This window comes from Curtobacterium sp. NPDC098951, from assembly GCF_044759965.1.
GTDB lineage: Bacteria > Actinomycetota > Actinomycetes > Actinomycetales > Microbacteriaceae > Curtobacterium.
On the sequence record NZ_JBIWAG010000003.1, the window covers coordinates 331876 to 388494 of the forward strand.

Genomic DNA, 56619 nt, shown 5'->3' on the forward strand with positions numbered 1-56619 from the left:
GACCCCGAGGTCCTCGTCGCGGTGAGCGAGGCCGTCCACCTCGGCGAGGTCCTGCGCTTCGGCTACGGTCCCGACGAGACGCCGCACCGGGTCGAGCCGCACGCCGTGGTCGCCCGGAACGGTCGCTGGTACCTCCTCGACTGGGACCTCGACCGCGAGGACTGGCGCACCCACCGCATCGACCGCATCACCCCGCGGATGCGGACGCGCCTGCCGTTCGTGCCGCGACCGGTCCCGCGCGGTGACCCGGCGGCGTTCGTGGCCGCACGGTTCAAGGGGTCGGACCGTGACGACGTCTGGCCCTGCACCGGTACCGCGGTGCTCGAGGTGGCGGCGGAGACGATCGCGCCGTACCTGCCCGACGACGCCGTGCTCGAACCGCTCGGCCCCGACCGGTGCCGTCTGACGCGGGGGTCGTGGTCGTGGGCGGGCCTCGCGGCGGCCTTCGCCGCCGCGACCGTGGACTTCACGGTCGAGGGTCCCGACGAGCTCCGCTCGGCGACCGCGGTGCTCGCCGAGCGGCTGCGCGGGGCCGCCGCGCGTTAGTGACGCGCATGCGTGTGTCAGGAGCGCGTTAGGGAACCGTCAGGACGGGCCCGGAGGCGCGGTGCCGGATCCACCATCGGTTCGGCACCACACGTGGTGCCGGTCCGCACCGTCCGGTGCCGGGCCCGTGCAACCTACGGAGTCCCAAGTGTTCGACGTGTTCGTCGTCGCCGGTGTCCTCGCCGTGTTCGGCGTGGTCGCCCTCATCGCCAAGGGGGTCGAGCGGCTGTGATCGGCATCACCATCGCCGCCGCCGTCCTCGGCGTCGCCGCTGTCGTCTACCTGGTCTGGGCGCTCGTCCGGCCGGAGAAGTTCTGATGGGCTCCGCGGCCGACACCTGGGCCGCCATCGCCCAGGTCGCCACCCTCGTCCTGCTCCTCGTCGTCTGCTACCGCCCGGTCGGTGACTGGATGGCCCGCGTCTACGAGGGCAGGAAGCACGCCCGGATCGAGCGCGGCGTCTACCGTGTCATCGGCGTCGACCCCGACGCCGAGCAGTCCTGGGCCGTCTACCTCCGCGGTGTCCTGCTGTTCAGCGTCGTCGGGCTCCTCGTCGTCTACCTGCTGCAGCGCATCCAGGTCGTCCTGCCGGGCGACCTCGGGCTGCCGAACGTCGGGCCGTCGCTCGCGTTCAACACGGCGGCGTCCTTCGTCACGAACACGAACTGGCAGTCGTACTCGCCCGAGGCCACCATGGGCTTCACCGTGCAGATGGCCGGGCTCGCGGTGCAGAACTTCCTGTCCGCGGCCGTCGGGCTCGCCGTCGCCGTCGCGCTGGTCCGTGGGTTCGCCCGTCGCCGGACCGGGACGATCGGCAACGTCTGGGTCGACATCGTCCGCGGCACCGGCCGGCTGCTCCTGCCGGGTGCGTTCGTCTTCGCGATCGTCCTCGTCGCCGGCGGCGTCATCCAGTCCTGGGGCACCGGCGTCGACGTCACGACGCTCACCGGCGGCACCCAGCACATCCCGGACGGCTTCGTCGCCTCGCAGGAGGCGATCAAGGAGCTCGGGACGAACGGTGGCGGCTACTTCAACGCGAACTCGGCCCACCCGTTCGAGAACCCGCAGGCGTGGACGAGCCTCGTCGAGGTCTTCCTCATGCTCGTCATCCCGTTCTCGCTGCCGCGCACCTTCGGCCGGATCGTCGGCGACGACCGCCAGGGCTACGCGATCCTCGCCGTCATGGGCGCCATCTTCCTCGTGTCGCTCTCGGTCATGTCGGCGTTCGAACTCGCCGGAGCCGGCACCGCCACGCACGCCGCCGGTGCGGCCATGGAGGGCAAGGAGGTCCGCTTCGGGATCCTCGGCACCACCCTGTTCGGCACGACCTCGACGGCCACCTCGACCGGCGCCGTGAACGGCATGTTCGACAGCTTCACGCCGATCGGCGGGATGATGGCGATGCTGAACATGATGCTCGGCGAGATCAGCCCCGGCGGTGTCGGCTCCGGGCTGTACGGCATGCTCGTGCTCGCCGTCATCACGGTGTTCATCGGCGGGCTCCTCGTCGGCCGCACCCCGGAGTACCTCGGCAAGAAGATCCGTGCCCGCGAGATGACCTTCGCCGCGCTGTACATCCTCGTCACCCCGACGCTCGTCCTCCTCGCGACCGGGCTGTCCCTCGTGATCCCGGGCGTCAAGGAGCAGGTCACCGGCACGAGCATCTTCAACCCGGGCAACCACGGCCTGTCCGAGCTGCTCTACGCCTACACGTCCGGCGCGAACAACAACGGCTCGGCGTTCGGCGGCATCACCGCGAACACGACGTGGATGAACTCGTCGCTCGGCGTCGTGATGCTCCTCGGCCGATTCGTGCCGATGGTGTTCGTCCTGGCGCTCGCCGGGTCCCTCGCCCAGCAGGACAAGGTGCCCGCGACCGCCGGCACGCTGCCGACCCACCGGCCGCTGTTCATCGGCCTCCTCGGGGGCGTGGCCGTGATCGTCACCGCCCTCACCTACTTCCCGGTGCTCGCACTGGGACCCCTCGCAGAAGCGCTCGCACGATGAACGCACCGTCGACGTCCAAGGACACCCCCATGACCACCGCGACCTCCGCGCCCGAGGCGACCAGCGCCTCCAGGCCGACCACCTCGTCCGCGTTCGGACCCCGCCAGCTGGCGGCGGGCCTCCCGGGCGCCCTCCGCAAGCTCGACCCGCGTCTCATGTGGCGCAACCCCGTCATGTTCATCGTCGAGGTCGGCGCCGCACTGACGACCGTCTCGCTGTTCGTCGAGCCGTCGGCCTTCACCATCGCGATCGCCGTGTGGCTGTGGCTGACGGTCGTCTTCGCGAACCTCGCCGAGTCCGTGGCCGAAGGCCGCGGCAAGGCGCAGGCCGACACCCTCCGCAAGACCCGTTCGACCACGAGCGCGCGCCGGGTCCTCCGCTACGACCAGGCCGACCCGGCCGCCACCGGCAACGAGACCGAGGAGGTCGCGTCGGTCGACCTCGCCAAGGGCGACGTCGTGGTGGTGGTCGCCGGTGAGGTGATCCCGGGTGACGGCGACGTCATCGACGGCATCGCGTCCGTCGACGAGTCCGCGGTGACGGGCGAGTCCGCGCCGGTGATCCGCGAGTCCGGCGGCGACCGCAGCGCCGTCACCGGTGGCACCCGGGTGCTCTCCGACCGGATCGTCGTGCGGATCACATCGACTCCCGGCGAGACCTTCATCGACCGGATGATCCGCCTCGTCGAGGGCGCCGCCCGCCAGAAGACGCCGAACGAGATCGCGCTGAACATCCTGCTCGCCTCGCTGTCGATCGTGTTCGTGATCGTCTGCCTCACGATGCAGCCGATCGCCGGACTCGTCGGCGCGACCGTGAGCATCCCGGTGCTCATCGCCCTGCTCGTGTGCCTCATCCCGACCACCATCGGCGCACTGCTGTCCGCGATCGGCATCGCCGGCATGGACCGCCTCGTGCAGCACAACGTGCTCGCGATGTCCGGTCGCGCGGTCGAGGCCGCCGGCGACATCACGACCCTGCTGCTCGACAAGACCGGCACGATCACGTACGGCAACCGTCGCGCGTCCCGCGTCGTGCCGGTGCCCGGTGTCAGCGAGCCCGAGCTGATGGAGGCCGCAGCGCTCTCCAGCGCCGCGGACAGCACCCCCGAGGGTCGCTCGATCGTCGACCTGGCCGCCGAGGCCGGGATCGGCGCCGGGCTCCCGGTCGACGCCGTCGAGGTGCCGTTCACCGCGCAGACCCGGATGTCCGGTCTCGACCTGACCGACGGCACCGAGGTGCGCAAGGGCGCCGCGGCCGCGGTGCTCGCCTGGGCCGCCGCGTCCTCGTCGGCACCCGAGGCGCACATCGTGTCCGCGATCGACGCGACCGTCGCCGAGGTCTCCGACCAGGGCGGCACCCCGCTCGTCGTCGCCCGTCGCTCGGCGGACGGGGCGGTCACCCTGCTCGGCGTCGTCCACCTCAAGGACGTCGTGAAGGACGGCATGTCCGCCCGCTTCGCGCAGCTCCGCGAGATGGGCATCCGCACGGTGATGATCACCGGCGACAACCCCCGCACCGCGAAGGCCATCGCGGCCGAGGCCGGCGTCGACGACTTCCTCGCCGAGGCCACCCCGGAGGACAAGCTCGCCCTGATCCGCAAGGAGCAGGAGGGCGGCAACCTCGTCGCGATGACGGGCGACGGCACGAACGACGCCCCGGCCCTCGCGCAGGCGGACGTCGGCGTGGCGATGAACACCGGGACGACCGCGGCGAAGGAGGCCGGCAACATGGTCGACCTCGACTCGGACCCGACCAAGCTCATCGACGTCGTCCGGATCGGCAAGCAGCTGCTCATCACCCGCGGCGCGCTCACCACGTTCTCCATCGCCAACGACGTCGCGAAGTACTTCGCGATCATCCCCGCGATGTTCCAGGTGACGTTCCCGGGGCTGGCCGCGCTGAACGTGATGGGGCTGCACAGCCCCGCGTCGGCGATCCTGTCCGCGGTCGTCTTCAACGCGCTCGTCATCGTGGCGCTCATCCCGCTGTCCCTGCGTGGCGTCAAGTACCGCGCAGCGTCGGCGTCGTCGATCCTCGGCCGCAACCTGCTCCTCTACGGGCTCGGCGGCGTGATCGTCCCCTTCATCGGCATCAAGTTGATCGACCTCGTCGTCGGTCTCATCCCGGGGTTCTGACAATGGCTTCCTCCTCTCGCTCGTTCTTCCGCTCGACCGGCGTCGCGATCCGGCTCACCCTGCTCTCGACCGTCGTCCTCGGCGTCGCCTACCCGCTCGCGGTGTGGGGCGTCGGCCAGGCGGCGTTCCACGACCAGGCGAACGGCTCGATGGTCACCTCGTCCGACGGGAAGGTCGTCGGCTCGTCCCTGATCGGCCAGGCGTCCTCGGGCTCCGCCACGGACGCCGCCCGGTGGTTCCAGTCCCGCCCGAGCGCCGCTGGTGAGAAGGGCTACGACGCGAACGCCTCCAGCGGCTCGAACCTCGGCCCGAACAACCCCGACCTGCTCACGGCGATCGAGGAGCGCAAGGCCGCGATCGCGAAGGCCGACGGGGTCCCCGAGTCGTCGATCCCGGCGGACGCCGTCACCGCGTCCGGGTCGGGCCTCGACCCCGACATCAGCCCCGAGTACGCGCTCCTGCAGGTGTCCCGCGTGGCGTCGGCCCGCGGCATGTCGGAGGCGGCCGTGCGGACGCTCGTGCACGAGCACACCGAGGCCCGGCAGCTCGGGTTCCTCGGCGAACCGGTGGTGAACGTCCTCGAGCTGAACCTGGCGCTCGCGAAGGCGTCCTGACACCACACACCCACCGGGACCACGGACGCGAGAGGATGAACACGTGAAGCGCGGGAAGCTGCGGGTCCTGCTCGGTGCGGCGCCCGGTGTCGGGAAGACGTTCACGATGCTCGAAGAGGGGCACCGGCTGCACGCCGAGGGCCGGGACGTCGTCGTCGCCGTCGTCGAGACGCACGGCCGCGCCGCCACCGCCACCCTCGTCGACGGGCTCGAGGTCGTCCCTCGTCGCATCGTGGAGCACCGCGGCGTCCAGCTCGACGACCTCGACCTCGACGCGGTGCTGGCCCGGCGGCCGGACATCGCCCTCGTCGACGAACTCGCCCACACGAACGCCCCCGGCAGCGCGAACGAGAAGCGCTGGCAGGACGTCGAGGCCATGCGGGACGCCGGCATCGACGTGATCTCGACCGTGAACGTGCAGCACATGCAGTCCCTCGGCGACGTCGTGCGCGAGATCACGGGCACCGTGCAACGCGAGACCGTCCCGGACGCCGTGGTGCGCGCGGCCGACCAGATCGAGGTGGTCGACCTCGCCCCCGCGGCGCTCCGCGAACGGCTGTCGGACGGTCTGGTCTACCCGGCCGCCCGGATCGACGCCGCCCTGTCGAACTACTTCCGGCTCGGCAACCTGACCGCGCTGCGCGAGATCGCCCTGCTCTGGCTCGCCGACGAGGTCGACGACGCGCTCAAGGCCTACCGCGCCGAGCACGGCATCGACCACCGATGGGAGACCCGCGAGCGCGTGCTCGTCGCGCTGACCGGCGGTCCGGAGGGCGAGACCCTGCTGCGCCGCGGTGCCCGGATCGCCGCACGGAGCGCCGGCGGCGAGCTCGCGGCCGTGCACGTGACGACGAACGACGGCCTGCGCGAGCGGCACCCGGGGGCGCTCGGCAAGCAGCGCGCCCTGCTCGAGCAGCTCGGCGGGACCTACCACCAGGTGGTCGGCGAAGACGTGCCCACGACCCTGGTGCGGTTCGCGAAGTCGATCGACGCCACGCAGATCGTCATCGGCGTGAGCCGCCGCAGCCGGGTCGCGGCGGCGATCACCGGACCGGGCATCGGCAACACCGTGATCCGCGAGTCCGGCGACATCGACGTCCACGTCGTCACCCACGAGCGTGCCGGGGGCGGCTTCGCCCTGCCGCGGCTCGGCGGCAGCCTGTCCCGCGGCCGGATCGTCGCCGCGTTCGCGCTGTCCCTCGTGGCCGGTCCGCTCCTGACCTGGTTGCTCTCGCTCGGCAAGGACCCGGACGCGATCACCGTCGACGTGCTCGCCTACCAGCTGCTCGTGCTCGTGGTCGCGCTCGTCGGCGGCATGTGGCCGGCCGTGTTCGCCGCAGTGCTGTCCGGGCTGAGCCTCGACTTCTTCTTCGTGCAACCCCTCTACATGGTCACCGTCCAGCAGCCGTGGCACCTGGTGGCCCTCGTCATGTACGTCGTCAGCGCGGTGCTCGTGAGCTTCGTGGTCGACCGCTCGGCGCGGCGGTCCCGGGCCGCCCGGCGTGCGGCAGCCGAGTCGGGCCTGCTGATGGGGATCGCGGGCAGCGTGCTCCGCGGCGACGACGCCCTGCAGGCGCTGCTCGACCGGACCCGCGAGGCCTTCGGCTTCGCCGGCGTCCGGATCCGGCAGGGCGACGAGGTCCCGGCGACCTCGGGGACCTTCGGCGAGACGCCGGACGCCGCCACGACCCTGGCGTCCGGTGCCGTCCTCGAGTTCGCGGGCGCCCCGGACGACCCGACCCAGCGGCGACTGCTGCGGGTCGTCGAGCAGCAGCTCGACGCCGCGGTCGAGCACCGCGACCTCACCCGGGCCGCGGTCGACGCCGAGCGCATCGCCGCGGTGGACCGGGTCCGCAGCGCGATCCTCGCCGCCGTCGGACACGACGTGCGACGGCCGATCGCGGCCGCCTCGGCGGCCGTGCAGACGCTCCGTGCGTCGGACATCGAGTTGTCGACGGACGACCGGGAGGCGCTGCTCGCCACCGCCGACGAGAGCCTCCGTCAGCTGGCGGTGCTGTTGGCCGACCTGCTGGACGTCAGCCGCGTGCAGGCCGGGGTGCTCGCCGTGGCCCCGGTGCCGCTCGCCCTCGAGACGGTGGTCGCCCCGGCACTCGACGAACTCGAGCTCGGTCCGGACGACGTCGACCTCGACCTCCCCGCCGACCTCCCGCCGGTCCTCGCCGACGCCGTGCTCCTGCAGCGCGTGGTGGTGAACCTCCTCGCGAACGCCGTGCGCTACGCGCCCGAGGACACCCGGGTCCGCATCGCCGCGAGCGCGTTCGGCGGCGGGGTCGAACTGCGCGTCGCCGACCACGGCCCGGGGATCCCGTCGGACCGCGTCGACGAGGTGTTCCAGCCGTTCCAGCGCCTCGGCGACACCGACAACGACACCGGCCTCGGGCTCGGTCTGGCGCTCGCCCGCGGCTTCACCGAGGGCATGGGCGGCACGATCGAGGTCGACGACACCCCCGGCGGCGGGCTCACCGTCGTGGTGCGGTTGCCGATCGCCGGACACCTGGGAGTGGAGATCCGATGAAGGGCCGTGCGCGATGAAGGTCTTGATCGCCGACGACGACGCGCAGCTCGTCCGCGCGCTCGCCGTGACGCTCGCCGCACGCGGGTACGACGTCGTCACCGCCCGCGACGGCCGGGTCGCGATCGACGCGGTCATCACCGAGCGGCCGGACCTGGTGCTGCTCGACCTCGGCATGCCCCGGCTCGACGGCATCGGCGTGCTCGAGGGCATCCGGGCCTGGTCGCAGGTGCCGGTGCTCGTGCTCTCGGGCCGGACCGACTCGTCCGACAAGGTCGACGCGCTCGACGCCGGTGCCGACGACTACGTGACGAAGCCCTTCCAGATGGACGAGCTGCTCGCCCGGCTCCGGGCGCTCGGCCGCCGGCAGGTCGCGGCGGCGACGGCCGCGGGGGCGACCCCGTCGGTGTCGATCGGCGACCTCGTGGTGGACCTCGTCGCGAAGCAGGTCACCCCGCCGTCCGGCCCGGCGATCCGGCTGACCCCGACCGAGTGGCGGCTGCTCGAGGTCCTCGTGACGAACCCCGATCGGCTGATGACCCGCGAGATGCTGCTCACCGAGGTGTGGGGTCCGTCGCACGGCAGCGACTCCGGCTACCTGCGCCTGTACATGGCGCAGCTGCGACGCAAGCTCGAACCCGACCCGGCGCACCCGCGGTACCTGGTGACCGAGTCGGGCATGGGCTACCGGTTCAGTCCGCGTGCGTGACGAGCCGCGTCAGCCAGGTGGCGGGCCGTTGTCGTGGACGTGACGGGTCCCTGTCGTGGTGGTCGGGCCCGTGCGCTTCCTAGGCTCGGAGCATGAACGAGATGCGGATCGCTGCACTGCGGCGTGAACGGGGCTGGACGCAGGAACGGCTCGCCGAGGCGAGCGGGATCGCGGTCCGGACCGTCCAACGGCTCGAGGGCGGCAAGGACGCCAGCCTCGAGACCCTGAGTGCCCTCGCCCGTGCGCTGGAGGTTCCCGTCCGGGACCTGTTCGCCGCGGGGGAGACGTCCGGCCTGGACCCGGCGGTGCGTGGCCTCGACGAGCGGACGGCGGCCGACCGGGCCGCCCGCGACCGGGCGGTCGCCGGGCTCTGGTCGCTGTACTCCGCGATCGGTGTGGGGTTCGGTATCGCGACCACGCTGCTCGTCGTGCTCCGGGTGTGGTCCCCGCTCGTCTTCATCGCCGTCGGCGGGTACTGGGCCGTCGGGCGCCTGGGCGTGAGCTTCCTGCTCGACTCGGTCGTCGGGCCCCGACTCGACCGCCGGTACCCGCTCGCGAGGAGCACGACCGCGCCGGCACGCTGACGGCGTTCCTCAGGCCCGGGAACTGACCGCGGCGAGCTCCGCCCGGGTCCGGGCCCCGAGCTTCCGGAGCAGGTTCGCCACGTGGTACTTCACGGTGTTCGTGCTGATCCCGAGGCCGTCGGCGATCTCCCGGTTGCCGACCCCGGTGGCGACGAGTCGCAGCACGTCCTGTTCGCGGGGCGTCAGGTCGGACGCGTCCGAGGGCACCGGTGCGCCCGGCGGCGGATCGAGGGGGATCCGGATGTCGAGCACCGACCCCCAGCCCGCCGTGGACGCGACCCGCAGCTCCCCGTCGAGGGCCACCACCCGCTCGGCGATCGGCCGGACGCTGTCGTCGTGCGCGTCGAGTGTGCCGGCGCCGTCGTCCCGGAGCTGCATCAGGAGGTTCCGCCCGTCGCAGTCCCACTGGATCCGGACGCGTCGTGCGGCACCCTCGTCCACGAGGGCGAGCACCGCCGTCCGCACGATCGCCCGGGCACTGTGGGCGACGTCGCCGGGAAGCGCCCGCCCGGTCGCCGGCGGCTCGACGAACTGCAGGTCGAGGTCCCCGAACCGGACGAGCGGCCGGAGGTCCGCGCGGAGCCGGGAGAACGCCCCGGTGACCGGTTCGAGCAGCGCGCCGCGCTGCCGGTCCGTCACCGTCCGGAGGTCCACGAGCGCCGCCGACGCGATCTCGACCGCCTCGGCGCGGGCGGCAGCGTCGCCGACGCGCGGCGACCGGAGCACCGCGAGCACCGACTCCAGGGTGAGGGCGTGGCGGTCCGCCTGCTCCGCGACGGTCCGCGCGTGGTCGGCGGCGGCGAGGCGTCCCGCGGAGTCACGCCGCGCCTCCTGGACGGCCGACGGAGCCGCCGTCCCGTCATCGCGCACGTTGTCGGTCACGGGACCAACCGTACGACTCCCACCCGAGCGGGTGGGGCCACCCGATCGGGCAGGGACCCCGCCGTGTCGGGTAGCGGCGGCCGACCGGCGTCCCGACCACGATCGATGCCATGCCCGCCGCCACCGTCACCGACGCCCTCGCCCTGATCGTCCGCGAGTCCGCCGACCTCGCCGAGACGCTGCGGGGCGACACCGACGCCGCCCTCGACCTGCTCAGCGGCGCCGAGCGCGTGTTCGTCCACGGGGCCGGCCGCTCCGGTCTCGCCCTCCGGATGACGGCCATGCGGCTCATGCACCTCGGCCTCGACGTCCACGTCGTCGGCGAGGTGACGACCCCGGCCGTCCGGGCGGGCGACGTCCTGCTCGTCGCGAGCGGATCGGGGACCACGACCGGCATCGTCCAGGCCGCGCGCACCGCGGTCGACGTCGGTGCCGCGGTCCTCGCGATCTCGACGACCGACGACGCACCGCTCGGCGCGCTCGCCGCCGTCACCCTCGTCGTCCCCGCCGCGACGAAGACCGACCGGTCCGGCAGCGCCTCCGAGCAGTACGCGGGCAGCCGCTTCGAACAGGCCGTCGTCCTCGTCGGCGACGCGCTCTTCCACGCCCTCTGGACCCGGAGCGGACGCTCCGCCGACGACCTGTGGCCCAGCCACGCCAACCTCGAGTGAAAGGCACACCCATGCAGATCCAGTTCGCCATCGACACCCTCACCACCGAGGCCGCGCTCGACCTCGCCGCGAAGGCCGCCCCGAGCGTCGACGTCCTCGAGCTCGGCACCCCGCTCATCAAGGCCGAGGGGCTCTCGGTGATCACCGCGATGAAGCAGGCGCACCCGGACAAGACCGTGTTCGCCGACCTCAAGACGATGGACGCCGGCGAGCTCGAGGCGGACATCGCCTTCGCCGCGGGTGCCGACCTCGTCACCGTGCTCGGTGTCGCCGGGGACTCCACCATCCGCGGGGCCGTCGCCGCCGCCGAGAAGCACGGCAAGGGCATCGTCGTCGACCTCATCGGGGTGGACGACAAGGCCGCCCGTGCCCGTGAGGTCGTGGCCCTCGGCGCGCAGTTCGTCGAGGTGCACGCCGGACTCGACGAGCAGGCCGAGGAGGGCTTCACCTTCTCCACCCTGCTCGAGGCCGGCGAGGCCTCCGGCGTCCCCTTCTCGATCGCCGGCGGCGTGAACGCCTCCTCGATCGCCGCGGTGCAGGCATCCGGCGCGATCATCGCCGTCGCCGGCAGCGCCATCTACAGCGCGGACGACGTCGCAGCCGCTGCGGCGGAGCTGCGTGCAGCCGTCACCGAGGACGCCTCGGTCTGACCCGGTCCAGGAGGCGCGGGTCGGTCCGACCGGGTCGGCTCGCGCCTGCGGGCGGTAGCGTCGAGGCGTGACGACGATCGCGCTGCGCCGGGTGACGGCGGACGACTGGGAGACCTGGCGTCCGGTCCGGCTCGCGGCGCTCGCCGACGCCCCGACGGCCTTCGGGTCGACACTCGCCGACTGGGCTGATGCCCGCGAGGACCGCTGGCGGACCCGGCTCTCGATCCCGGGTGCGCTCGACCTGCTCGCCCACGCCGAGGACGGGACTGCCGTCGGCATGGCCAGCGGCGTCCAGGGTGATGATCCCGGCACCGCCGAACTCATCTCGATGTGGGTCGACCCCGCCGCACGCGGCCGGGGCGTCGCGGCAGCGCTCATCCGTGCGGTCGCGACCTGGGCGGCCCGTGCCGGTGCCCACACGCTCGAACTGTCCGTGATGCCGGACAACGCCGGGGCCCGGCGCGCGTACGAGCACTGCGGGTTCCGCGCCGTCGACGAGCCCGGCGACGCGCTGCCGGACGGTCGGCACGAGGTGGTGATGCGGCGCGATCTCGCGGCGGAACGCACCCTCGACGCGTACGAGCGTGCCGCCGACCGCTACGCCGAGCGGACGGACGACCACCGCGCCGGCCTCGTGGACGACCTGCTCGCGCTCGTCCCCGTCGGTGCCCACGTCCTCGAACTCGGATCCGGACCGGGACGCGACGCCCTCGCCCTCGAGGCTGCCGGGCTCGCCGTCGACCGCACCGACGGCGCGCGCTCCTTCGTGGACGCGCTGCGGTCCGCGGGGCACGAGGCGCGCCTCGTCGACGTGCGCTCGGACGCGTTCGGCGGTCCGTACGACGCCGTCTTCGCAAACGCCGTGCTCCTGCACGTCGGCCGGTCGGCACTCGAGGGCGTCCTCGCTCGGCTCCGCGACGCCGTCCACCCCGGCGGTGCGCTCGCCGCGACCCTGAAGCGCGGCGACGGCGAGGCCTGGAGCACCCGGAAGCTCGACCGTGCCCGCCACTTCACGTACTGGACGCCCGGCCCCCTCGCCGAGGTCGTCGGGCGTTCCGGGTGGGCCGACGTCGACGTCCGAGAGACCACGCGCCCCGGTGCCGACGAGCGATGGCTCACCGTCACCGCACGACGCCCGCAGGGAGCAGGAAGCGCATGAACCGAGTCCTCCGCTGGTCCGCCTGGGTCCTCGCCGTGATCGTGCTGATCGCGGTGGTGTTCCTCGTGTGGGCGAACATCGTCATGCAGGGCACCCGGAGCGCGGCCCTGCAGGTCTGGCGGGACGACCGGGTGGCGGTCCGGGACGCGGGCGACTCCGTGGTGATGACCCCGACCGGCAGTGCGAACGGCGCCGGCATCGTCTTCATCCCCGGCGCGAAGGTCGATCCGTACGCCTACATGGCGACGTTCCGGCAGGTCGTGGCCGCCGGGACGACCGTCGTGATCACGAAGCCGACGCTGCACCTCGCCTTCTTCGACACCCGCGGGCTGTCGACGTTCGAGGCCCACGCCCCGGACGTGCGGTCCTGGGCGGTCGGCGGGCACTCGCTCGGCGGGGTGCGCGCGTGCCAGCTCGCCCCGGACGCCGACGGGCTGCTCCTGCTCGGGAGCTACTGCGCGAACGACATCAGCCGGTCGTACATCAGCGTGCTCAGCGTCTCCGGGTCGCGCGACGGCCTGTCGACGCCCGAGAAGGTCGACGCCGCGCGGCACCTGCTGCCGTCGAACGCCACGATGGTCGAGGTGCAGGGCGCGAACCACGCCGACTTCGGCGCCTACGGTGCGCAGCCCGGCGACGACACGGCCACGATCTCGCGGACCGACGCCCGGCAGCAGATCGCCGCGGCGATCGAGGAGTGGGTCCGGACCCTGCCGTCCGGGTCGGCACTGCGCTGAGCGCCGTCCACGGTCGACGGCACGGACGCGTGCCGTTCCACCCGCCGGACGAGGCGGTCCGACCCCGACGGTCGTCACGTCGTGACGGCCGTCGGGGTCGGCGCCGGGGACTCACGCCACGGCGAGCCAGAACTCCACGTACTGGCCGTCGCCCTGCTGCGTGACGGTCGTGAGGAACTGACCACTGGCCGGGAGCGCGGACGGGCTCGCCGCCGACCAGTGACCGTCGGCACGGACGACCGCAGCGACCTCGACCGACAGGCCGGGGATCGCGACGACGACGCGGGCACCCGGGGTCCCCGTCCCGGCGAACGTGGGCTTCGCGCCGCGCGCGAACCGGGTCGGACCGTCCGATCGCAGGGTGGTCGGGGCGGTGTGGGCGGGGGCGGCGCCGCGTCGCAGGTCGAACTGGACGAGTTGCCCGTCCTGCTGCTGGTACGCGAGGTTCCCGAAGTAGTCCCCCGAGGAGAAGACCTCGGGGCTCGTCGCCGACCACCTGCCGTCGGCGGCGACCGTGGTGGAGAAGGTCACCGGCTTCCCGGGGAGCATGACGAGGACCTCGGCTCCCGGGGTGCCGGTGCCGGTGATCACGGGCCGGGTGTCGGGGACGTAGCGTTCCGGCGAGGTGACGGCGAACGCGTGTGTGGCGCGCTCGGACGACACGGCCGCGGAGGCGTGGGGTTCCGCGGCCTGCGCGGTGATCGCGGGGCCGGTGACGGTGACGGCGGCAGCGGCGACGAGGGCCGCCACGGTGAGGACGGGGATGCGGAGCACGGGGTTCCTTCCGGGGTCGGGGACGGGTCAGTTGAAGACGACGGGATCGGACCAGTGCCCACGGCTCTTCTGCGTGATGCTCAGGCCGCGTTCGAAGCCGACCGGGTAGGCGATCCAGCGTCCGGTGACGTTCGCGGTCGCGGTCACGACCTGGCCGTCGGCACCCTCGATGCGGATCTCGGCGTTCGCGACGCCGAGCCCGGTCACCATCCCCGACGGGCCGTTCGAGATCTGGCTCACGGCCGGGATGTCGACGTCGGAAGGTGTCACGAACGTCACGGGAGCGGAGGTCCGGCCACCGATCGACTGGGTGATCGAGTACGTGGGCGTGAGCCCCTCGGCGGGGACGAAGAACCAGTTGCCGGACTGGACCACGGTGGAGCGGGTCTTCCCGGCGGCGTCGGTGAGGGTCACGGTCGCCCCCAGGACGCCGGAGCCGCCGATCAGGTCCTTCGGTCCCCAGTGGACCCTGTTGACCGGCGCGACGGTCGAAGCGGCGCTGGACCGCACGGCGGTCGTCGACTGCGCGGGCTCTGCGGACGCCACGGACGCGGTGCCCAGGACGGCCGCCGCGGTCAGGCAGCCGACCGTGACCAGGCGGGTGGTGATGAGGTGTGAACGCATGGATCCTCCAAGGATCGATATTGGAAGATGAAATATTGCACGTTTCGAATGTGCAGTCGTCCACACGTCCGTCGCGGGTGAACTCTCTCCACAGATCGGTGATGCGTCAGGGTCCGCGGCGGAGGCCGGTCCTAGACTCGCCTGCATGACCGCACCGGACCGGCGCACCCCCGCGCGACTCGCTGACCAGCGCGCGCTCCTGTTCGACCTCGACGGTGTCCTCACCCCCACCGCCGACGTCCACATGCGCGCCTGGAGTCGGCTCTTCACGCCCTACCTGGCCCAGCACGGCGTCGCTCCGTACACGGAACAGGACTACTTCGCGTACGTCGACGGCAAGCCGCGGTACGACGGGGTCCGGTCCCTGCTCGAGTCACGCGGCATCGACCTGCCCCAGGGCACCCCGGACGACCCGCCGGACGCCGACACGGTGTGCGGGCTCGGCAACCGGAAGAACGCCGAGTTCACCGCCGAACTGACCGAGCACGGCGTCGAGCCCTACCCCGGTTCGCTCCGGTTCCTCGTCACGGCGATCGACGCCGGGCTGTCCGTCGCGGTCGTCTCGAGCTCCGCCAACGCCGTGCAGGTGCTCCGCACGGCGGGGATCCTCGAACGGTTCCCGGTGATCGTGGACGGCATGGTCGCCCGCGAAGACGGTCTCGCCGGCAAGCCTGCCCCCGACACCTACCTCGACGCCGCGAGCCGCTTCGGCCTGACCGCTGCCGAGTGCGTCGTGGTCGAGGACGCCACGAGCGGGGTCGAGGCCGGGCGCAACGGCGCCTTCGGGCTCGTCATCGGCGTGGACCGCGGCGCCGGGGCCGACGCGCTCCTGGAACACGGTGCCGACGTCGTCGTCACCGACCTCGACGAACTCGTCGACGAGCTGCCGGAACCGGCCACGAGCACGACGTAGGCGGTGCGGCCGGGGCGATCCGCGCCTCCAGGCCCTCCCGACCCTCCCCCCACGAACACCTCCTTTCCCACGGAGCACCATGAACCCCATCACCTCCGACCCGCTCGACCGGGTCCGCTACCCGATCGACGAATGGGCGCTCGTCGAGACCGAGTACGCCCCCGACGAGCAGGGCGTGGCCGAGACGAACTTCGCCGTCGGCAACGGGTACCTCGGCCTCCGCGGCAACCTCGACGAGGGCCGCGGCGGCGTGCAGTACGGCACGTACGTCAACGGCTTCCACGAGACCTGGCCGATCCGTCACGCCGAGGACGCCTTCGGCTTCGCGAAGACCGGCCAGACGATCATCAACGCGCCCGACGCCAAGGTGATCCGGCTGTACGTCGACGACGAGCCGCTGGTGCTGGCCGAGGCGGACATCCTCCGGCACACCCGACGGCTGGACTTCCGGGGCGGCTACCTGTTCCGCGAGACCGAGTGGTCGACGCCGTCCGGCAAGCGGGTCCTCATCCGGTCGCGGCGGCTGGTGTCCTTCACCGACCGACACCTCGCGGTCATCGACTACGAGGTGACCGTGCTCGACGCGGACGCCTCGATCCTGCTGTCGAGCCAGATCCTCAACCGCCAGGACGTGCAGGACGAGTACCACGCCGGCATGCGCGCGGCGGCGAACGCCTTCGACCCGCGCAAGGCCGAGGCGTTCACCGAGCGTGTCCTCGAGCCGAAGCTCAAGCGCAGCACCGGTGGCCGGTCCCTGCTCGGGTACCAGGCGGCGAGCTCCGGCATGACGATCTGCGTCGGCGTCGAGCACCACCTCGAGACCGAGAACAGCTGGGACGAGTCGTCGTCGATCGAGGACGACCTCGCGAAGCACGTCTACCGCGTGCAGGCCCGCGCCGGACAACCCATCCGGTTGACCAAGCACGTGGTCTACCACACGTCCCGCGGGGTCCCGGCGCGTGAGCTCGCCGACCGGTGCGAGCGGACGCTCGACCGCTCGCGGGCCGAGTCCGTCGACGCGGCCTTCGCGCGGCAGGCCGAGTGGATGGACGACTTCTGGGCGCGCAGCGACGTCGAGATCGCCGGGCAGCCCGCGTTGCAGCAGGCCGTCCGGTGGAACCTCTTCATGCTCGCCCAGGCCACGGCGCGCACCGACGGGCACGGCATCGCCGCCAAGGGCGTCACCGGGTCGGGCTACGGCGGGCACTACTTCTGGGACATGGAGATCTACGTCCTGCCGTTCCTGTCGTACACGGCACCGATCGTCGCCCGGAACGCCCTGCGCTTCCGGTACAACATGCTCGACGCCGCGCGGTCCCGTGCCCGTGAGCTGAACCAGCACGGTGCGCTCTTCCCGTGGCGGACGATCAACGGCGAGGAGTCCAGCGCGTACTACGCGGCCGGCACCGCGCAGTACCACATCGACGCGGACATCGCGCACGCGCTGATGCAGTACGTCCGCGCCTCGGACGACCGTGAGTTCCTCAAGCGCGGCGCGATCGACATCCTCGTCGAGACCGCACGACTGTGGGAGGACCTCGGCTTCTGGCGGTCGAACGGCGACAAGAAGTTCCACATCGACGGCGTCACCGGCCCCGACGAGTACACGACGGTCGTCGACGACAACCTCTACACGAACGTGATGGCCCGGGCGAACCTGTGGTTCGCGGTGAACGCCTGCCGCGAGCTCGCCGCGGACGACCCCGAGGAGTACGACCGCATGGTGCGGCGGACCGGGCTGCAGGCGCAGGAGATCACCGACTGGGAGCACGCCGCCGAGTCGATGGAGATCCCCTTCGACCCGCACCGTGGGATCCACCCGCAGGACGCCCAGTTCCTCGACAAGGAACTCTGGGACCTCGACAACACCCCCGAGAGCAAGCGGCCGCTGCTGCTGCACTACCACCCGCTGGTGATCTACCGGTTCCAGGTGCTGAAGCAGGCGGACGTCGTGCTCGCGCTGTTCCTGCAGGGGCACGAGTTCACCGCTGCCGAGAAGCGTCGCGACTTCGACTACTACGACGCCCTCACGACCGGTGACTCCACCCTGTCCGCCGTCGTGCAGTCGATCATGGCGGCGGAGGTCGGCTACCACGACCTCGCGCTGCAGTACTTCCAGACGGCGCTCTACGTCGACCTCGCGGACCTGCACGGCAACACGAGCGACGGCGTCCACATCGCCTCGACCGGTGGCATCTGGGGTGCGGTCGTCAACGGGTTCGGCGGCATGCGGGACCACGGCGGCCGGATGACCTTCAACCCCCGGCTGCCGAAGGACTGGGAGCGGATCACCTACCGGCTCACGGTGCGTGGGTCACGGGTGCGGGTCGACCTCGAGCAGGAGACCCTGACCTTCACGGTCGAGACGGGCGAGGGCTTCACGGCGTGGGTGCACAACCAGCAGTGGGACATCACCGCCGGTGAGCCGACCGTCGTGCCGCTGACGCACCAGGGCCCGCGGATGTCCGGTCGCGCACCGACGACGGCCGACATCCAGGGCACGCTCCGTGCCGACGGGTCGGTGATCACGGCCTCGATCCCGACGATCTCGCTCGACCGGGATCTCGAGCCCGACGAGGCGACCGCCTGACGGACCCCGTCCCGGAGGCGCGGTGCGGCCCCGGCGCGCACCGCGCCTCCGACTCGTGCCGCGTCTCCGGCGCGCACCGCGCCCGAAGCGCTCAGTCGGCGACGAGTTCGACCTTGAACCGCTCGGCGTCCTCGAGGAAGCCTGCGTGGTGGTCGGGGCCACCGGCGTGCGGGTGGCGGTCCTCGTAGAGTCGACGCCATCCGTGCGCAGGCGCGGCCGCCCAGATCCTGGCGACGTCGTCGATGCCTCCGGCGTGGAACGCGAGGTGGCTCAGCCCTGGTCGACGACGGTCGTCGGCGCCGTGCGCCGGGGCGGTCTCCAGCACGACGTACAGGGCGCCCGACCGCCAGCTCCGCCCGTCGGACCACTGCTGGAAGGGCTCGTAGCCGAGCTCGCCGAGGAGCCAGCCCCACGCAGCTGCGGAGCGGTCGAGGTCGGCGGTGCGCAGTTCGACGTGGTGCAGGCCGCCGCGCGTCACAGGAGCTTCCGCAGCGTGTTCACGTTGCGGGTCGTCGTCGTCCGCTTGAAGCGCGCCGCGCCCGCCCGCTTCGCGAAGACCGTGTCCGTGCTCGAGCCCTTCGGACACGACCAGTACACGACCCCGGAGCCCCGCGCGACGCGTTCGACCGTCTCGTCGACGTCGAGGTCTGCCAGCAGGTCGTCGAGGGCGTCGTCGTCCGAGCCGAACACGACGTAGTCGTGGTGGTCCTCGGCGGCGGGGAACGGGAAGCCGTCCACGATGTCCGCCAGGTCGTCGTGCGGGACGAGCACGATCCACGCCTCGTAGCCGAACCGGTCACGGAGCGACTGCTCGATGACCGTCTTCAGGGCCGCGGCCGTGCCGTCGGAGCCGAACACCACGTTGCCCGACGCCAGCACGGTCCGGACGTCCTGGTACCCGCGTTCCCGGAACAGCGCCGCGAGGTCGGCGCTCGTGATCGTGATCCCGTTGACGTTCACCCCGCGCAGCAGCGCGACCCACCTGGTCATGCCCGAACCGTACCCCGCCGCCCCGACACCGCTTGCTCGGAGCGGCGTGAGCAGCGGTCCGGTAGACGGGACCCATGACGAACGACGCACCGCACGACGACGCACAGGGCCCCGACGAGCAGCACCGCGTGCCCGAGGGGGTCTCGGACGCCACCGTCGAGGCGCTCGGGACGCTGTCCGCCGCCCTCGAGACGATGGAGCACGCCCGCGGGCTGCTGTACGGGTTCCACCGGCTGACGGGCAAGGCGGACCTCGACCTGGGGGAGGCGGTCGACCAACTCCGCGATGCCGGGCACGCCGAGCTGGCGGACCGGATCGACCGCGAGCTCGTCGGGCGCAACGTCATCGGCGGCCGCTGGACGTTCCAGATCGTCGAGGACTACGACGACGGGTACTACGCCCTCGCGAAGGAGCTGGAGCGGACCGCGCGCGACGAGCTCGTGCAGGGCCGCAAGCACCTGTTCGAGGCGGGCATGAAGGAGGACCGGCGCACCCAGGGTCGGCGTCACCACGAGGCGACGCCGACCGACCTGCCGGACTGAGGCCGCGCCTCCCGGCTGCCGCACCGCCGCACAACCACAACCGCCCCGAACCACGGCTGTCCGTGGTTCGGGGCGGCTTTCGTTGTGCGAACGCGGGGCGGCGCGGCGCGGCGCGGCGGGGCGGGGCGCGCGGTGCGGCGCGGGGCGACGCAGGACGAACGCGCGCAGCGACGCGCCCCGCGCGCGGAGCCCCGCGTCAGCCGACGCCGAGCAGCGTCTCGATCGGCCCGCGCGCGAAGTACAGCAGGAAGCCCGCGGCCACGACGTACAGCAGCCACGACACCTGCCGACCGCGCCCGGACAGCAGCTTGATGAGCACCCAGCTGATGAAGCCCGCGCCGATGCCGTTCGCGATCGAGTAGGTCAGCGGCATGATCACGATCGTCAGGAACGCCGGCAGCGCCGCCCCGAAGTCGGTCCAGTCGATGTCCTTCACCTGCGCCACCATGAGCGCTCCGACGACAACGAGTCCGGCGGCGGCGACCTCGAGCGGGACCACCTGGGTGAGCGGCGTGAGGAACATCGAGGCCAGGAACAGCAGGCCGGTGACGACCGAGGCCATCCCGGTGCGGGCACCCTCGCCGATGCCGGCGGCGGAGTCGATGAACACGGTGTTCGACGACACCGAGGCGCCGCCACCGGCGATCGCACCGGCACCCTCGACGACCAGCGCCGACTTCAGCCGCGGGAACGTGCCGTCGGCGTTCGCCACGCCGGCGGCCTTCGCGAGGCCGGTCATCGTGCCCATGGCGTCGAAGAAGTTCGTGAAGACCAGGGTGAAGACGAGCATCGACGCGGCGATCGGGCCGATGCGGGTGAAGGCGCCGAAGACGTCCGCGTGGCCGACGAGCGACAGGTCCGGCACCGCGAACAGGGCGCTGGGGAGGCCCGGGGCGTTGAGGTTCCAGCCGGTGGGGGAGTCGACCGAGGTCGGGACCTTGAAGATCGCCTGCAGGATGATCGCGATGACCGTGGTCGCCACGATGCCGATGAGCAGGGCGCCGCGGACCTTGCGGGCCATGAGCGTGCCGATGATGACGAGGCCGATCAGGAACACGATGGTCGGCAGCGCCGCGATCGAGCCGTCCTCGCCGAGCTGCAGCGGCGGCGAGGCGTTCTTCGTGGTGCGGACGAAGCCCGAGTCGACGAGGCCGATGAACGCGATGAAGAGGCCGATGCCGACGGTGATCGCGGCCTTGAGCTGCGCGGGCACGGCCGTGAAGATCATCGTCCGGATGCCGGTCAACGCGAGGATCACGATCACGACGCCGTTGATGACGACGAGCCCCATCGCCTCCGCCCACGTCACCTGGTGCACGACGCTCACGGCGAGGAACGAGTTGATCCCGAGTCCCGCGGCGATGCCGAACGGCAGGTTCGCGATGAGCCCCATCGCGATCGTCATGAGGCCGGCCACGAGCCCCGTCGCAGCGGCGACCTGGGCGTTCTGCAGCCACCCGCCGACGACGTCCTGCGGCGCCTGGTCCTGGCTGAACCCGCCGAGGATGAGCGGGTTGAGGATGACGATGTACGCCATCGTCACGAAGGAGACGAGTCCACCGCGGATCTCGCGGGGGATCGTCGATCCGCGGTGCGTGATCGAGAAGAAGCGGTCGAGGCCGGTCGCGAAGCGGTTCCGGGGTGTGGTGTCGGTCTGCGGGGCGCTCACCGAACAAGCTTAAAGGGCGCTGGGTTTCCGGCACGTCACAGCTTCCTTACAGGGATTTCCGGGAGGCGCGGCGCGCCTGGACGGGGTACGTCTCGCCCGGCGGCCGCTCGCGTTCTGCGGCCAGGGCTGGTGTTGGATGGACGGGTGAACCAACGTCTCGACCGAGCGCGCATCGAGTCCGCCGTCCGCGAGCTGCTGCTCGCGATCGGCGACGACCCCGACCGCGCGGAACTCACACGGACGCCCGCCCGCGTGGCCGAGTCCTACGCCGAGTTCTTCTCCGGCATCGGCACCGACGCGGTGGCGATCGCGCGGGACGGCACCGTGCACGCCGAACCGGCGGACCGCGGCCAGCTCGTGATCGTCCGGGACGTGAAGTTCCGCTCCGTCTGCGAGCACCACCTCCTCCCGTTCCTCGGCGTGGCCCACCTGGCCTACGCGCCGGGGGAGCGGCTCATCGGACTCGGCACGCTCGCCCGCGTGCTCGACGCCGTCGCCTCCCGTCCGCAGCTGCAGGAGCGGCTCGGCGAGCAGGTCGCGACGACGATCGCGGACGGGCTCGCGGCGGCCGGTGTCCTCGTCGTGCTCGACGCGCAGCACCAGTGCGTGACGACCCGTGGCGAACGCCAGACCGGATCGACGACCGTCACCGTCGCGGCAACGGGGAGCCTCGCGGACGCCGCCGGCCGGGCCGAGGCGATCGCCCTGATCGGCGCCGGCGCCGCCGGGACCGGCCACGGGGCGGACGCATGACGACGGAACGTGCCGGGTCGCGCCTCCCGGCCCCCGCGACGGCACCCGGCTGGGTCGTGCCCGCCCTGCGCGAACCGGTGCGCACCATCGGGCGCCGCACCTACGACTTCGACCACCGCGTCGCCGTGATGGCGATCGTGAACCGCACCCCCGACTCGTTCCACGACCGGGGTGCCACGTTCGCGCTGGACCGTGCCGTCGAGGCGGCGGTTCGGGCCGCCGAGCAGGGCGCGGACTGGGTCGACATCGGCGGCGTGAAGTTCGCCCCAGGGCCCGAGCTCCCGGCGGCCGACGAGATCGACCGCGTGGTGCCGGTGGTCCGGCAGCTCGCCGAGGAGTCGGACGTGACGATCAGCGTGGACACGTTCCGCCCCGAGGTCGCGGCCGCCGCGATCGAGGCCGGCGCGAGCGTCGTCAACGACACGACCGGGCTGTCCGACCCGCGGATGGCGGCCGTCGTCGCCGACTCGGACGCGACCGTCGTCATCACGCACTCGCTGGCCGAGCCCCGTCGTCCGCTGCCCGCGCCGCCGCAGTACGGCGACGTCACGACCGAGGTGGTCGACTTCCTGCGGGAGCGCGTCGACCGGGCCCTCGCCGCCGGCATCCCGGAGTCGCGGATCATCGTCGACCCGGGGCACGACCTGAACAAGAACACCCGGCACACGCTCGAGCTCACCCGGCGCCTGCCCGAGGTCGTGGCGCTCGGCTACCCGGTGCTCGCGGCGGTGTCGAACAAGGACTTCGTGGGGGAGTCGCTCGGTCGGCCCCGCGGTGAACGGCTGGCCGGGTCGCTCGCCGTCGCGACCGTGAGCGCGATGCTCGGCGCCCGGATCGTCCGGATGCACGACGTGCCCGAGAGCGTCGACGCGATGCGGATGCTCGAGGCGACGCTCGGCTGGCGCGAACCGGTGGAAGCGCGGCACAACACGTGACCGGCCTGCCGCAGGCGATCGGCGACCTGTCCGACGACGACCTGCTCGAGCTGTACACCGCCGACGCCGTCGCCCCCTGGCTGCGCGTGAACTTCGTGACGACGCTCGACGGGTCGGCGACCGCCGCGGGGGACGGCGTGTCCGGGTCGCTCGGCGGCCCGGACGACCTGCGCGTGTTCGACCTGCTACGCCGGGTGGCCGACGTGGTGCTCGTCGCCGCCGGGACCGTCCGCGACGAGGGCTACGGGCCGATGGCGCTGCACGACGCCGACGTCGCCTGGCGGCGGTCGCACGGGCTGCCGGACCACCCGGTGTTCGCGATCGTGTCCGGGTCACTGTCCCTCGACCCCGCGTCCCGGATCTTCACCCAGGCCCCGGTGCGACCGATCGTCCTCACCTCGGCGTCGGCGGCCGGGTCGCCCGCGGCCTCGGCGCTCGCAGCGGTCGCGGACGTCGTGCCGTGCAGCGCCGACGACGACCCGGACACCGTCGACCCCGCGCGGCTCCGTGACGCCCTCGTGGCGCGCGGCCTCGGCACGGTCCACTGCGAGGGCGGACCGTCGTTCTTCGGCGCGCTCGTGGCGGCGGACCTCGTGGACGAACTCACCCTGACGATCGACCCGACGCTCGAGGGCGGTGCCGGCCCGCGCATCACGCACGGCGGCTCGAACGAGCTGCGGCGCTTCCGACCGGCCCACGTGCTGCTCGGGCGCGACGGCGTGCTGCTGACCCGGTACGTGCGGGCACCCGATCCCGGCGAGTGACGGGCGCCGCGTGTCGGACCCCGGCGAGTGACGGGCGCCGCGTGCCGGACCCCGGCGAGTGACCGGCGCCGCGTGCCGGACCCCGGCGAGTGACCGGGGCGGCAGGCTAGGGTCGGGCGCGTGATCGACATCGTGGCGTCCGGGGTCCTCTTCGACATGGACGGGACCCTCGTCGACTCGACCGCGGTGGTCGAGGCGACCTGGTCCCGGTTCGGCGAGCGGCACGGCATCGACCCGGCGGAGATCCTCGCGTTCTCGCACGGCCGCCAGGCGATCAGCACGATCGAGCGCTTCCTGCCCGACCTCGACCACGACGAGCAGGTGCGGATCGCCGACTCGCTCGTCGCCGAGGAGAGCGCGAGCACCGAGGGCATCGCCGAGATCCCCGGCGCCGCGGCGTTCGTCGACCGGCTGCTCGCGGCCGGCGTCCCGGTGGCGCTCGTGACGAGTGCGCCGCGGGACCTCGCCGCCGGACGCATGGCTGCCGCAGGACTGGCCATGCCCGGGGCGTTCGTGCCGTCGGAGGACGTCGAGCACGGCAAGCCCCACCCGGACGGCTACCTGCGCGGCGCGGCGTTGCTCGGCGTCGACGCCGCCGACTGCGTGGCGTTCGAGGACGCCCCCGCCGGGCTCGAGGCCGCGATCGCCTCGGGCGCGACCACGGTGGTCGTCGGCACGCTCGACGCGGACGTCACGGCCGGGCTGTACCGGGTGACGGGGTACGACGGCATCACGGTCGAGCGCGAGGGGACTGCGTTCCGCATCCGCGGCTGAGCCCGACTCCACGGCTGAGCCGGCCTCCGCGGCTGGGCCCACGGCCTCGGCTGTCCACCTGCGGACGCTTCCAGCCCCCGTGGACGAACGTGGTCGTGCGGCCGGAACGACCGGGCCGCGGAAGGAACGACCATGGCAGCACTCGACGGCAAGAAGATCCTCGTCATCGCGACGAACTCCGGTGTGGAGCAGGACGAGATCGTCGTCCCCATCGACCAGCTCCGCGAGCGCGGCGCGACCGTGACGGTGGCGGCGCAGGAGACCGGGCCGATCACGACCCTCATCGGCGATGAGGACCCGGGCAAGTCGGTCGACCCGGACACCACCATCGCCGGTGTCAACGCGGGATCCTTCGACGCGCTCGTCGTCCCCGGTGGCACCATCAACGCCGACACCCTCCGCACCGACCAGCAGGCGGTGTCCCTCGTGCAGGCGTTCGCGGAGGCCGGCAAGCCCGTCGCCGCGATCTGCCACGGCCCGTGGACCCTCATCGAGGCCGGCGTCGTGTCGGGGAAGACGATCACGTCGTTCCCGTCGCTGCAGACCGACGTGCGGAACGCCGGCGCCGAGTGGGTCGACCGGGAGGTCCAGGTCGACGGCGTCCTCATCACGTCGCGGAACCCGGACGACCTGCCGGCGTTCGTCGACGCGATCGAGTCGGCGCTCACGGCGTAGCCGGCGCTGCGCCCACTCGCCATCGAGTCGGCGCTCACGGCGTCGCCGGCTGGGCCGAGTCTCGGCTCGGCGGACGCAGCGCGGGCTGCGGCGCCGCGGAAGAGTCCGCGGATCCGAGTCTCGGCACCCCTGCACCGAGGCGCCGCGGCCGGTCAGCCGAGCGGGACGGGGCGGGTCGTGCGGAGCACCGCGGGCCCGAGGGCGAGGACGCCGTCGGACTCCGGGTCGCACCGCACCCCGCCCCGCCCGCGCATCGCCCGGAACGCCCCCGGGGCCACCTCGTGGTCCATCCAGGCGCACGGGTTCGCCGGCCGGTACCCGCGGAACAGCACGGGGGCGTGACCGACGCTCTGCAGCGAGAACGGCTCGCCCCGGAGCGCCTCGACGTCCGCCCCGCGGAGGAACACGTTGCGTCGGGTCGCGGCCGGGTCGACGTCCGCGCCGAGAGCGGTGCCGACGGCCTCGAGCCCCTCGAGACCGATCACGGTCACGGAGGCGTGCACGTGCGCCCGCGACGCGAAGTAGCGGTCGCCGACGATCCCGAGCCCCGCGCGCACCTCGACGTGCCCGCGCAGGTCGTCTGGCTCGCCGTCGACCACCGGCAGCGCACCGTCCGCCGGTCGCCCCTCGTACCGGTGCCGCCGGGACACCAGCAGCAGCGCGATCTCGACGTCGGTCCGGCAGGGCAGGTCGCCGGGGCCGGCCACGTCGTCCACCAGGGTCACGCACCCCACGCTAGCCGCGCCTCCCGGTCCCGTCCCGCGACGACGGACGTCCGCTGCCGTGTCCGATTCCCGCCAGTCGATGTCGGTGACCCGTGTCAGGGTGGAGGCATGTCCACCGCACCAGACGCCCTGCACGCCGAGCGCCACCGCGCCGTCGCCTCGCGCGACGCCCGGTTCGACGGGCAGTTCGTCACCGCCGTGCACTCCACCGGCATCTACTGCCGACCCTCGTGTCCGGCCCGGACCCCCGGCGCGGCCGGCGTCACGTTCTACCGCACGAGCGCGGCGGCGCACCTCGCCGGCTACCGCGCGTGCAAGCGCTGCCTGCCCGAGGCGACCCCGGGCAGCCCCGAGTGGGACGTGCGCGAGGACGTCGCCGGACGGGCGATGCGCCTGGTCCTCGACGGCGTCGTCGAGCGCGACGGGGTCCCCGGCCTCGCGGCCCGCGTCGGCTACTCGGAACGGCAGCTGAACCGCATCATGACCGCCGAGCTGGGCGCCGGACCGAAGGCACTCAGCCGGGCACACCGCGCGCAGACGGCACGGACCCTGCTCACGTCGTCCGACCTGCCCGTCGCGGACGTCGCGTTCGCCGCCGGGTTCGCGAGCGTCCGCCAGTTCAACGACACCGTGCGCGAGGTCTTCGCGGTCACCCCGACCGAGCTCCGCGCGCGGCGCACGACGCGGCCGGTGGTGGACGGGGCGCTGCACGTGCACCTGCCGGCACGGGCGCCGTTCGACGCGCAGGGGCTCCTCGACTGGCACGCCCTCCACGCCCTGGCGGGCACGGAACAGGTCGAGGTCGACGACGCGGGGCGGGTCACGTCGTACGGGCGGGTGCTCGACCTGCCAGGAGGCGCGGCCTGGTTCAGCGCGTCGGCCGCGGTCCCGAGCGCGGACGGGCGGGGCACCGGGATCGACCTGCGCGTGCGCGTCACGGACCTCTCCGACCTGCCGACGCTCGTGGCCCGGGTGCGGTCGTACTTCGACCTCGACGCCGACCCGGAGGCGGTCGACGCCGTCCTCGGCGCGGTGCCCGAGCTGACTGGCGCCGTCCGGCGCGTGCCCGGCATCCGCTTGCCGGGCGCGGTCGACCCGCACGAGATCGTGTTCCGCACGCTCATCGGCCAGCAGGTGTCCGTCGCGGCGGCCCGGACGGCCCAGACCCGGCTGGTGGCGGCGCTCGGTGCGCCCGTGCCGTCCGCGATCGCGCCGGACGGCCTGCTCTTCCCGTCCGCCGCCGCGATCGCTTCGCGGGGGCACGAGGTCCTGCGGGGACCGGCGGCCCGCGTGGACACCATCCTGCGGGTGGCCGCCGCGCTCGCCGACGGATCGCTGGTGGTCGACGCCGGCCAGTCGCTCGACGAGCTGCGCGCCGGGCTCCTCGCGGTGAAGGGCATCGGTCCCTGGACCGCCGACTACGTGGCGCTCCGGGTCCGCCACCACCCGGACGTCTTCCTCCACAGCGACCTCGCCGTGCGGAACGGTGCACAGGAACTCGGTCTGCCCGGTTCGGCGCGCGAGCTCTCCCTATGGTCTGAGCAGGTGGCGCCGTGGCGGAGCTACCTCACCATGCACTGCTGGCGACCGATCATCGACCGCGCGACGGCGACGACCGTGCCGACCAGCACGACGACCGCGGCTCCGGCCGCCCGGAAGGACGAACGATGACCGACGCGACGATCCAGACCCTGGACACCCCCGACGGCCCCTTCACCGTGCTCGAGGACACCGAGGGCCGTGTCCTCGCCTCGGGCTGGACCGACTCGGTCGAGCGCATCCTCGCGCGCCTCGCCGACCGACACCGACCCGACCGCATCGCCGACGGGCGGGTGGCCTCGGCCGATGCCGTCGACGCCTTCTACGCGGGCGAGGTCGACCACGCGATGCAGGTGCCCGTGCGGCAGTTCGGCACGGAGCTCTTCACCGAGGGGTGGCGGCAGCTCCGACTGGTCCCCGCGGGCACGACGCTCACCTACACCGGCTTCGCGGCGGCGATGGGGCGACCCGACGCGGTCCGGGCCGCGGCGAGCGTGTGCGCTCGGAACGCCCCGGCGCTGTTCGTGCCGTGCCACCGGGTGCTGCGGACCGACGGCACCCTCGGCGGGTTCGCCTGGGGGCTCGACGTGAAGCGGTCGTTGCTCGAGCGGGAGTCGGTGGGGACGACCGCGCTCGTCTGAGCCCGGGCGGGCGCACGGGCGTCCTCCCCCTGGTTGCGGGTGTCGACGTGGCGGCGCAGTGCTGTCATGCTCGACACAACCGACCCGCCACGGACCAGACCCGAAGGACCCACGCACACCTGCGGCACACCGCGGTCGAACCACCTTCGAGGACCCCCATGGACCAGCACGTCGACCGCACGGTCGTCTCCGCGGACGGCACGGTGCTCGCCGTGTCGGACGCCGGAGCGGGCCCCGCGCTCGTGGTCGTCGGCGGGGCGTTCGACCACCACGGCACCCCCTTCGTCACCGCACTGACCGCGGCGCTCCGCGACCGCTACCGGGTGCTCACCTACGACCGGCGCGGCCGCGGCTCGAGCGGCGACACCGAACCGTGGTCGATCGAGCGCGAGGTCGAGGACCTCGCGGCCGTCGTCGCCGACGTCGAGGGGCCGATCACCGCGGTCGGCCTGTGCGTCGGCGCCGGGGTGGTGCTGCACGCGATCGCGGGCGGGGTCCGACTCGACGCCGCCGTGCTGTGGGAACCGCCCTACCGTGCCACGGTCGACCCGCACGCCGACGACGTCGTGTTCGCCGATGCGCTCGACGAGCACGTCGCGAGCGGTCGTCGGGCCCAGGCTGTCCGGGCGTTCCTCGCGCACGTCCTCGGCGTCCCGATGGGCCAGATCACGGCGCTCCGGCTGAAGGGTTCGCTGTGGCGCTCCCTCGTCGTCGACGCGCACGTCCTGAGCCGCGACGTCCGGGTGCTCAACGGCCTCGCGATCCCCGAGCGGGTGGCCGCGGCCGTGGGCGTGCCGGTCCTCGTCGCGGCGGGTGGCGACGGGCTCGAGTGGATGCGGCAGGCGGCACTCGCGGTCGTCGAAGCCGTCCCGGGGTCGGAGTACACCGAGGTGCCCGGACAGGGACACGCCCCCGCCCCCGAGGCGCTCGGCGAGCTGCTCGACCGCCTCACGGTGCGGACGAACGCACGGCGCTGACCACCGGGGCTGCAAGGATGGTCGTCGTGAACGCACCTCGTCTCGGCCTCCTGCTCGACGTCGACGGGCCCATCGCCAGCCCCGTCTCGCGCACCATCGCGATCCCGAGCATCGTCCAGGACCTCGTCGCGCTCGCCGCCGAGGGCATCCCGGTCGTCTTCAACACCGGCCGCAGCGACGCCTTCATCCGGCAGGAGGTCGTCGGACCGCTCCTCGAGGGGGGTCTCGCCGCCGGCGGCCGCGTGCACGCCGTGTGCGAGAAGGGCGCCGTCTGGTGCTCGATCGGGCCGCAGTACGAGGGCGGCATGGGCGAGCTGACCGTCGCCGAGGACCTCGCCCTGCCGAGGGACTACGCCGACGAGATGCGGGAGCTCGTCCGCGACGAGTACGCCGACCTGGTGTTCTTCGACGAGACCAAGCGCGCCATGGTGTCGATCGAGCAGCGCGTCGAGGTGCCGAACCAGACGTACCTCGCGCGCCAGCCGGAGTTCGACGCGAAGGCGATGGCGGCGCTCGAGCGCCGCGGGCTCGGGGTCCGACGGCTCGACGACGTCCGCCCCGACGCCGCCGGGGTCGTGCAGTGGCGCATCGACCCGACGATCATCTCGACCGACGTCGAGTCCGATCGCAGCGGCAAGGACATGGGTGCCGAGCGGTCGCTCGAGCTCCTCGCGCAGGACGGCGAGCTGCCGCTCGCGTGGCGGACGATGGGCGACTCCCGGAGCGACTACGCGATGGCGGACTGGCTGCACGCGAACGGGCACGAGGTCGCGCACGTCGACGTCCGCCCGTCCGACGGGGTCCCGGCCACGCCGTACCCGGTCCTCACGGCACCGGACGGCGTGATCCACGACGAGGCCGGAGCCCGGTTCCTGTCGGACTGGCGCCGATCCGCCTGAGCCGAGCCGCGCCTCCCGGCCCGGAACGGGACATCCCCGCCGTTTGCGTGCCGGGGTGGTACACCAGTACTCTCGCGGGGTCCGCCGCCAGCCGATGACGGGAACCACCCCATGGCACCGAAGCTCCGCATCAAGTCGATCGAGGCGTCCCTCGCTGACTCCGAGGAGAAGGGGCGCTCCCTCAAACGGTCGCTGAAGACCTTCGACATCGCGGCGATGGGCATCGCCGTCGCCGTCGGCGCCGGCATCTTCTCGGTCGGCGCGAACGCCGCCGCGAACTTCGCCGGTCCCGGCGTGATCATCTCGTTCCTGCTCGCCGCCGTCACGTGCGGCCTGGCGATCATGTGCTACGCCGAGTTCGCGTCGACGATCCCGGTCGCCGGCTCCGCCTACACGTTCACCTACGCCACGATGGGCGAGCTCCTCGCGTGGATCGTCGGTTGGGACCTCATCCTCGAGACGCTCACCGCCAGCGCCGTGATCGCGAAGTACTGGGGGATCTACCTCAGCGAGGCGTTCAACGTGTTCGGCGTGGCCCTGCCGAGCACGATCCAGCTCGGCCCGGTCCCGTTCACGTGGGGGCCGGTGCTCATCGTCGGCATCTTCACGGTCCTGCTCGCCTTCGGCACCCGACTGTCGAGCCGGGTCTCGGCCGTCATCACGATCATCAAGGTCGCGATCGTCGTCTTCGTCATCGTGGCCGGTGCGTTCTTCGTCAAGGCCGCGAACTTCACCCCCTTCATCCCGCCGGCCGAACCCGCCAAGGGTGCCGAGGGGAGCGTCTGGACCCAGTCGCTCGTGTCCTGGTTCACCGGGTCCGAGCCCGCCCAGTACGGCGTCTTCGGTCTGCTCGCCGCGGCGTCCCTCGTGTTCTTCGCCTTCATCGGCTTCGACGTCGTGGCGACGAGCGCCGAGGAGACCGAGAACCCGCAGAAGACCCTGCCCCGCGGCATCTTCATCGGCCTCGGCATCGTGACGCTGCTCTACGTGGGCGTCAGCATCGTCATCACCGGCATGGTCTCGTACCAGCGTCTGGCGCAGGAGGACGCGCCGTCCCTCGCCTCGGCGTTCTCCATCGTCGGCCTGCCGTGGGCCGCCGGGATCATCGCGATCGGCTCCCTGATCGGTCTGACGACGGTCGTCATGGTGCTGCTGCTCGGTCTGTCCCGCATCGTGTTCTCGATGAGCCGCGACGGCCTGCTGCCGCGCTGGTTCTCGAAGACGAACGAGAAGACGCAGACCCCCGTGCGCGTGCAGGTCGTCGCGGGCGTCGTCGTGGCACTGCTGGCCGGCTTCACGGCGGTCGACAAGCTCGAGGGCATGATCAACATCGGCACGCTGTCGGCGTTCGTCCTGGTGTCGATCGGCATCGTCGTGCTGCGTCGCACGCGTCCGGACGCCCCGCGCGCCTTCCGGGTGCCGTGGTCGCCGGTGCTGCCGATCGTGTCGGCGGTGCTGTGCTTCTGGCTGATGCTGAACCTCGAGGTCGAGACGTGGCTGCGGTTCGTCATCTGGCTCGTGATCGGCTTCGTGATCTACTTCGGCTACAGCCGTCGCAACAGCCGGGTGGGCAAGGGCCTGCAGTAGGGCGTCGCTGACGCGGGCGCTGGCGCTGGCGGACGGGTCGAACCAGGTTTCCGACACCGAACCACGCGCAGGGGCTGGTTCGGTGTCGGAAACCTGGTTCCACGCAGCCACGCGGCCCCACGTCGGCGCCGCGTCAGGCGCCGAGCGCGAGCGTCGCGCCGAAGCCCAGCATGACGAGCGCGACGAGACCGTCGAACACGCGCCACGTCAGCGGCTTCGCGAACAGCGGTCGCAGGAGTCGTCCGCCGAACCCGAGCGCACCGAACCACAGGCAGCTCGCGAGGACCGCCCCGGCCGTCCACCACCACCGGTCGGCCGGCCCCTGCTGGTTCGCGACCGAGCCGAGGAACACGAGCGTGTCCAGGTACACGTGCGGGTTCGCCCAGGTGAACAGGAGCATCGTCACGACGGCCGTCCGCACGGTCGCGGCCCGACCAGGAGGCGCGGTGCGCGTCCGCCCCGCTGCCACCGTCGTCGGTGCCGTCGCCGCGGCACCGGTCCCGGCCGGGTGGACGGCCGCACCGCGCCCCGTCGCCGGTCGTGCAGCCGCATCGCGCCCCGCACCGGACACTGCGCCCGATCCTGACGGGGCGCGCTGTCCGTCCGCGGGCGCAGTCGCGGACGCGATCGCCACCGGGACGCCGTCGTCCGCCGCCTCGGACTCGACCCGCAGGGACTCGCCCGACGGCCACAGCGCACGACGGGCCGCGAGCACCCCGTAGGTCACGAGGAACGCCGCCCCGACGAAGCGGATGACGACGAGCGCGACCGGGAAGCGCTCGACCACGACCCCCACGCCGAGCACCCCCGCCAGGATGAGCACGGCGTCCGACAGGGCGCAGACGACGACCGCGGCCGCGACGACCCGCACGGACGAGGTCACCGCGAGGCGCAGCAGGTACGTGTTCTGCACGCCGATCGCCACGATGAGCGCGAGTCCGGTGCCGAGGCCGGCGAGCATGGGGAGGAGGGCGGTCACGGTTCGAGCGTAGGAGCGCACCCGGATGCAGTACAGCTCACGTTCCTGATGCGGCGTAAGCTCAGCTGCATGCCAGGGCTGCAGCGCGAACACCTCGAGACCCTCCTCGCCGCGGTCGACCACGGCACCCTCGACGCCGCTGCCCGGGCGCTGTCCATCACGCCGTCGGCCGTGTCGCAGCGGATCAAGTCGATGGAGCAGCAGGTCGGTCGGGTGCTCCTGCAGCGGACGACACCGGTCCGCCCGACGCCCGACGGCGAGGTCGTCCTCCGCCACGCACGACAGGCGCAGCTGCTCGACGAGGAGACCGCGCGGGCGCTCGGCGGCGGGGAGTCGGTCGTGCCGTCGATCCCGCTCGCGGTGAACGCCGACTCGCTCGGCACGTGGTTCCTCGACGCGCTCGCCCTCGTGCGCGCCGACACCGAGGTCGTGTTCGACCTCCACCGCGAGGACCAGGACCGCACCGCCGAACTCCTCCGCGCGGGCACGGTGATGGCCGCCGTCACGGCCGAGGCCGAACCCGTGCAGGGCTGTTCCTCGGTGCCGCTCGGGATCGACCGGTACCGGGCGGTGGCCTCCCCGTCGTTCGTGGCGCGGTACCTGCCGGGTGTCGACAGCGAGCAGCGGATGACGCGACTCCTCGACCGCGTGCCCCTGGTGGACTACGACCGTGACGACGACCTGCAGCAGGGGTACCTGCGCCGGGTGCTCGGGCACGCCCCGTCCGGCCCGAGGCACTTCGTCCCGACCTCGGCGGACTTCGCCCGTGCGGTGTCGCTCGGCTTCGGCTGGGGGATGCTGCCGGAGGCCCAGTGCCTCGACGCCCTCGAGCACGGCGACCTCGTCGAACTCACCCCCGGGCGCCGCGCGGACGTGGCGCTGTGGTGGCAGCGCTGGAACCTGGCCTCGCCGCTGCTCGAGCGCGTGACCGAGGCCGTCCGAGCGACCGCGGCCGAGCGCCTCCACCCGGTCGGTCAGACCGTCGCGCGGTAGCGGAGGCCGTCCACGAGCAGTCCGACGAGCATCTGGCTCTGTTCGATCGACGCGGCCCCGTGGCACAGGTCCGCCACCGCGTGCAGGAGCTGCTGGGCGTCCACGTCGGGACGGATCGTCCCGGCTTCGGCCGCCGCATCGAGGAGTCCGCCGAGCGCGCCGCCGAGCCGACCGACGAAGTACTCGGGCAGGGCTGCGAACGCCGGATCCCCGGAGTGCAGGGCCGCGGCGAGTCCCCGCTTCGTCGCGACGAACTCGGTGAACCGCTGCAGCCAGCGGGCGAGCGCCTCGTCGGGAGCGTGCGCCGCCGCGAGCTCGTCCGCGGCGGCCGCCGTCGACTCGACCGCCCGCTGGAACACGGCGACGACGAGGTCCGAGCGCTGCGGGAACCGCCGGTAGAGCGTGCCGACGCCGACGCCGGCCCGGTCGGCGATCAGCTTCGCGGGGGCGTCCACCCCGTCGCTCGCGAAGATGGCCTTGGCGGCGTCGGTCAGGGCGTCGGCATTGCGTCGGGCGTCGGCGCGCACGGAGTCCTCCTCTTGCGTAAACGGAAAACCATTCCGTATAGTTCCGGAAGAGCGTTCCACTTCGGTTCACGATACGGCACCGAGCCCCGGGACGCCATCGACAGGAGGAACCGCACATGCAGTACCGCACCCTCGGCCGCACCGGCATCCAGGTCAGCCCCTTCGCGCTCGGCGCCATGATGCTCGGCACCGACGGCACCATCGGCAACGGCGACGAACAGGACTCGATCCGCATCGTCCACCGTGCACTCGACGCCGGCATCAACCTCATCGACACCGCCGACCGCTACTCGCAGGGCGGCTCCGAGGAACTGCTCGGCAAGGCACTCGTCGGGCGACGCGACGACGTCGTCCTCGCCACGAAGTTCAACGGCCCGATGGGCGACGACCCGAACCGCCGGGGGAACTCGAGGCGGTGGATCATGCAGGCGGTGGAGGGGTCGCTCCGCCGTCTGCGGACCGACCACATCGACCTCTACCAGGCGCACCGACCCGACGACACGGTCGACCTCGAGGAGACCCTGTCCGCACTGACCGACCTGGTCCGCAGCGGCAAGGTCCGGGCGATCGGCAGCTCGGACTTCCCCGCGTCGATGCAGGTCGAGGCGCAGTGGACGTCCGAGCGCCGTGGCCTCGAACGATTCCGCACCGAACAGCCCACCTACTCGATCCTCAACCGGGGCATCGAGCGCGAGGTCCTCCCGACCGTCCAGCGCCACGGCATGGGAGCACTCGTCTGGAGCCCCCTCGCCGGTGGCATGCTGACCGGCCGGTTCCGGAAGGGGCAGGACACCGACCTCGCCCGCGCGACCATGTTCCGACACAACCGCGACGAGCGACGGATCGACGCCGTGGAACAGGTCGTCGCGCTCTCCGAGGAGACCGGCATCCGGATCACCCACCTCGCGATGGCGTTCGCGATCGCCCACCCCGGCGTCACGAGCGCCCTGATCGGCCCACGTTCGATGGAGCAGCTCGACGACCTGCTCGCCGGCGCCGACGTGGCGCTCTCCGACGAGGTCCTCGACCGCATCGACGCGATCGTCCCGCCCGGCACCGACGTCGGTCGGCTCGACCAGCAGTACAACCCGCCGGCGGTCCTCGACGCGGCTCTCCGCCGGCGCTCGGCCACGGACCGTTCGGCGGCCTGACAAGCGTCCGAGCGGCCTGACACGCGGCAGGGCGGGCCGCCCGGCCGTCGGGGCTGTCCGCTTCCCGTCGCGTCCGTTGCGGGAAACCGCACGATCAGCCCGCCCGGGCCCGTGTTCACACGTTCGTCACGAAGCGGGCCCGTGGGCCGCCCTACGATCGCAGGACCGACGGCGACGGGCCGTCGGGAGCACGACCGCTCCACGACACGAAACACCGAACACCGCGACCGCACCCACGGTCGCGACCCCGCCGGCCGAGGATCCCTAGTCCTCGCCGGCCGGACCTCCCGAGGGTCCGGATCCATGTCGCCGCAGCCGCCGACGCCCGTCTCACGATGCGTCGGCGCCTGCGCTCGACGACGCGTGAGTCCTCTCCGAACCCGACAGGAGACCACGCCATGTCCGCACCGCCGGACGTCCGTCGTACCCCGACGCGACTCCAACCGCCCGCCCGCACGACCGACGAGCTGCAGTCCCCGGACTTCCAGCTCCCCGCCCCGCTCACCCCGCGTGACCGCGAGCGGGCCCGCCGCCGCCGGCAGACCGAGCCGGTGCCCTACGTCCGACCCCGGGCGGAGAGCCGCGCGCACAGCCCCGTGATGGTCCTCATCGTGCTCGTCGCCACGCTCGGCGTGATGGCGTACGCGGTGTTCCTGCTCGATCCGGCCAACCGCGGCGACTTCCTGCCCTACGGGCTCGTGATCGTGGCCGAGAGCGTGCTCGTCGGACAGGCGCTCCTGTCGATGTGGACGATCCTGTCCGGTGGCTCCGACCCCCGGGACTTCGCGTTCCACCACACCCAGGACACCCTGTTCGACCGCGACACCATCGCCCGCAGCGGTGCCGCCGACCAGCCCCACCGCTGGCCGATGCACGTCCGCGGACGTCGGGTCGAGGTCGACGTCTTCATCACCGTCTACGGCGAGGAGCTCAGCAAGGTCGCCGCCACCGTGCAGGCGGCGGTCGCGATGCGCGGCGAGCACCGCACCTGGGTGCTCGACGACGGCCGGAGCGACGACGTCCGCGCGCTCGCCGAGGAGCTCGGGGCCCGGTACGTCCGACGGCTCTCGTCGCACGGCGCGAAGGCCGGCAACATCAACCACGCGCTGACCCTGGCGAAGGGCGACTACTTCGCGGTGTTCGACGCCGACTTCGTGCCGAAGCCGGACTTCCTGTTCGAGACCGTGCCGTTCTTCGCCGACGACGGCATCGCCTTCGTGCAGACGCCGCAGTCGTACGGCAACCTCCACAACCTGGTGTCCCGCGGCGCCGGGTACATGCAGACGGTGTTCTACCGGTTCATCCAGCCCGGACGGAACCGCTTCAACGCGGCGTTCTGCGTCGGGACGAACGTCATCTTCCGCCGCGAGGCGATCGACGAGATCGGCGGCATGTACACCGACTCGAAGTCCGAGGACGTCTGGACCAGCCTGATGCTCCACGAGCGCGGCTGGAAGACCGTCTTCATCCCGATGACCCTGGCCGTCGGCGACGCCCCGGAGACCATCGAGGGCTTCACGAAGCAGCAGCTCCGGTGGGCCACGGGCGGCTTCGAGATCCTGCTCACGCACTTCCCGTTCCGTCCGAAGCACCGGCTGACGATGGACCAGCGGCTGCAGTACCTCGTCACCGCGAGCTTCTACCTGACGGGCATCGTCCCCGGGCTCCTCCTGCTCGTGCCGCCACTCGAGATCTACTTCGACCTGCGCCCGATGAACCTGTCGATCGGTGCCGGCGAGTGGGTGCTGTTCTACCTCGGCTTCTACGGCGTGCAGGTGCTCCTCGCGTTCTACGCCCTCGGGTCGTTCCGGTACGAGACGCTCCTGCTCGCGGCGGTCTCGTTCCCGATCTACGCGAGCGCGCTCTGGAACGTCGTGTGCGGCAAGGAGCAGGCCTGGCACGTCACGGGAGCGGCCCGCGGTCGGACGCCGTCGCCGTTCAACTTCATCGTCCCGCAGGTGCTCGTGTTCGTGTTCCTGGCGTTGACGAGCGTCGTCGCCGTCTGGCGCGACCTCGACAACGGGCAACTGACGCTCGCCACCGCGTGGAACATCACGAACACCCTCGTGTTCCTCGCCTTCGTCATCGCGGCGTTCCGCGAACAGGGCCGGAACCGTGTGACGGACCGGATCGCCGCCCAGCGGGAAGGGATCGCAGCATGACCTGGACGAACCGACTCCGGTTGTTCGCCGGACTCATCGTGGTGCTCGTCGTCGTGGCGGCGTGCACGCTCGTCTTCAACCAGCGCCAGAGCGCGGTGGCGAGCACGTCGGCCGCGATCGCCGCGCAGGAGTACGCCGTCGGCACCGACTACGGCGGCACCGTGACCGAGGAGTACGTCGAGGAGGGCGACACCGTCCAGAAGGGCGACGAGCTCCTGCAGGTGCAGAGCCTCCAGCTGGCGCAGGACATCCGCAAGGGCGTCGTGGGCGCGAACACGCAGACGAGCGCCTACGACATCGGCGCGGACGGCTTCATCACCTTCAAGGCCGAGGTCTCCGGCACCGTCGCGAAGGTCGACGTGAAGACGGGCGGCTACGTGCAGGCCGGCTCGGAGCTCGGCACCATCCACAAGGAGGACAGCCTCTTCGTGACGTCGAGCTTCATCGTCACCGCACGGGACTACGGGCGGATCCGCAACGGTGCCGCGGTCGACCTCGTGCTCCCGAACGACACGACGATCCGCGGGACCGTGAAGAGTGTCAGCGTCGAGACGAACGACCAGGGGCAGGCGAAGACCACGGTCGACGTCGAGAGCCCCGAGCTGTCCGCCTCGCCGACGACCGGCATCACGAGCCCCGGGACCCCGGTGGACGCCACCCTGCACCTGCGGGACGACGGCCGGCTCGCGGGCGTCACGGACCTCGTGCGCGACTTCGCGCGGCAGATCGGCCTGTGACCGTGCTCCGGCTGCCTCGGTCCGCCCGTCGCGACCAGGCGCCGGACGCGCGCCGGCGGGTCGGCGTGCGCCGCGCCTCCAGACCGGTCCTGGCCGTCACCGTCGTGACGACCGTCGCGGTGCTCCTCACCGCGTGCACCGGGACTGGAGGCGCGGACCACCCCCGCGAGACCACCGCACCCTCCGCGAGTGGTGCGGCACAGGCGCGTGCCGTCGCCCGTCTCGGCGACGTCGCGTCGTCGAAGGCGGGCGCGATGCGCCTCGCCGACGGCCTGCTGCCGCCGACGAACCGGTGGTTCTCCGGACTCGTGTTCGGCGACGCCCCACAGCCCGTGTTCCCCAGTCCGATCTCGTGGCAGGTGACCGACGACGGCTTCGCGGCCGGGCTCCCGGTCGTGTCGGCCACCGAGAAGACCATCGCCGGTGGCGCGACGCAGCAGGTCGGCCTCGACCTCGGCGCGACCTCGACCGAGGTCTCGGCATACGACGCGGTGTCGGTGACCGTGGAGCACCGTCGCGGCGCGACCGTCCTCGGACACACCGTGCTCGCCGAGGGCTCGCCGCTCGTGACCTACACCGCCGCGCGTGCCGGCACCGTCACCACGACGGCGCCGATCGACGCGACCGGCACCCGGACCGGCACCGTGACGAGCGGTGGGCGCACCTGGCAGCTCGTGGTCCGCGACGGCACGATCGACGGTGACGCGGTCGCGCTCTCGGCCGGCGGCAGCATCGTCCTCCTGCCCGTGCCGGACGACGCGACCGCAGCACAGACCGACCGGCTCGTCGGGGCCGCCCGGCCGCTCACGGGCGTCGCGCTCGGGCGGAGCGCCTCGCGGGGGCAGCAGCGCACCACGCTGACGTACGACTTCGGCTCCGACGACCCGGGCGTCCTCGTCCCGCAGCCCGGGCAGGGCACGACCGGGCTCGACTGCACGGGCCTGCACTACGACACCGTCCAGGGCGCCGCACCGGTCTGCACCGGCACGGCCCTCCGGCTCGCGGTCGACACCGTCGAGCCCTCGGACACCCTCGATGTGTCCGGGGTGTCGTCCGCCGACCGGTCGACGCTCGTCGCCCAGGTGCGCGCCGACGCCTCGACCGTGAACGCGTCGTCCTACGCGGCGGACAGCTACGCCGGTGGGAAGGACCTGTACCGCGTCGCGAACCTGTACCGGCTCGCGACCGAGCTCGACCTGCCGTCGGTGGCGAGCACGCTGAAGACCTCGGTGGTGGACGAACTCGACCAGTGGCTCGACGCCGCCGGGTGCGAAGCGCGGACCGCCCGGTGCTTCGCGTACGACCCGACCGTGCACGGACTCGTCGGACAGGAGGCCTCGTTCGGCTCCGACGAGTTCAACGACCACCACTTCCACTACGGGTACATCCTCTCGGCCGCCGCGGTGCTGGCCGCCGACGACCCCGCGCTCGTCAGCCGCTGGCGCACCGTCGCCGACCTCGTCGCCGCGGACATCGCCTCGCCGGAGGCCACGGCCTCGTTCCCGCAGCTGCGCGTCTACGACGCGTACGCGCAGCACTCCTGGGCGTCCGGCTTCTCGCCGTTCGCCGACGGCAACAACCAGGAGTCGTCGTCCGAGGCCGTCTCGGCGTGGAACGGCGTCGCGCTCTGGGGTGCGGTCTCGGGGTCGTCGTCCCTCGAGTCGGTGGGCACGTGGCTACTGTCGAACGAGGCCGCGTCGGCCCGCCGGGACGTGCTCGACCCCGACCTGTCCGCGTTCCCGGAGTTCCGGCACGAGGTGGTCTCGCTGACCTGGGGCGGGAAGCGGGACCACGCGACGTGGTTCAGCGCCGCCGCGGCCGCCCCCGCGGGGATCGAGCTCATCCCGATGCCGGCCGTCGCTCGGTCGTACGTCGCCGCCGGCGGGGCCGCGCAGATCCGCCGGGTGCTCGCCGAGGCCGTGCCGGACGACAGGTACGACGTCCAGTTCGGCGACTACCTGCTCATGTACCGGGCGTTGGCGTCGCGGTCGGAGGCGCGGGCGGCGCTCGGCGCGGCCCGGGACCTGCCGGACGCGGTGGTCGACTCGGCGAACTCGCGGTCGTACATGCTCGCGTGGATCATGGCACGGGCGTAGGCGCGCGGGGCCGAGCGGAGGCGCGCGTAGGCGCGCGGGGCCGCGGGGTGTGGGGGTGCGGGGTGCGTGGGTGCGGAGTGCGGGGGCTGCGCTCCGCACCGTGCGCGGTTCGCGATCCGGTGCGAGGAAGGTCGCTCGGTGCGGCGCTGCATGCTCGCACCGAGCGGTCGCCGGCGCACCGGCTGAACAACCTCGCACGGTGCGCGGCGCGCTGACCCCGCACCGGCCGGGCAACCTCACACCGCGCGGCCGACCACGCACGGTGCTGGGCGCCGCCGGACGCCTCGCGCGGGGTCCCCGCCCGCCCCGCACCGTGCGTCGTTCGCGATCCGGTGCGAGGAAGGTCGCTCGGTGCAGCGCTGCGTGCTCGCACCGAGCGGTTGCCGGCGCACCCGCCGAACAACCGCGCACGGTGCGCCGCCCGCTGACCTCGCACCGGCCGGGCAACCTCGCACCGTGCGGACGACCACGCACGGTGATGGGCACCGCCGGGCGCCTCGAGCGGTGTCCCCGCCCGCCCCGCACCGTGCGTCGTTCGCGATTCGGTGCGAGGAAGGTCGCTCGGTGCGGCGCTGCATGCTTGCACCGAGCGGTTGCCGGCGCACCCGCCGGACAACCCCGCACGGTGCGTGATGCGCCGATCAGGTCTGGCAGCGCGGGCACCAGTACGTGTCGCGCAGCGTGAACTCCGAGTCGCCGAGCTCCCCGTGCCGGATCGGCGTCCCACACCGCAGGCACGGCTTCCCCGCTCGCCCGTACACCCAGAAGCGACGCCCGGGCCGGTCGACTCCGGTGGTCACGCGGGCGTTCCGGTCCCGGTTGGCGAGGATGAGTCGGCTCGCCAGGGCGATCACCCGCGCCGGGTCGTGCACCTCGCGCACCGGACGGGTCGGCAGCACGCCGCGCAGGAAGCACAGCTCGTTCCGGTACACGTTGCCGAGGCCGGCGAGCACCCGCTGGTCGAGCAGTGCCAGGCCGATCGGACGTTCCGGGTCGCGCTCGAGGTTCGCCAGGGCGAGGTCGGCGTCCCAGTCGGGACCGAGCAGATCGGGACCGAGGTACCCGACGACCTCGGACTCCTGGTCGCGAGGGACGACCTCGAGCACGCCGAGGGTGAAGCCGACCGTGGAGACGTCGGCGGCGCTGCCCGGTCCACCACCGGTCGCGTCGAGGACCACTCTGGCCTGGTGCGCCGGGCGACGCCATCGGTCCCCGGGGGCGTAGACGTCCCACCGGCCCTCCATCTTGAGGTGCGAGTGGATGGTGAGGTCACCGATCCGGTGCAGCAGGTGCTTGCCACGGGGAACGACCTCGTCCACGGTGCGGCCGACGAGGTCGAGCGTCGCGAACGCCGGCACCCGGAAGTCGCTCCGGGTGAGGACCTTCCCCGCCAGGGCGGTGTGGAGCCGTCGCGCGGCCCGGAAGACGGTGTCGCCCTCAGGCACGGGCCACCCCCGTCGAGTCGTCAGACACGGAGACGCAACCCCTGCGGTGTGGCGGTGAACCCGGCCTCGCGGAGCGCCGAACCGAGCGGCGTCTCGAGGACGAAGTCCCCGTTCACCCGCTCGACCGAGAGCTTCCGCAGACCGGTCCGCACGGTGGCCGCGATCGACGCCGCGGCCACGGCGAGGTCGGCCGGGTCGTCGGTGAAGGTCAGCACCGACTTGCCGCCACGCTCGACGTACACCGCGAGGTGCCCGTCGACCGTCGTGACGAGCGCGCCCGCCTTGCGCCCGGGCCGGTGGCCTCTTCCCGTGGTCTTCGCAGGAGCCGGGTCCGCGGCCGCACCGGAACGATCAGCGGTGCTGTCGGCGCTGCCCGCAGCGTCGTCGGGGCCGGCGGAGTCCGACGGCCACGGCAGCGACGCCCCGAACGGGTTCGCCGGGTCGGTCGCCGCGAGGGTCAGCGCTTCGCGGGCGCGGTCGGGATCGGCGCGTTCGTCGTCGTCGAGGTCACGCGCGTACGTGCGGAGTCGGTCGACGGTGGGTCCGGTCGCGAACTGTGCGGCCCCGAGCCCCTCGACGAAGTACCCGCGGCGGGCCCGGCCGGACTCCTCGAAGCGGGAGAGCACCCGGTACACGCCGGCGAAGCCACCGCGGACACCCTCGACCTGCACGGCGCCGCGGGTGACGACGCCGTACCGTTCGAGCAGCTGTTCGGCGGTCGCCGCGGCCCGGACGGTCGAGTCGGACTCGGCCAGGGGCAGCAGGGACCACCGGCCACCGACGGACGGCGGACCGGACTGCGTCGGCAACGTCGGCCGTCGACGCCCGCGGTACGCCCGGGCGCGGGGCGCGCTGGAGCTCTTCGCCTTCCCGCCGAGCATCGCCCGCAGCGGCGCGAAGGTGTCGTTCGTGATCTGTCCCGCCCACACGAGGTCCCACAGCGCGGTCGACAGGGCGGTGTCGTCGGTGCTCCCCACCGCCTGTCCGAGCTGCCGGAAGAAGTAGGCCCCGCCTCCGGCCAGCGCTCCGAGCACGTCCCGTTGCAGTTCGGTCGTCTCGTCACCGGAGGGCTCGGCGAGGGTGGTCGCGGCGGTGTCGGCCAGGTGCAGGCGGACCCAGCCGTCGTTGCCGGGCAGGGTGCCACCACCCGACCAGAGGACCTCGCCCGTGGCGGTGAGCTCGTCGAGCATGCTCGGCGCGTAGTCGCTGACACGGACCGGCAGGACCAGGGTCTCCCACGAACTGGCGGGCAGTGCCACCCCGGCGAGTTGATCGACGACCTGGAGCACCCCGTCGATCCCGCGCAAGCCGCTGCGGGCCCCGCCCGTCCGGACGTGCTGCCACGCGGGCAGGAACCGCGCGAGGGCGTCCGGCGCGACCGGCTCGACCTCGTGCCGGAGCGCCGCGAGCGACTTCGTGCGGATGCGGCGCAGCACCTCGGCGTCGCACCACTCCGCACCCTGCCGGTCGGGACGGAACTCGCCCTCGACCACACGGCGGTCGGCGACGAGCCGCCGCAGGGTGTCCTGCACCACGGCGATCCCGAGGCCGAGTCGTCCGGCTGCGTCCTGCGCCGAGAAGGGCCCGTGCGATCGGGAGTACCGACCGACCAGGTCACCGAGCGGATCCGCGACCGGTTCGACGAACGCCGTCGGCACGCCGATCGGCAGGGGCACCCCGAGGGCGTCGCGCAGGCGCGAGGCGTCCTCGATCACGGCCCACCGGGTCGCACCGGCGTGCGAGAACGAGAGCACACGGCGATCGCGTTCGAGCGCTGCGAGCGCGGTCTGCACCTCGGTCGCAGCGGCGGCACGGTCGTCGGCTGCTGCCAGCCAGCTCCGGTCCACGATCTCGTCGAGGTCGAGTGCGCCGACGAGCCGCAGCACGTCGACGATCCCCTCGGTGTCACGCGCCCGGCGGTCCGGCGACAGGCGTTGCAGGTCGCGTTCGACCGAGGCGATGACGGCGGGGTCGAGGAGCTCCCGCAGCTCTGCCCGACCGAGCAGCTCGCCGAGCAGGGTCGAGTCGAGCGACAGCGCCGCGGCCCGACGTTCGGCGAGCGGCGAGTCGCCCTCGTACATGAACGCGGCGACGTACCCGAAGAGCAGCGAACGCGCGAACGGCGACGGGATCTCCGTCTCGGTCTCGACCAACCGGATGCGCCGCCCCGCGATGTCGTCGGCGATCCCCAGCAGTGCGGGGACGTCGTACACGTCCTGCAGCACCTCGCGCACGGTCTCGAGCACGATCGGGAACGACGGGTACTTCTGGGCGACCTCGAGCAGCTGCGACGCCCGCTGCCGCTGCTGCCAGAGCGGCGACCGCTGCCCGGGGTTCCGTCGGGGCAGCAGGAGCGCCCGGGCGGCACATTCGCGGAACCGGGCGGCGAAGAGCGCCGATGCCCCGACCTCGTCGGTGACGAGCGCGTCGAGGTCGTCCCGCTCGAACACGAACAGGTCGGCACCGGGCGGCTCGGCGTCGGTCTCGGGGATGCGCACCACGATCCCGTCGTCGGCCGCCATCGCGTCGCCGTCGATCCCGTGGCGTTCCCGGAGCCGGGCGGCGACCGCCAGTGCCCACGGCGCGTGCACCTGCATGCCGTAGGGCGAGTGCAGGATGAGTCGCCAGTCGCCGAGCTCGTCGCGGAAGCGCTCCACGACGAGCGTGGTGTCGTTGGGCACGTGCCCGGTCGCGGCTCGCTGGTCGCGCAGGAAGGTCAGCAGGTTCGTCACCGCGCGCTCGTCGAGTCCGCCGGCGGCGACCCGGGCGCGGGCGTCGTCGTCCGACGCTCCCTCGACCTCGCGCACGAAGGTCCCGGTGGCACGCCCGAGCTCGGCGGGGCGACCGATGCCGTCGCCCTTCCAGAACGGCACGCGACCCGGCTGCCCGAAGGCCGGACTGACCAGCACCCGGTCGTGGGTGATCTCCTCGATGCGCCAGCTCGTCGCGCCGAGGGCGAAGACGTCGCCCACGCGGGACTCGTAGACCATCTCCTCGTCGAGCTCGCCGACGCGGGAGGCCTTCTCGCCCACCATGAAGACGCCGAACATGCCGCGGTCCGGGATCGTCCCGCCGCTGGTGACCGCGAGTCGCTGCGCACCCGGTCGCCCGGTCAGCGTGCCGTGCACGCGGTCCCACACCAGGCGCGGGCGGAGCTCGGCGAACTCGTCGCTCGGGTAGCGGCCGGTGACGAGGTCGAGCGTGGCCTCGAATGCCGACCGGGGGAGTCCGCTGAACGGGGCGCTCCGCCGGACCAGCTCGAACCAGTGCTCGACGTCGACCGTGTCGATCGCACCCGCCGCCACCGTGTGCTGTGCCAGGACGTCGAGGGGGTTCGCCGGCACCGAGATCGACTCGATCTGCCCGGACACCATCCGCTCGACCGTCACGGCGCTGTTCACCAGGTCGGCCCGGTGCTTCGGGAACAGCACGCCGCGGGAGATCTCGCCGACCTGGTGCCCGGCCCGGCCGACGCGCTGCAGGCCGCTGGCGACGGACGGCGGCGCCTCGACCTGTACGACGAGGTCGACCTCGCCCATGTCGATGCCGAGCTCGAGCGAACTCGTCGCGACGACGCAGCGCAGTCGACCGGACTTCAGGTCGTCCTCGATGATCGCGCGCTGGTCCTTCGACACGGAACCGTGGTGGGCGCGCGCGAGTACCGGCACGGCGGCGTCGGAGCCCCCGCCACCGGTCTGCCCGGACGCGCCGATCACCTGCGCCGGGGACCGTTTCGTCCCCTGGGGTGCGACCGCGTGCGCCGACGTCCGCGCCGGCGACTGGGGACGTCCACGCGCGACCGGCAGCCCGTCGTCGGCGGGGGAGGCACCGGCCGGCACGAGTGCACCGTCACCGACGGAGCCGGCCGCCGCCAGCACCCGTTCCTCGTGGATCTCGTTGAGTCGAGCCGTCAGCCGTTCGGCCAGACGTCGGGAGTTCGCGAAGACGATCGTCGACCGGTGTTCCTCGACGAGGTCGACCACCCGTTCCTCGACGTGGGGCCAGATCGAGCCGTTCGTCGGGGACTCCGTCGCGTCCGCTCCGACCGGCGGCGCACCGAGCTCGGTCATGTCGTCGACGGGGACGACCACGCGCAGGTCGAAGGTCTTCTGCGCCGGCGGCGCGATGATCGACACCGGGGCGCGTCCGCCGAGGAACCGCGCGACCTCTTCCGGGGGGCGCACCGTCGCCGAGAGGCCGATGCGCTGCACGGGCTTCTCGAGCAGGTCGTCGAGCCGCTCGAGTGACACCGCGAGGTGCGCTCCGCGCTTGGTGGACGCCACCGCGTGCACCTCGTCCACGATGACGGTGTCGACGTTCACGAGGGTGTCGCGCGCCTGCGAGGTGAGCATCAGGTAGAGCGACTCGGGCGTGGTGATGAGGATGTCCGGCGGCTGCCGCAGCAGCTTCTGCCGGTCGGATGACGGGGTGTCACCGCTGCGGACCCCGACCGTGACGTCTGGTGGTTCGAGCCCGAGGCGCCGGGCGGTCTGGGTGATGCCGACGAGCGGGCTGCGCAGGTTCCGTTCGACGTCGACGCCCAGTGCCTTCAGCGGGGACACGTAGAGCACCCGGGTGCGCTGCTTCGCGGGTGGCCGGTCGGTCGAGCTGATGAGCCGGTCGATCGACCACAGGAACGAGGCCAGCGTCTTGCCGGAGCCCGTCGGGGCGATCACGAGCGCGTGCTGCCCGGTGGAGACGGCGTCCCACGCGCCGGCCTGTGCCGGGGTCGGTGCGGCGAAGGCGCCGCGGAACCACTCCGCGGTGGCGGGGGAGAAGCGCTCGAGCACGTCCGTCATGGTCCGTCCCATCCTGCCCGCCACAACCGACAGCGGCCCGAGCGGACGTACCCCTTGACACAGCGATAGTTACCGATCTATCGTTGACCCATCGCGATACGACGAAGACGATTCCGGTCAGACCGTTCGCGAGCCGACTCAGCACAACGGAAGGACGCATCATGCGACCCATGCACAACGACTTCGACAGCACCCAGCACCCGCGCGGCCCCCGCTTCGGCGGCGCGCGGCAGCACCACGGCGCCGGCTTCCCCGGCCGCGACCGCGGTGACCACGACCACGGCGGACGCGGTGGCTTCGGCCCCGGCTTCGGTCGCGGGTTCGGACCCGGCTTCGGCGGCCCGATGGCCGGCGGTCCCGGCTTCGGCCGCGAACGCCGTCGCCGCGGCGACGTCCGCCTCGCGATCCTCGGCCTGCTGGCCGAGGGCCCGCAGAACGGCTACGCCGTCATCAAGACCATCGCCGAACGCACCGGCGGCGCCTGGAAGCCGAGCCCCGGTTCGGTCTACCCGACGTTCCAGCAGCTCGTGGACGAGGACCTCGTCGTCTCCACGGGTGACGGTCGCAAGACGCTCTTCGAACTGACCGACGCGGGCAGGGCCGAGGCCGAGGCGAAGGCGGACGAGATCGCCGCGGCCTTCGACGCGCCGGGCCTCCCGGACGCGTCGCGCGAGTTCATCGAGGCGCTCCGGAAGACCATGGGCGTCCTGCACATGTACCGCACCAGCGCGACCGAGGAGCAGGCGAAGGCGGCCACGGCCAAGATCGACCAGCTCCGCAAGGACCTCCTGCAGATCCTCGCCGACTGACGTCGGAACCCCGGACGGGAGGCGCGGTGCCAGCTGGCACCGCGCCTCCCGTCCACATCGTGCGCAGCAATGGTCGAGTCCGCACGTCGGACCCGACCATTTCTGCTCACCAAGCGGGGCAAGCGCGCCGGGCGCGCCGGGCGCGCCGAGCGCGCCGAGCGCGGCTACGCGCCGATGAACGCCGCCACGTCCGCCAGCTCCGCTGCCGACACCGCGTGCGGCAGCCCCGCGTAGGTGCGATCGGTCACGGCGGTGTTCGCCGCAGCCCACGCCTGCGTCCGGGCGGTGGCCTCGCCGGGGATCACCGGGTCGAGGTCGCCGTGCCCGAGGAACACCCGGGGCCGGACGGCGGCGACGGCCTCGTCGCGCGGGTCCGTCACGCCCGGCTCGCCCGGCACGACGAACCCGGACAGCGACACGGCGAAGGCGAACGCAGCAGGCCGTGCACGCAGGAGCTGCAGCGCCATCGACCCGCCCTGCGAGAACCCGAGCAGGCCGATCCGCGGGTGCTCGGCCGCCACCGAGTCGATCCAGGCGAGGACCTCGGCGGCGGACTCGTCGACGGGCCCCGGCGCGGGCGACCCCGGCGTGCCGAGGGGGTACCAGCTCCACCCCTGGCCGAACGGCATCGGTGCGCGGAGCGATGCGACGGTCCACGACGGCGGCAGCGCCGGCGCGAGCCCGAGCAGGTCCCGCTCGTTCGACCCGACCCCGTGCAGGGCGACGAGCAGCGGCGTCCCCACCCGCTCGGAGGGGTCCCGGGTCCACTGCACGGCGTCGCGATCGATCATGCGCCCGACTGTAGTTGCCGCACCGACGCGGCTCGATCCCCGCGCGTTCCGCCGAACTCGCCGCGACGACTGGTAGACACGGTGCATGGCCTCGCTGCGCACCCCCGACCCCGACTCCGGCTGGCTGTCCGACGAGGAGCTCGCGAACGTCCGCCGTCGACTGCCGATCTGCTACGTCGAGGCGGTCCCCGTCCGGACCGACGGCCTCGGCGTCGTCAACGAGGTGGGGGTGCTGCTGCGCGTCTCGCCGAGCGGCTCGATCGCCCGCACGCTCGTCTCCGGGCGGGTGATGTTCGGCGAGTCGATCCGGACCGCGCTGTTCCGGCACCTCGAGAAGGACCTCGGCCCGATGGCGTTCCCGCAGCTGCCGTCGAGCCCCACGCCGTTCACCGTCGCGGAGTACTTCCCGCTGCCGGGCGCCTCGGTCTACACCGACGAGCGGCAGCACGCGATCTCCCTCGCCTACGTCGTCCCCGTCACCGGGACGTGCGAGCCGCGCCAGGACGCGCTCGAGCTGACGTGGATGAGCCCCATGGAAGCGGCCTCCGACGCCGTCGCCGACGAGATGGAGGGCGGTCGCGGAGCGCTCCTCCGCGCCGGCCTCGCATCGGTCGGCGCGCTCCTGTAGCGCGCGCCGCCGCCCCCGCACACGACGAAGCCCCCGGATCCGAATCGGACCCGGGGGCTTCGCAGCGCGGTACTGGACCGGCTTACTTGTTGTCGTTCTTGAGGCTGTCGGCCACGCCTGAAGCGGCGTCCTTGACGTCCGTACCAGCCTGCTTGGTGTCGGCCTTGACCTGATCGGTCTTGCCCTCCGCCTTGAGGTGGTCGTTGTCCGTCACGTTCCCGACGGCTTCCTTGGCCTTGCCAGCTGCCTTCGCAGCGGCGTTCTTGACGTCTTCGATCCCAGCCATAGGCTCTCCTTCCGACAGCGGACAAATCCCCGTCAGCCGCTCGCGCGGCATCCGGTGAAGGAGAACCTACGCGGCCTGCGATGCTGGCTCGCAGGGAGCGTCAAGGTTCGGATCAGCGCGCGGAACCGGCGGGTCACGGTCGGGTCAGCGCTGTGCGCGGCGCGAGCCGTCAGCGCGCGGAACCGGCGGGTCACGGTCGGGTCAGCGCTGTGCGCGGCGCGAGCCGTCAGCGCGCGGAACCGGCGGGTCGGGAGGCACGGCGCGAGCCACCACGACGGTTGCCGCCCGACTCGGTGCCGGTCCCACGACCGGCGGCGTAGCCGCCCTCGGACGACCAGACCGGAGAGGACCCGCCACGGACGGTGTCGCTCGACGCACGGCGGCTGCCGCCGCTGCGGCGCCCACCGGACGCGGCACCGGAGCGCTGCCCACCGGCGGAGCCGGTCGACGCGCCGGCACCGGCCTCGGCGGGGCGACCGCCGCGACGCCCTGCACCGGACGACCCGGAAGCTGAGCCGGTGCGCGCGGGCTGCGCCGCGCCTCCCGTGCGACCGCCGCGACCACGGCGACGACCGCCGCCAGCGGTGTCGGACTCGGTGGTGCGCTGCTTCGGCTGACGCTGCTGCTGCTGGGGCTGCTCGGGTGCGACGTGGCGGACCGGGGCGACCTCGCCGACGAGCGTGGTGACCGCCGGGGAGTTCGCGGTGACCTGCTGCGGCGTGACCTTGATCGCGGCCGCGCGCATCATCTGCGCGACGTCGCGACGCTCGGCGGGCATCGTCACGGTGACGACGTCGCCGGAGGAACCGGCACGGGCGGTGCGGCCCGAACGGTGCAGGTACGCCTTGTGCTCGGTCGGCGGGTCGACGTGCACGACGAGCTCGACGTGGTCGACGTGCACGCCGCGGGCGGCGACGTCGGTGGCGACGAGCACGAGGGCCTCGCCGGAGGAGAACTTGGCGAGGTTCCGCTCACGGGCGCCCTGCGACAGGTTGCCCTGCAGGTCGACGGCCGGGATGCCCTGGCTGCTGAGCTGCTTGGCGAGGCGCTTCGCGTGGTGCTTCGTGCGCATGAAGAGGATGCGACGACCGGTGCCGCTCGCGAGCGTCCGGACCAGGTCCTTCTTCGCGTCGGCGTCGGCGACCTCGAAGAGGTGGTGGGTCATCGCCTCGACGGGGCTGTTCGCCTCGTCGACCGAGTGCATGACCGGGTTGTGCAGGAACTTCTTGACGAGCTTGTCCACGCCGTTGTCGAGCGTGGCGGAGAACAGCAGGCGCTGCCCCTGCTCGGGCGTGGCCTGCATGATCTTGGTCACACCGGGGAGGAAGCCCATGTCGGCCATGTGGTCTGCTTCGTCGAGGACGGTCACCTCGATGTCGCCGAGGTTGACGTGGCCCTGCTGCATGAGGTCGGCGAGACGGCCGGGGCACGCCACGACGACGTCCACGCCGCCGCGCAGGGCGTCGACCTGACGACCCTGTCCGACGCCGCCGAAGACGGTCGTGGTGTTCAGGCCCATGGCCTTGGCGAGCGGCGAGAGGGCGACGTCGATCTGGGTCGCGAGCTCACGGGTGGGGGCGAGCACCAGGGCACGGGGCCGACCGGCGCGGCGCTTGCGGCCACTGGCGGCGAGGCGCGCGACGAGCGGGATCGCGAACGCGATCGTCTTGCCGGAGCCGGTGCGGCCACGGCCGAGCACGTCCTTGCCCTGCAGGGAGTCGGGGAGCGTGTCCTCCTGGATGGGGAACGCGGTCTCCTTGCCCTGGTCGGCGAGGACGGCGACCATCGGCGCGGGGACGCCGAGGTCGGAGAAACGGATGTCTTCGTTGGTCATGGTGACCTTTCGAGCCGGATGAGACCGGCTGTGGGCGCGCTTGCGAGGCAGCACGCGGGCGGGATGCGCGCCAACAGAGGTGGCTGGCGCAGTCGCCGCAGCAGAGAAGCCTGGCACCTTCACAGAGGTGATCGATCATCGGTCCGTGGACCGGGAGTTCGGGGGCGTCCGTACGACGCACGAGGCGATCGGCGCCTCGAGTACGACCAGCATAGCGTGCTCCGCCCCGATCCCCCCAGACCCGGCCGTGCACCGGCCCGTGCGAGGATGCAGCGGTGCGCACACGATCCGTCCTGCTGACCACCGCGATGACCCTGGTGGCGGTCCTCGGCACGGCGGGCTGTGCCGCGGCCGCTCCGTCCGGCGGGAGCGCCGCGTCGTACACGAACCTGCCGACGTCCGGGCGTCCGGACTACCAGCTCGGGGGGTCGTACACGCCGCCGTCCGGCGTGACGATCGTCGAGCGGGACAGCACCGGTCGGCCCGCTGCCGGCACGTACTCGATCTGCTACGTGAACGGCTTCCAGACCCAGCCCGATGCCGCGAGCACGTGGAAGCGGTCGTACCCGTCGGCGATCCTCCGTGACCGCGCGGGCAAGCCGGTCTCCGACCCGGGGTGGCCGGACGAGATGCTGCTCGACACCCGGACCGCTGCGAAGCGGGCACTCATCACGAAGGTGCTCGCGAAGACCGTCGCCCGGTGCGCCGATCGCGGGTTCGACGCCGTCGAGTTCGACAACCTCGACTCGTGGACCCGGTCGCACGGCGCGCTGACCCGGGCGGGCAACCTCGCGCTCGCGGCCGCGCTCGTCCGCCTCGGACACGGTGCGGGTCTCGCGGTCGGGCAGAAGAACACCCCGCAGCTCGGGGTCGCCGGTCGGAAGAGCACCGGGTTCGACTTCGTGGTCGCCGAGGAGTGCTTCGTCTACGACGAGTGCGGCGCGTACACGAAGGTGTACGGCGGGCGGGTCATCGACATCGAGTACTCCGACAACAGCGAGCGGCCGTGGTCGTCGGTGTGCGCGTCGTCGAAGCGGCCGGCGATGACGATCCTGCGCGACCGGGACCTCGTGACGCCGTCGAGCGACGAGTACGTGTACGAGCACTGCTGACGGGACCCCGGGGCGCGGGTTCTTCCCAGGACGGCCGCGATGGAAGGTCGAACCGGGCGTACCTGGCCCGGACTTCCGACCGGGTACGCCCGGAAGCGCCGGGTACGCCCGGAAGCGCCGGGTACGCACCGGGTGCGCCCGGAAGCGCCAGGTACGCGCGAAAGCCCCTGGAGCGCCCCGCCCGCGTCAGGCGGGCCAGGCGTCCCGGAGCGCTGCCGCAGCCTGATCGGCCGACAGCCCGGCTGCCCGGGCGGCCGCGGCGAGGGCACGGGCGGCGTCCGTCACCGCTGACGGGACCTCTGCGGGGCGGATGACCCGGGTGCCGGCGCCCCGGGCGGTCTGCACGAGTCCGGCCTCCTCGAGGAGCTGGTAGGCGCGTGCCACGGTGCCGGCGGCGAGGCCGAGCTCGTCCGCGAGTCCCCGGACGCTGGGCAGCCGCTCACCGTCCACGAGGTACCCGGCGCTGATCTGCGCGGCGATCTGGGACCTGACCTGCTCGAACGGCGGGATGCGCCCACCGGCGTCGATCGCGACGAGACCCGACATGTGCTCCACCCTAGAAGTCGTACTGCTCGCCGACGGGGATCGGGACCGCGACGGTGTTGCCGGGCGGCGCGAGCGGGCACGCCCACGCCGGGTCGTACGCGCACGACGGGTTGTAGGCGAAGTTGAAGTCGAGGACGAGCTCGCCGTCGTCGCCCCCGAGGTCCGCGCCCTTGATCGTGTCGAGCAGGTAGCGGCCACCGCCGTAGGTCCCGCGGGCCTTGCCGGCGCTGGCGTCCTTCACCGGGACGAACACGCCGCCCGCGTAGCCGCCGTGCGACCAGACGTCGAGCGAGCCGATGCCGGCGAGGGTCACCACCCCGAGCCGGTCGAAGTGCACGATGCCGTCGGTGCCCGTCTCGACGTCCATGGCGAGGGCCTCGGCAGGCTCGATGCGGGCCCGGAACCGCCACGACGGGTCGTAGTCCGGGACGGGCAGGGACTCGAAGTCGCGGGCGTCCTCGTCGAGGAGCGGACTCGCCGGGTGCTCGCCGAACATCGCGTCGCGGGTCTCGCGCCACATCGCGTGGGCGGTCTCGGGATCGCTGGTCGCCCGTACTCGTCGGTACAGGTCGAAGGTCATCCGCCGCCAGTCCACGGTGGCGAGCGTGCTGTGCACGCGGTCGTCGGTTGCCGGCTCATGCGTCTGGCTCACGGTGCGAGCGTACGCCCCTCCGGCCGTGCCGGGAGGAACGGCGCGGGCCCGGCGGTCAGGCCGCGGCTCGTCGAGCGCGTCGCCACCCGGGCGCGAGGGCGCGCATCCGCAGCGCGCGCCACTGCCAGATCACCCACATCCCCGGCCACAGCAGGACGCCGAGCGCCGCGGGGCGCATCCGGTAGGACAGCCGGTCGACGAGCTCGGTCCGTCCGTCCCCGAGGTCGACGGTCGCCATCCGGTGCTGCATGGTCATCCGTCCGAACAGCCCGCTCGTGCCGCCGCCGTTGTCGCGTTGCACGGGCACGCCGCGCACCTCGTACAGGTCGAGGTCGACGTGCGTGTCGCCGCTCGGGAACACCCCGAAGGCGCTCGCCGTGATCGGGTGCGGGGTGCCGGGGACCCACCGCACCGGGAACCCCTCGGGGTCGCGCGAGCGGTAGACCAGGAACGGCTTCGTCACCGCCACCATGACCGACGGGGAGAGCAGGGCGTCGCGCACGGCCTCGGCCGGTGCGTCGAGGGTGATCCGGAGGCCCACGTGCATGCCGCGAACGCTACTCGTCGACGGTGGGCACCCGGTGGGGTGCTGCGCGGGTCGGGTCAGGCGTGCCGTGCCGCGCGCCGACGGGCCCCTTCGGCACGGTCGTGCCGGCGGAGCCGTTCGGCGAGCGAGAGCCGGACGGTCGGCCACTCCGACGCGATGACCGAGAACACCACGGTGTCGCGCAGGGTGCCGTCACGGCCGATCGAGTGGTTGCGGAGCACGCCGTCCTGCTTCGCCCCGAGCGCGGCGATGGCCGTGCGGGACTGCAGGTTGTGCCAGTGCGTGCGGAACTCGACCGCGATGCACTGCCAGACGTCGAAGGCGTGCGAGAGCATGAGCAGCTTCGCCTCGGTGTTGATGCCGGACCGCTGGGTGGACCGGGACAGGAACGTCGCGCCGATCTCCACCCGACGGTTGCCGGTGTCGGGGTTGAGGAACGTCGTCGACCCCACCACCCGGCCGGTCGGGCGGTCGCGGACGGCGAACGGCACCATCCGCCCGGCGGCGTGCTCCGACAGGCGCCGCTCGATCTCGTCGTCGACCTGCGCCGGAGCGGGGATCGACGTGTACCAGGTGCGCCACAGGTCACCGTCCGCGACCGCCGCCCGCAGGTCGTCCGCGTGCTCCGGCCCGAGGGGCTCGAGCGTCACGCGGTCGCCGGTCAGGGTGGGTGCGGGGGCGATCTCCATGGCAACAGATCCTACGGTCGACGACCGTGACGGACCCCGGGCGGCGGGGCACCTGTGGAAAGGATCAGGGACCGCGGACGGCTATCGTGTCGCGGGTGGCAGCACGCACGCAGGAGAAGTACCAGGTCCGCTTCGCATGGGGCACCGGCGGGGCGGCGCGGATCGCCCACGGGACGCACCTGCTCGTCTGGGTCGACGTCCTCCCGGCGTCCGCCGGGCACGACGGCCCCGGTCGTCGACGCGCGCTCGCCGCGCAGCTGCCGGAGGGTCCGGAGGTCGTGCTCGGCCACCTCGGCAACGCGACGGCCGTCGCGGAACGCGTGACGCGCCTCCAGGCCGACCGTGGCGACCGCTGCGTCGTCGCGATCGTCGCCGCCGGACGCCACCACGCACCGGCGGACGACGCCGCACAGGCGGCAGGCGAAGCGGCCGACGTGCCGGACGCGCCGGACTTCGCGGTCGAGGACCTGCTCGCCGCCGGGGCCGTCGTCGACGCGCTCGCCGAGGTCGGGATCGACCACACCTCACCCGAGGCGGCGGCCGCGTGCGCCGCGTACACGGGGCTGCGGCGTGCGGTGAAGCACCTCGTGAGCGCCTCCGAGTCGGCAGCGGCGCTGGCTCCGGGTGCCGTGCACGATGCCCTCGCGGTCGACGGCGGACTGGAGACCCTGCGGGAATCGAGTTCCCGCGCGTAGCGTTCGGACTCGACATCCGGTACCTCGCCGGACCGCAGAGCGAAGGAGCACGCCGTGAAGGCAGTCGTCGGAGACACCGTGATCGCCGAGGCCCCCAAGGAGGACCTCATCCAGATCGAGGGCAACTGGTACTTCCCGCCGTCGAGCGTCAAGTCCGAGCTCTTCACCGAGAGCCCCACGCAGTACCACTGCCCGTGGAAGGGCGACACGCAGTACTACACGGTGAACGTGGACGGGCAGGCGCTGCAGGACAACGCATGGTCGTACCCGACGCCGATCCCGTCGTCGTTCGACCGCGTCGGCAAGGACTACTCGGGCTACGTGGCGTTCTGGAAGGGCGTCAAGGTCGTCGACTGATCCGCGCCGACCCGGTCAGCCCGCCAGCGTGAGCGCGACGAGCGCCACGTTGAGCGCGACGATCACCAGCGCGATGACCCCCGCCACGACGCGGGTGGTCATCGCGTTGACGTCTGCACCCATCACGCTCCGACGCGAGGTGTAGACCACCAGCGGCACGATCGCGAACGCGATCCCGAAGCTCAGCACGACCTGGCTCACCACGAGCAGCATGGTCGCGTCGACGTTCACGGCGAGCAGCACGATCGCCGGCACCAGCGTCACGAGCCGCCGCACCACGAGCGGGATCCGCACGTGCAGCAGACCCTTCATGATCTCGGCGCCGGCCATGCACCCCACCGAGGTCGAGGCGAGGCCCGACGCGAGCAGGCCCACCGCGAACAGCACGCCCACGACCGGGCCGACGTTCGACACGATCGCGGCCTGCGCGCCCGGGATCGTGTCCGTCCCCTCGACCCCGGGCAGCGTCGCCGCCGCGAGGACGAGCATGCAGACGTTCACCCCGCCGGCCACGAGGAGCGCGAGCCCCACGTCCCACCGCGTCGCGACGAGCACCCGACGACGCTCCGGACCGGCGGGGACGTCACCGTGCCGGTCACGGGCCAGCGCCGAGTGCAGGTACACCGCGTGCGGCATGACCGTCGCGCCGAGCATCGAGGCGGCGAGCATCACGGACTCGGACCCCTCGAACCGCGGGACGAGCCCGGCCACCAGCTCTGCCGGAGAGACCTGCGCGAACAGCAGCCCGGCGCAGAAGCCCACCGTGAGGATCGCGAGCATCGCCGTCACCAGGGCCTCGAACGTGCGGGTCCCGCGGTGGCTCTGCAGCGTGAGGATCGCCATCGAGACCACGCCCGTGATCAGCCCACCGGCCACGAGGGGCAGGCCGAACAGCAGGTGCAGTGCGAGCGCGCCGCCGATGACCTCGGCGATGTCGGTCGCCGCGGCCACGACCTCGGCCTGCGCCCAGAACAACAGCCGGGGGGTGCGCCGCATCCGCAGGCCCAGGTGTTCCGGCAGGGACTTGCCCGTGACCACGCCGAGCTTGGCGGACAGGTACTGGACCACGACCGCGCTGGCGTTCGCGGCGACGAGCACCCAGAGCAGCAGGTAGCCGTACTTCGCCCCCGCGGTGAGGTTCGCGGCGACGTTGCCGGGGTCGACGTAGGCGATGGCGGCGACGAACG

The 56619-nt window shown here is 72.7% G+C and carries 54 protein-coding genes (2 of these 54 cut by a window edge); 35 read left to right on the forward strand and 19 right to left on the reverse strand.

The annotated features are described in order from the left end of the window. The 8 genes from ACIQUC_RS10600 to ACIQUC_RS10635 form a co-directional block, all read left to right on the forward strand. A protein-coding gene (locus ACIQUC_RS10600; RefSeq protein ID WP_402266521.1) for a helix-turn-helix transcriptional regulator crosses the window boundary here: on the forward strand, positions 1-546 show its 3' portion. The gene continues 399 nt to the left of window position 1, outside the view; only the last 546 of its 945 coding nucleotides appear in the window; its start codon lies off the left edge, out of view; its stop codon occupies positions 544-546. 228 nt (positions 547-774) lie between these two features. Next, a complete protein-coding gene (gene kdpF, locus ACIQUC_RS10605; RefSeq protein WP_042724093.1) occupies positions 775-864 on the forward strand; it encodes a K(+)-transporting ATPase subunit F in 90 nt (29 codons plus the stop codon). Next, positions 864-2552 carry a potassium-transporting ATPase subunit KdpA gene (gene kdpA, locus ACIQUC_RS10610; RefSeq protein WP_402266525.1) on the forward strand — a complete coding sequence of 563 codons (1689 nt, stop codon included), beginning with the start codon at positions 864-866 and terminating at the stop codon, positions 2550-2552. Before kdpF ends, kdpA begins: the two co-directional genes overlap by 1 nt. Positions 2553-2581: 29 nt before the next feature. Then, positions 2582-4687, forward strand: a complete 2106-nt coding sequence (gene kdpB, locus ACIQUC_RS10615; RefSeq protein WP_402266528.1) for a potassium-transporting ATPase subunit KdpB — start codon at positions 2582-2584, stop codon at positions 4685-4687. Between the two features lie 2 nt (positions 4688-4689). Continuing rightward, complete coding sequence (gene kdpC, locus ACIQUC_RS10620) at positions 4690-5301, forward strand: potassium-transporting ATPase subunit KdpC (protein WP_402266531.1); 612 nt, start codon at positions 4690-4692, stop codon at positions 5299-5301. Between the two features lie 43 nt (positions 5302-5344). Next, on the forward strand, positions 5345-7837 hold the full coding sequence (locus tag ACIQUC_RS10625) for an ATP-binding protein (protein WP_402266534.1): 2493 nt from the start codon (positions 5345-5347) through the stop codon (positions 7835-7837). A gap of 13 nt (positions 7838-7850) precedes the next feature. After that, positions 7851-8543, forward strand: coding sequence for a response regulator (locus ACIQUC_RS10630; protein WP_022906439.1), 693 nt, complete (start codon positions 7851-7853; stop codon positions 8541-8543). 92 nt (positions 8544-8635) lie between these two features. Then, on the forward strand, positions 8636-9127 hold the full coding sequence (locus tag ACIQUC_RS10635) for a helix-turn-helix domain-containing protein (protein WP_402266537.1): 492 nt from the start codon (positions 8636-8638) through the stop codon (positions 9125-9127). Positions 9128-9136: 9 nt separating this feature from the next. Here ACIQUC_RS10635 and ACIQUC_RS10640 read toward each other — a convergent pair whose 3' ends face one another. Next, positions 9137-10009 carry a LuxR C-terminal-related transcriptional regulator gene (locus tag ACIQUC_RS10640; RefSeq protein WP_402266540.1) on the reverse strand — a complete coding sequence of 291 codons (873 nt, stop codon included), beginning with the start codon at positions 10007-10009 and terminating at the stop codon, positions 9137-9139. Positions 10010-10119: 110 nt separating this feature from the next. On the opposite strand from ACIQUC_RS10640, the gene hxlB reads away from it, so the two are divergent. The 4 genes from hxlB (at position 10120) to ACIQUC_RS10660 (ending at position 13226) form a co-directional block, all read left to right on the forward strand. Continuing rightward, positions 10120-10680 carry a 6-phospho-3-hexuloisomerase gene (gene hxlB / locus ACIQUC_RS10645; RefSeq protein WP_022906437.1) on the forward strand — a complete coding sequence of 187 codons (561 nt, stop codon included), beginning with the start codon at positions 10120-10122 and terminating at the stop codon, positions 10678-10680. 11 nt (positions 10681-10691) lie between these two features. After that, the gene (gene hxlA / locus ACIQUC_RS10650) at positions 10692-11330 is read left to right on the forward strand and encodes a 3-hexulose-6-phosphate synthase (protein ID WP_402266544.1); all 639 of its coding nucleotides are present in this window, start codon (positions 10692-10694) and stop codon (positions 11328-11330) included. Between the two features lie 67 nt (positions 11331-11397). Continuing rightward, positions 11398-12489: a GNAT family N-acetyltransferase gene (locus ACIQUC_RS10655; RefSeq protein ID WP_402266547.1), complete on the forward strand. Its 1092-nt coding sequence runs from the start codon at positions 11398-11400 to the stop codon at positions 12487-12489. Then, positions 12486-13226 carry an alpha/beta hydrolase gene (locus tag ACIQUC_RS10660; RefSeq protein ID WP_402266551.1) on the forward strand — a complete coding sequence of 247 codons (741 nt, stop codon included), beginning with the start codon at positions 12486-12488 and terminating at the stop codon, positions 13224-13226. Before ACIQUC_RS10655 ends, ACIQUC_RS10660 begins: the two co-directional genes overlap by 4 nt. Before the next feature lie 111 nt (positions 13227-13337). On the opposite strand, the gene ACIQUC_RS10665 is transcribed toward ACIQUC_RS10660, so the two are convergent. Then, entirely contained in the window at positions 13338-14000 is a 663-nt protein-coding gene (locus ACIQUC_RS10665) for a hypothetical protein (RefSeq protein ID WP_402266554.1), read from the reverse strand. 27 nt (positions 14001-14027) lie between these two features. Then, positions 14028-14624, reverse strand: a complete 597-nt coding sequence (locus ACIQUC_RS10670) for a hypothetical protein (RefSeq protein ID WP_402266557.1) — start codon at positions 14622-14624, stop codon at positions 14028-14030. A gap of 145 nt (positions 14625-14769) precedes the next feature. Here ACIQUC_RS10670 and ACIQUC_RS10675 point away from each other — a divergent pair, with 145 nt between their 5' ends. Together ACIQUC_RS10675 and ACIQUC_RS10680 are read left to right on the forward strand one after the other, a co-directional pair. Then, positions 14770-15537, forward strand: coding sequence for an HAD family hydrolase (locus ACIQUC_RS10675; RefSeq protein ID WP_402266560.1), 768 nt, complete (start codon positions 14770-14772; stop codon positions 15535-15537). A 79-nt stretch (positions 15538-15616) separates the two neighbouring features. Next, positions 15617-18127 carry a glycoside hydrolase family 65 protein gene (locus tag ACIQUC_RS10680; protein ID WP_402266563.1) on the forward strand — a complete coding sequence of 837 codons (2511 nt, stop codon included), beginning with the start codon at positions 15617-15619 and terminating at the stop codon, positions 18125-18127. A gap of 91 nt (positions 18128-18218) precedes the next feature. Here ACIQUC_RS10680 and ACIQUC_RS10685 read toward each other — a convergent pair whose 3' ends face one another. Continuing rightward, positions 18219-18605, reverse strand: a complete 387-nt coding sequence (locus tag ACIQUC_RS10685) for a VOC family protein (protein WP_402266566.1) — start codon at positions 18603-18605, stop codon at positions 18219-18221. Beyond that, positions 18602-19117 carry a DUF1697 domain-containing protein gene (locus ACIQUC_RS10690; RefSeq protein WP_402266569.1) on the reverse strand — a complete coding sequence of 172 codons (516 nt, stop codon included), beginning with the start codon at positions 19115-19117 and terminating at the stop codon, positions 18602-18604. The genes ACIQUC_RS10685 and ACIQUC_RS10690 overlap by 4 nt, the downstream gene beginning before the upstream one ends. 74 nt (positions 19118-19191) lie before the next feature. Here ACIQUC_RS10690 and ACIQUC_RS10695 point away from each other — a divergent pair, with 74 nt between their 5' ends. Then, entirely contained in the window at positions 19192-19659 is a 468-nt protein-coding gene (locus ACIQUC_RS10695) for a hypothetical protein (RefSeq protein ID WP_022906427.1), read from the forward strand. Positions 19660-19855: 196 nt separating this feature from the next. Here the strand turns inward: ACIQUC_RS10695 and ACIQUC_RS10700 are convergent, their stop codons facing one another. Next, positions 19856-21328: an NCS2 family permease gene (locus ACIQUC_RS10700; protein ID WP_022906426.1), complete on the reverse strand. Its 1473-nt coding sequence runs from the start codon at positions 21326-21328 to the stop codon at positions 19856-19858. Positions 21329-21472: 144 nt separating this feature from the next. On the opposite strand from ACIQUC_RS10700, the gene folE reads away from it, so the two are divergent. The 5 genes from folE to ACIQUC_RS10725 all read left to right on the forward strand — a co-directional run bounded on the left by folE (position 21473) and on the right by ACIQUC_RS10725 (position 25229). After that, positions 21473-22081, forward strand: a complete 609-nt coding sequence (gene folE / locus ACIQUC_RS10705) for a GTP cyclohydrolase I (RefSeq protein ID WP_022906425.1) — start codon at positions 21473-21475, stop codon at positions 22079-22081. After that, positions 22078-23016, forward strand: coding sequence for a dihydropteroate synthase (gene folP / locus ACIQUC_RS10710; protein WP_402266573.1), 939 nt, complete (start codon positions 22078-22080; stop codon positions 23014-23016). The genes folE and folP overlap by 4 nt, the downstream gene beginning before the upstream one ends. After that, complete coding sequence (locus tag ACIQUC_RS10715) at positions 23013-23780, forward strand: pyrimidine reductase family protein (RefSeq protein ID WP_402266575.1); 768 nt, start codon at positions 23013-23015, stop codon at positions 23778-23780. Before folP ends, ACIQUC_RS10715 begins: the two co-directional genes overlap by 4 nt. 120 nt (positions 23781-23900) lie before the next feature. After that, entirely contained in the window at positions 23901-24554 is a 654-nt protein-coding gene (locus ACIQUC_RS10720) for an HAD-IA family hydrolase (protein ID WP_022906422.1), read from the forward strand. 132 nt (positions 24555-24686) lie between these two features. After that, positions 24687-25229, forward strand: a complete 543-nt coding sequence (locus tag ACIQUC_RS10725; protein WP_402266579.1) for a type 1 glutamine amidotransferase domain-containing protein — start codon at positions 24687-24689, stop codon at positions 25227-25229. Between the two features lie 152 nt (positions 25230-25381). Here the strand turns inward: ACIQUC_RS10725 and ACIQUC_RS10730 are convergent, their stop codons facing one another. Continuing rightward, positions 25382-25954: a molybdenum cofactor biosysynthesis protein gene (locus ACIQUC_RS10730; RefSeq protein ID WP_402266582.1), complete on the reverse strand. Its 573-nt coding sequence runs from the start codon at positions 25952-25954 to the stop codon at positions 25382-25384. Between the two features lie 108 nt (positions 25955-26062). Here ACIQUC_RS10730 and ACIQUC_RS10735 point away from each other — a divergent pair, with 108 nt between their 5' ends. The 5 genes from ACIQUC_RS10735 to ACIQUC_RS10755 all read left to right on the forward strand — a co-directional run bounded on the left by ACIQUC_RS10735 (position 26063) and on the right by ACIQUC_RS10755 (position 31597). Then, the gene (locus ACIQUC_RS10735; protein ID WP_402266585.1) at positions 26063-27625 is read left to right on the forward strand and encodes an AlkA N-terminal domain-containing protein; all 1563 of its coding nucleotides are present in this window, start codon (positions 26063-26065) and stop codon (positions 27623-27625) included. After that, positions 27622-28134 carry a methylated-DNA--[protein]-cysteine S-methyltransferase gene (locus ACIQUC_RS10740; RefSeq protein ID WP_402266588.1) on the forward strand — a complete coding sequence of 171 codons (513 nt, stop codon included), beginning with the start codon at positions 27622-27624 and terminating at the stop codon, positions 28132-28134. Before ACIQUC_RS10735 ends, ACIQUC_RS10740 begins: the two co-directional genes overlap by 4 nt. A gap of 158 nt (positions 28135-28292) precedes the next feature. Further along, positions 28293-29111, forward strand: a complete 819-nt coding sequence (locus ACIQUC_RS10745; RefSeq protein ID WP_402266591.1) for an alpha/beta fold hydrolase — start codon at positions 28293-28295, stop codon at positions 29109-29111. A 17-nt stretch (positions 29112-29128) separates the two neighbouring features. Then, entirely contained in the window at positions 29129-30010 is an 882-nt protein-coding gene (locus tag ACIQUC_RS10750) for a hypothetical protein (RefSeq protein ID WP_402266593.1), read from the forward strand. 111 nt (positions 30011-30121) lie between these two features. Then, positions 30122-31597 (forward strand): APC family permease, encoded by a 1476-nt coding sequence (locus ACIQUC_RS10755; RefSeq protein WP_022906415.1) that lies wholly within the window; start codon positions 30122-30124, stop codon positions 31595-31597. A 133-nt stretch (positions 31598-31730) separates the two neighbouring features. Here the strand turns inward: ACIQUC_RS10755 and ACIQUC_RS10760 are convergent, their stop codons facing one another. Continuing rightward, positions 31731-32576: a LysE/ArgO family amino acid transporter gene (locus ACIQUC_RS10760; protein ID WP_402266596.1), complete on the reverse strand. Its 846-nt coding sequence runs from the start codon at positions 32574-32576 to the stop codon at positions 31731-31733. A 69-nt stretch (positions 32577-32645) separates the two neighbouring features. Here ACIQUC_RS10760 and ACIQUC_RS10765 point away from each other — a divergent pair, with 69 nt between their 5' ends. Then, a complete protein-coding gene (locus ACIQUC_RS10765; RefSeq protein WP_022906413.1) occupies positions 32646-33569 on the forward strand; it encodes a LysR family transcriptional regulator ArgP in 924 nt (307 codons plus the stop codon). On the opposite strand, the gene ACIQUC_RS10770 is transcribed toward ACIQUC_RS10765, so the two are convergent. Then, complete coding sequence (locus ACIQUC_RS10770; RefSeq protein ID WP_402266599.1) at positions 33551-34096, reverse strand: TetR/AcrR family transcriptional regulator; 546 nt, start codon at positions 34094-34096, stop codon at positions 33551-33553. The genes ACIQUC_RS10765 and ACIQUC_RS10770 overlap by 19 nt on opposite strands. 116 nt (positions 34097-34212) lie before the next feature. Here ACIQUC_RS10770 and ACIQUC_RS10775 point away from each other — a divergent pair, with 116 nt between their 5' ends. The 4 genes from ACIQUC_RS10775 (at position 34213) to ACIQUC_RS10790 (ending at position 40242) form a co-directional block, all read left to right on the forward strand. After that, positions 34213-35247, forward strand: a complete 1035-nt coding sequence (locus ACIQUC_RS10775; protein ID WP_402266602.1) for an aldo/keto reductase — start codon at positions 34213-34215, stop codon at positions 35245-35247. 398 nt (positions 35248-35645) lie between these two features. Continuing rightward, on the forward strand, positions 35646-37409 hold the full coding sequence (locus ACIQUC_RS10780; protein ID WP_022906410.1) for a glycosyltransferase: 1764 nt from the start codon (positions 35646-35648) through the stop codon (positions 37407-37409). Then, positions 37406-38146 carry an HlyD family efflux transporter periplasmic adaptor subunit gene (locus ACIQUC_RS10785; protein ID WP_022906409.1) on the forward strand — a complete coding sequence of 247 codons (741 nt, stop codon included), beginning with the start codon at positions 37406-37408 and terminating at the stop codon, positions 38144-38146. The genes ACIQUC_RS10780 and ACIQUC_RS10785 overlap by 4 nt, the downstream gene beginning before the upstream one ends. Then, the gene (locus ACIQUC_RS10790; RefSeq protein ID WP_402266606.1) at positions 38143-40242 is read left to right on the forward strand and encodes a glycosyl hydrolase; all 2100 of its coding nucleotides are present in this window, start codon (positions 38143-38145) and stop codon (positions 40240-40242) included. The genes ACIQUC_RS10785 and ACIQUC_RS10790 overlap by 4 nt, the downstream gene beginning before the upstream one ends. A gap of 641 nt (positions 40243-40883) precedes the next feature. On the opposite strand, the gene ACIQUC_RS10795 is transcribed toward ACIQUC_RS10790, so the two are convergent. Both ACIQUC_RS10795 and ACIQUC_RS10800 read right to left on the reverse strand, forming a co-directional pair. After that, a complete protein-coding gene (locus ACIQUC_RS10795; protein ID WP_402266609.1) occupies positions 40884-41687 on the reverse strand; it encodes an Fpg/Nei family DNA glycosylase in 804 nt (267 codons plus the stop codon). Between the two features lie 20 nt (positions 41688-41707). After that, positions 41708-46486: a DEAD/DEAH box helicase gene (locus tag ACIQUC_RS10800; protein WP_402266612.1), complete on the reverse strand. Its 4779-nt coding sequence runs from the start codon at positions 46484-46486 to the stop codon at positions 41708-41710. A gap of 170 nt (positions 46487-46656) precedes the next feature. Between ACIQUC_RS10800 and ACIQUC_RS10805 the strand changes: the two genes are divergently transcribed. Continuing rightward, a complete protein-coding gene (locus ACIQUC_RS10805) occupies positions 46657-47295 on the forward strand; it encodes a PadR family transcriptional regulator (protein WP_402266615.1) in 639 nt (212 codons plus the stop codon). Between the two features lie 164 nt (positions 47296-47459). Here ACIQUC_RS10805 and ACIQUC_RS10810 read toward each other — a convergent pair whose 3' ends face one another. Continuing rightward, positions 47460-48086: an alpha/beta hydrolase gene (locus tag ACIQUC_RS10810; RefSeq protein ID WP_402266618.1), complete on the reverse strand. Its 627-nt coding sequence runs from the start codon at positions 48084-48086 to the stop codon at positions 47460-47462. An 85-nt stretch (positions 48087-48171) separates the two neighbouring features. Between ACIQUC_RS10810 and ACIQUC_RS10815 the strand changes: the two genes are divergently transcribed. Continuing rightward, a complete protein-coding gene (locus ACIQUC_RS10815) occupies positions 48172-48714 on the forward strand; it encodes an NUDIX hydrolase family protein (RefSeq protein ID WP_402266621.1) in 543 nt (180 codons plus the stop codon). Positions 48715-48796: 82 nt separating this feature from the next. Here the strand turns inward: ACIQUC_RS10815 and ACIQUC_RS10820 are convergent, their stop codons facing one another. Both ACIQUC_RS10820 and ACIQUC_RS10825 read right to left on the reverse strand, forming a co-directional pair. Continuing rightward, the gene (locus ACIQUC_RS10820) at positions 48797-49000 is read right to left on the reverse strand and encodes a CsbD family protein (protein ID WP_022906919.1); all 204 of its coding nucleotides are present in this window, start codon (positions 48998-49000) and stop codon (positions 48797-48799) included. A gap of 226 nt (positions 49001-49226) precedes the next feature. Then, on the reverse strand, positions 49227-50834 hold the full coding sequence (locus ACIQUC_RS10825; protein ID WP_402266624.1) for a DEAD/DEAH box helicase: 1608 nt from the start codon (positions 50832-50834) through the stop codon (positions 49227-49229). A gap of 275 nt (positions 50835-51109) precedes the next feature. Between ACIQUC_RS10825 and ACIQUC_RS10830 the strand changes: the two genes are divergently transcribed. Further along, positions 51110-51946: an endo alpha-1,4 polygalactosaminidase gene (locus tag ACIQUC_RS10830; RefSeq protein ID WP_402266627.1), complete on the forward strand. Its 837-nt coding sequence runs from the start codon at positions 51110-51112 to the stop codon at positions 51944-51946. Positions 51947-52132: 186 nt separating this feature from the next. On the opposite strand, the gene ACIQUC_RS10835 is transcribed toward ACIQUC_RS10830, so the two are convergent. The 4 genes from ACIQUC_RS10835 to ACIQUC_RS10850 form a co-directional block, all read right to left on the reverse strand. Next, entirely contained in the window at positions 52133-52492 is a 360-nt protein-coding gene (locus ACIQUC_RS10835) for a GntR family transcriptional regulator (protein WP_402266630.1), read from the reverse strand. A 10-nt stretch (positions 52493-52502) separates the two neighbouring features. Next, positions 52503-53072 carry a DUF1684 domain-containing protein gene (locus ACIQUC_RS10840; protein WP_042723762.1) on the reverse strand — a complete coding sequence of 190 codons (570 nt, stop codon included), beginning with the start codon at positions 53070-53072 and terminating at the stop codon, positions 52503-52505. A gap of 127 nt (positions 53073-53199) precedes the next feature. Then, positions 53200-53691 carry a hypothetical protein gene (locus tag ACIQUC_RS10845; protein WP_022906915.1) on the reverse strand — a complete coding sequence of 164 codons (492 nt, stop codon included), beginning with the start codon at positions 53689-53691 and terminating at the stop codon, positions 53200-53202. Positions 53692-53747: 56 nt separating this feature from the next. Next, a complete protein-coding gene (locus tag ACIQUC_RS10850) occupies positions 53748-54380 on the reverse strand; it encodes a GNAT family N-acetyltransferase (RefSeq protein ID WP_022906914.1) in 633 nt (210 codons plus the stop codon). 95 nt (positions 54381-54475) lie between these two features. On the opposite strand from ACIQUC_RS10850, the gene ACIQUC_RS10855 reads away from it, so the two are divergent. Together ACIQUC_RS10855 and ACIQUC_RS10860 are read left to right on the forward strand one after the other, a co-directional pair. Next, positions 54476-55075, forward strand: coding sequence for a 2-phosphosulfolactate phosphatase (locus tag ACIQUC_RS10855; RefSeq protein WP_022906913.1), 600 nt, complete (start codon positions 54476-54478; stop codon positions 55073-55075). Positions 55076-55129: 54 nt separating this feature from the next. Continuing rightward, positions 55130-55432 carry a DUF427 domain-containing protein gene (locus ACIQUC_RS10860; RefSeq protein ID WP_402266635.1) on the forward strand — a complete coding sequence of 101 codons (303 nt, stop codon included), beginning with the start codon at positions 55130-55132 and terminating at the stop codon, positions 55430-55432. A 15-nt stretch (positions 55433-55447) separates the two neighbouring features. Here ACIQUC_RS10860 and ACIQUC_RS10865 read toward each other — a convergent pair whose 3' ends face one another. After that, positions 55448-56619, reverse strand: partial view of an Nramp family divalent metal transporter gene (locus ACIQUC_RS10865; RefSeq protein ID WP_402266638.1) — the 3' portion only. Its footprint extends 79 nt past the window's final position; only the last 1172 of its 1251 coding nucleotides appear in the window; its start codon lies off the right edge, out of view — the gene reads right to left on this strand; its stop codon occupies positions 55448-55450.

Excerpts from the sequence above, each read along its gene's own strand:
- kdpA (WP_402266525.1), top strand. The coding sequence starts at position 864 with ATGGGCTCCGCGGCCGACACCTGGGCCGCCATCGCCCAGGTCGCCACC.
- kdpB (WP_402266528.1), top strand. The coding sequence starts at position 2,582 with ATGACCACCGCGACCTCCGCGCCCGAGGCGACCAGCGCCTCCAGGCCG.
- kdpC (WP_402266531.1), top strand. The coding sequence starts at position 4,690 with ATGGCTTCCTCCTCTCGCTCGTTCTTCCGCTCGACCGGCGTCGCGATC.
- ACIQUC_RS10630 (WP_022906439.1), top strand. The coding sequence starts at position 7,851 with ATGAAGGTCTTGATCGCCGACGACGACGCGCAGCTCGTCCGCGCGCTC.
- ACIQUC_RS10635 (WP_402266537.1), top strand. The coding sequence starts at position 8,636 with ATGAACGAGATGCGGATCGCTGCACTGCGGCGTGAACGGGGCTGGACG.
- hxlB (WP_022906437.1), top strand. The coding sequence starts at position 10,120 with ATGCCCGCCGCCACCGTCACCGACGCCCTCGCCCTGATCGTCCGCGAG.
- hxlA (WP_402266544.1), top strand. The coding sequence starts at position 10,692 with ATGCAGATCCAGTTCGCCATCGACACCCTCACCACCGAGGCCGCGCTC.
- ACIQUC_RS10660 (WP_402266551.1), top strand. The coding sequence starts at position 12,486 with ATGAACCGAGTCCTCCGCTGGTCCGCCTGGGTCCTCGCCGTGATCGTG.
- ACIQUC_RS10670 (WP_402266557.1), bottom strand. The coding sequence starts at position 14,624 with ATGCGTTCACACCTCATCACCACCCGCCTGGTCACGGTCGGCTGCCTG.
- ACIQUC_RS10675 (WP_402266560.1), top strand. The coding sequence starts at position 14,770 with ATGACCGCACCGGACCGGCGCACCCCCGCGCGACTCGCTGACCAGCGC.
- ACIQUC_RS10680 (WP_402266563.1), top strand. The coding sequence starts at position 15,617 with ATGAACCCCATCACCTCCGACCCGCTCGACCGGGTCCGCTACCCGATC.
- ACIQUC_RS10690 (WP_402266569.1), bottom strand. The coding sequence starts at position 19,117 with ATGACCAGGTGGGTCGCGCTGCTGCGCGGGGTGAACGTCAACGGGATC.
- ACIQUC_RS10695 (WP_022906427.1), top strand. The coding sequence starts at position 19,192 with ATGACGAACGACGCACCGCACGACGACGCACAGGGCCCCGACGAGCAG.
- folP (WP_402266573.1), top strand. The coding sequence starts at position 22,078 with ATGACGACGGAACGTGCCGGGTCGCGCCTCCCGGCCCCCGCGACGGCA.
- ACIQUC_RS10725 (WP_402266579.1), top strand. The coding sequence starts at position 24,687 with ATGGCAGCACTCGACGGCAAGAAGATCCTCGTCATCGCGACGAACTCC.
- ACIQUC_RS10735 (WP_402266585.1), top strand. The coding sequence starts at position 26,063 with ATGTCCACCGCACCAGACGCCCTGCACGCCGAGCGCCACCGCGCCGTC.
- ACIQUC_RS10740 (WP_402266588.1), top strand. The coding sequence starts at position 27,622 with ATGACCGACGCGACGATCCAGACCCTGGACACCCCCGACGGCCCCTTC.
- ACIQUC_RS10745 (WP_402266591.1), top strand. The coding sequence starts at position 28,293 with ATGGACCAGCACGTCGACCGCACGGTCGTCTCCGCGGACGGCACGGTG.
- ACIQUC_RS10750 (WP_402266593.1), top strand. The coding sequence starts at position 29,129 with ATGGTCGTCGTGAACGCACCTCGTCTCGGCCTCCTGCTCGACGTCGAC.
- ACIQUC_RS10755 (WP_022906415.1), top strand. The coding sequence starts at position 30,122 with ATGGCACCGAAGCTCCGCATCAAGTCGATCGAGGCGTCCCTCGCTGAC.
- ACIQUC_RS10765 (WP_022906413.1), top strand. The coding sequence starts at position 32,646 with ATGCCAGGGCTGCAGCGCGAACACCTCGAGACCCTCCTCGCCGCGGTC.
- ACIQUC_RS10775 (WP_402266602.1), top strand. The coding sequence starts at position 34,213 with ATGCAGTACCGCACCCTCGGCCGCACCGGCATCCAGGTCAGCCCCTTC.
- ACIQUC_RS10780 (WP_022906410.1), top strand. The coding sequence starts at position 35,646 with ATGTCCGCACCGCCGGACGTCCGTCGTACCCCGACGCGACTCCAACCG.
- ACIQUC_RS10785 (WP_022906409.1), top strand. The coding sequence starts at position 37,406 with ATGACCTGGACGAACCGACTCCGGTTGTTCGCCGGACTCATCGTGGTG.
- ACIQUC_RS10800 (WP_402266612.1), bottom strand. The coding sequence starts at position 46,486 with ATGACGGACGTGCTCGAGCGCTTCTCCCCCGCCACCGCGGAGTGGTTC.
- ACIQUC_RS10805 (WP_402266615.1), top strand. The coding sequence starts at position 46,657 with ATGCACAACGACTTCGACAGCACCCAGCACCCGCGCGGCCCCCGCTTC.
- ACIQUC_RS10810 (WP_402266618.1), bottom strand. The coding sequence starts at position 48,086 with ATGATCGATCGCGACGCCGTGCAGTGGACCCGGGACCCCTCCGAGCGG.
- ACIQUC_RS10815 (WP_402266621.1), top strand. The coding sequence starts at position 48,172 with ATGGCCTCGCTGCGCACCCCCGACCCCGACTCCGGCTGGCTGTCCGAC.
- ACIQUC_RS10820 (WP_022906919.1), bottom strand. The coding sequence starts at position 49,000 with ATGGCTGGGATCGAAGACGTCAAGAACGCCGCTGCGAAGGCAGCTGGC.
- ACIQUC_RS10825 (WP_402266624.1), bottom strand. The coding sequence starts at position 50,834 with ATGACCAACGAAGACATCCGTTTCTCCGACCTCGGCGTCCCCGCGCCG.
- ACIQUC_RS10835 (WP_402266630.1), bottom strand. The coding sequence starts at position 52,492 with ATGTCGGGTCTCGTCGCGATCGACGCCGGTGGGCGCATCCCGCCGTTC.
- ACIQUC_RS10840 (WP_042723762.1), bottom strand. The coding sequence starts at position 53,072 with ATGACCTTCGACCTGTACCGACGAGTACGGGCGACCAGCGATCCCGAG.
- ACIQUC_RS10845 (WP_022906915.1), bottom strand. The coding sequence starts at position 53,691 with ATGCACGTGGGCCTCCGGATCACCCTCGACGCACCGGCCGAGGCCGTG.
- ACIQUC_RS10850 (WP_022906914.1), bottom strand. The coding sequence starts at position 54,380 with ATGGAGATCGCCCCCGCACCCACCCTGACCGGCGACCGCGTGACGCTC.